We start from the raw sequence: 50,105 nt of genomic DNA on the forward strand, positions 1-50,105 counted from the left end.
GTAAAATTGGCCTGTTTTTTTATTGCCCCCACAAAAAATATGCTGGATTATTCTTTATTGAAACTCAAGTCATCCAGGTAAAACTGTGCATTGTTGGCCGTAGCTTGAAACTGGAATGCTTCGATGCGTTTTGAACCAGTTGCTGAATTTACTTCCCAGTTTGCGTCCCAGCTAGCTTTTTTAATCCCATTAATTGATAGCTCATATTTGTTGCTGGTAAAATCAATTGCGATTCCTACCGTCATCCACTGACTCTGTGGATAAGTAAACGAAATCACTTTGGAGTTTACGGTGATGATTCCGTTGCCATTGCCCGTGAAGTAAATTTGTGCGCCAACTTCGTTGGATGTATTCCCAGTGCTGAATCGTTTGATGATCCCAATTCGGGCGTTGCGGCCTTGGTATATCCAAAGTTTGGTCTGCAATTGATATCTGCCAGAAGTACGCGTTCCTGTCCGCAAGATTACATTGGGTTGGTCGTTTGTTTCTATCCCCTCTTTGTGGGCAAAATATGCGTACTGATTCAAAGCGTTTAAACTTTTAAAGACCTTAGCATCCAATTTTGCAGCAGTGCGGTATTTCACCCAGTGATTGGCTTGAGAGCTCAGATCATTGCCAGCGTTGTAATCGTCGAATTTATCCTTGATCAAAGTGCTGCCATTTCCGGTGGGTTGATCAGGGTTGCCATTGAGGTAGTCGCAATTCATTTTTAAAGTATAATGACTTTCCTGACCGCTAGGCCCATCTATTGCCAAAACATAGGAGCCTGCTGGCAAAAATACCGGACCGATCAGATCGCCATAGTCGGAAGTTGAGTTGGTAAAACTTTCTACAGATTTCAACTGCACAATGGAACTGGCCACACCATTGTCGTTGACTGGCTCACGTACGACGGTTCCCTCGAACAAAACCATGGCTAAATTTTCAGTGGTATTCCTCAAGCTAAGGGTAACTACGGCTGGCTGGGGCAGGGTTAGCGTATAGATATCATCGCGACCGTTGAGGCTTCCTACTAGATTGAATCTTAAATAAGTAGCATTGCTAAACTTGCTGGTGCCATCAGACAAAGTACCATTTATTGTATTGCCGCAAGCCATAGATTTGACAGCCTTCGTTGGAACGCTGAAAGAATAATTACTACGCAGTTCAGCTTGTTTTCTGCTGTCATCCATGCGAATTAATTGATCCGCATCATTTGCTGGATTATCGGTGGCTTTGTAGACTTCGATCTCGGCAAGGCCCGGGCGCCGAATGAGTCCATTTTCAGGATCAACTGGAGCATTCGCGTCTAATTGTTCGGCAATGGTTATGGTATCATTGGCATCTTTTTCACAGGAAAATGCTATGGCAAAAACGGTGAGAACGAGCGAAAAGAGTTTGACTTTCATGTTGGTTGATTTTTAAGTCTTTAAGATTGAGCTTAGATTTATTCAGCGATGCTGGATTAGCATCGCTGAATTATTTTTTAGAGCAGTAATGTCCAGCTAGTCACTCCCGCCGCAAATGCAAAAGACCAATTGGTGTAAATTTGGCCATTGCAACCTTTAACCTTGGCACTGTGACTCAGAACTATTTGCTCTGCTGCTGGGTATTCCACACAGTTCACAATGGTGCCAATGGTACGCATATTAATTTTTACTGGATAATTAGCAGAATAGGCACCCACATAAATGCGATCTTCATAGTTTTTCAGATCAGTGCTCCGGAAGCTCATTCTATCCGTCTCTGCAGCAGCAAGCGTGCTACTACGAATGAGGCGGAATACAGCGGTTTCATTGTCGTAACCATAGATGTACAAGTTGGGGTTGGCAGCAAGTACACCCAGAGTTTTAGATAGGTCAACTTCATGTTTTCTGGAGCGAGGGTCGGGCAGGTTGGCACGGTTTACAAAATAACCATGCCAGGTGTTGGCGGCTAAATTGACATCTACATCTCGGAGGTACTCCACCATGGGGCTTTTTTCCAGGGGATTGGCGGCAAGAATTTCCGCATCTAACGTTTGTGCAAACGTAGGGGTCGGTACAACCGTTTCTGTCAATTCATTAACAGTGAGTTGATCTTCACTTTTTTCACAAGAAAAGCTTAAGACGATTTGGAAGGCGATCAGTAGAGCAATTAATTGTTTCATTTTCAGTTGTTTTTCTGTGTTGATTAAGTATGGATGACGATACAAAGATGGGGGTGAAATAAGCCCTAAACACCATCTTTAATGACGATTCGAAAAAACTCCCCCTTTTTGAGGAGGTAATTTGTAGCGATTGGATTGGACTTTTTTATAGGAAAAACATAAGCACAAGCAGCTCTATTTCTAAGTTGTATGACTTGTATTTGGCTTGATAATGCCTTTTTTGATGAAACTTTTACTTTTCCACATTCTCGTTTTTCCGGCATAAAAATCTTAAGTTTGTCGTTTGTCCGTAAGCAGCGAATATTACCATTATGGCGGAACCCAAAGATCCATCGATCAAAAAAAATGTGAATTTGACTGGTCGGAAAACCCGTTCAAAGAACGAGGACCTATCGACTTTTGTCTACGGCAAAGTGCCACCACAGGCCATTCCGCTGGAAGAAGCCGTATTGGGTGCGTTGATGATCGATAAGGATGCCTTGACCGCCGTATTGGACATCCTCCAACCCGAAAGTTTTTACCTGGATGCACACCAATTGATTTACCGCGCCATGTTGCGTTTGTTCGAACGCTCGCAACCCATTGACTTGCTGACCGTTACCGAAGAGCTCAAAAAAACCGCCCACCTGGAAGCCATTGGTGGACCCTACTACCTGGTGGAATTGACCAATAAGGTAGCTTCTTCGGCCAACATCGAATACCACGGGCGCCTCATCGCCCAAAAATTCATCCAACGTGAATTGATCCGGGTTTCCAACGACATCATCCGCAATGCTTACGAAGACACCACCGATGTATTCGACCTCCTGGACGATGCCGAGCAGGGGCTGTTTTCGATTGCGGAAAAAAACATGAGTCGCAGCTACGATACCATGAGTTCCCTGGCCGCCAAAGCGCTCAAACAAATGGAGGAATTGAAAGGTAAGGAAGACGGCCTTACCGGGGTTCCCACGGGTTTTGTGGATTTGGACCGGATTACGTCCGGCTGGCAACCTTCCGACTTGATCATCATGGCGGCACGCCCAGGTATGGGTAAAACCTCGCTGGTACTTTCCCTGGCCAAAAATGCGGCCCTGGACTACAACAAAGGGGTAGCGGTTTTTTCTTTGGAAATGGCCTCCATTCAGTTGGCGCAACGTCTGATCTCCATGGAATCGGAAGTGCCCCTCCAAAAAATGCGCAACGGACAACTCGAAGAAGATGAATGGAAGCGCCTCAAGGAAGCCATCGAACGTATCAGCGACGCGCCAGTATACATCGACGATACACCAGGCATCAACATCTTCGAACTCCGCGCCAAGTGCCGCCGGATGAAGATGCAATACAACATCCAAATGATCATCATCGATTATTTGCAGTTGATGAGTGGCGGTGGCGAAGCCGGGAAAGGTGGCAACCGCGAACAGGAAGTATCCGCTATTTCGCGTGCGCTCAAGGGCCTGGCCAAGGAACTGAGTGTACCGGTAATCGCCTTGTCGCAGTTGAGCCGGGCGGTGGAGACGCGGGGTGGGAGTAAAAGGCCGCAGTTGTCGGACTTGCGTGAATCGGGCTGTTTGACAGGCGATGCAAGGCTACAAGATGCCCATACAGGCCAGTTTTACACCATCAAGGACTTGGCAGAACGACCTGAACAAGAGCCAGTATGGGTGGTTTCGATGGATCAAGACTATCAATTAAAGCCATTTAAGTTGCTTAAAGCCTTTTCATCGGGACAAAAACAAGTTTTTGAACTGGTGACCCGGACGGGCCGCAAAATCAAGGCTAGTTCTAACCATCCCTTTCTGAAATTTGAAGGATGGGCTCCTTTGGAGGCTTTAAAAGTTGGGGATAGAATTGCGGTACCAGACTTAATTAATGAAATAGCAAATAATTCAGCGTTGGAAAACCCGATTCCAAGCAACACAATTTGGGATGAGATCATTGCCATCAATCCTTTAGCCATTGAAGAAGTTTATGATGCAACCATCGAAGAATCGCACAACTTCGTTGCCAACGACATCATTGTCCACAACTCGATCGAGCAGGATGCTGATATGGTGACATTTATCTATCGCCCAGAATACTACCAAATTCTCGAAGACGAACAGGGCCAATCCCTCAAAGGCATCGCCGAAATCATCATTGCCAAAAACCGCCACGGGGCACAGGATACCGTGAGACTCAAATTTACGGGCGAGTTTGCACGCTTCAGTAACCTGGACGATCCTGATTTTGGCAGTTTCCCCAGCGATGTGTTCAGCAACCCACTGCCGAGCAACATCATTACCATGCCTTCACGTTTCAACGATGAGGAGGACATTCCATTCTGATTTCACAGGATAAAAAGCCCATTTTGCAGACAAAGCCTCTCGATTTGCCAATCGTTTGGGTGGAGGATTTTTAGGGACAGTATTTTTGGTTCATCACAACCAAACTTATGTACTGCATCGAAACCACCCACTTAAGTCACCAATTTGCCCCTGGCAAAAACATCCTGGACGACATCAATCTCCAGGTGCCTACCGGGAGCATTTACGGTTTTTTAGGCCCCAACGGCGCCGGAAAAACCACCACTTTGCGCCTAATTTTAGGGCTGCTCAAAAAACAAAAAGGCGAGATCCACATTTTTGGCCAAAGCCTGGCCCAAAACCGGGTTGCTATCCTGCGCAAGCTGGGCTCACTGATCGAAACACCTTCCTTGTATGGGCACCTGACCGCCGCCGAAAACCTGCTTTTGCTGCAAAAAATTTATCAGTGCCCCAAAGCCCGCATCCCGGAGGTATTGGAATTGGTGGGTTTACCCGATACCGCCAATAAAAAGGTCAGTCAGTTTTCGCTGGGCATGAAACAACGCCTGAGCATTGCCGTTGCCTTGCTCAATCAACCCGACCTGCTGATCCTGGACGAACCCACCAATGGCCTCGACCCCAATGGCATCATTGAAATGCGCGAGTTGCTCAAACGACTCAATCAGGAGCAGCAGATCACCATTCTGATTTCTAGCCACCTCTTGGGCGAAATTGAAAAACTGGTGAGCCACGTAGGCATCATCCACAAAGGGCAGCTGCTATTTGAAGGGACTTTACAGGACCTGATCCAAAAACAACAGGAAAGCTCCTGCTTGAAACTCAGCACCAATGACAATGCCCGTGCTTTGCAAATCCTGCAAAGCATTTACCCTGCAGCTCAACAGCAAAATGGCAAGTTGGCTTTACCTCCCCTTGCGAATGCCCAAATCGCGGAAGTAAACCGCCAGCTTCTACAAAATGACCTGGAGGTGTATCATCTGGCCATTGAGCAAAACGACCTGGAAAGTATTTTTATGGAATTGGTTAAAAATTAAAAAGATGAACGCAACGCTCTTTTATAGCATTCAGAGCGAATGGATGAAGACCAAACGCAGCGCAGCTTTTTGGCTGGTGCTCCTTGGGGGCTTTTTTACCCCAGGTATTTTGTGTTTAATTTATATGGTGTACATTGAAAAAGTGGCACCAGCCTATTCTGAACCAAAATTTTGGATCAAGTGGTACCTCAATGGTTGGGAGTCGATGGCCTATCTGTTGCTGCCCATGGGTATTGTATTGGCCACCAGCCTCATTGCCCAGTTGGAATACAAAAACAACGCCTGGAAGCAAGTACTCACCACTCCACAAAGCCTCAGTACCGTTTTTATTGCCAAGTACACGGTGGTCTTACTCATGATGTTTCAGCTATTTGTTTTGTTTACCATCGGCATGTATTTTGCGGGAGCACTCCCCGCCTGGTATTATGGTCATGTGCCTTACCCCAAGGGGCCATTCCCCTGGCGGACCATTTTGCAGATGAGCACCTCTTTTTACATTACTTCTTTGCCTATTTTGGCTTTGCAGTATTTTTTGAGCATTTATTTCAAAAATTTTATGGTTTCCCTTGGTGTGGGGATTCTGATGGTAACCGCAGCTATTACAGCATTATCCTGGCGCTATGTTTACCTCGTGCCCTATTCCTACGGCGGGATTCACTTTATGCAGTTACAAGGTCGGATGCGCTTCAAAAGCAACATCCTCGACATCCATTACCTGGCCTTGATTTATTTCTTTGGATTTACCCTGCTTAGTTATGTTCTTTATCTTACCAAAAAAGAAAAAGGATAAGATGCGCAGATCAATCATTGCTTTGTTGCATGTGGGGTATTGGTTTTTGTACAGCTTGCTTTGGGCGCTGATTATCCTGTTGGTGGCTTCTGCAACCCGCCCGGACAACAACACGCCTCTACAAACCTGGCGCTTCATTTATTTCATTGGCGCCTTTGGCATCATTCCGGCAATCCTGGGGTTTTACACTTTTTATACCTGGTTGTTTCCGCAGTTTTTACAAAAAGGGGAAATTTTAGCGTTATTCTTGGTCGGGATTTTAGCCGCCATTGGCTGCGGAGTGTTGAGTGCGGCGATCATGTTGGTAATGTTTCCCGATTTTTCCTTTTTTAATGATGGGCTCAATTCTGGAGGAGTAATTGTGATGATATTGACCATTATTGCCATACTAAATGGTGGAGTCGGGCTGGTCGTTAAGGGCTTCATCAGTTGGTACAACGAAACCAAACTCAAAGAAACCTTGGCACAAAAAAACTTTGAAATGGAGCTGGCCCTGGTGAAATCTCAAATCAACCCCCATTTTTTGTTCAACACCCTCAACAACATTGATGTCTTGATTGGCAAAGACGCGGCCCGGGCTTCGACTTACCTGAACAAGTTGTCGGACATCATGCGCTTCATGTTGTATGAGACCAAAACTGAAAAAATTCCCCTTTCTAAAGAATTGGCCTATATTGAAAAATACGTCGACTTGCAACGCATCCGCACCGCTACGCCCAATTATGTGGAGTATGTCGTGGAGGGCGAGGTACATGATCGGCTGATTGAGCCGATGTTGTTCATCCCTTTGGTAGAAAATGCTTTCAAACATTCAGCGCTGCGCGAAAAAGAAAACGCCATTCAAATTCGGATTTCGATTGCCGATAATCAACTGGTTTTTGACTGTACCAACAAATACAAAGAAGGTGCCCAACACCCCCAGGATTACGGCGGTTTGGGCATTACGTTGATCCAAAAAAGATTGTTGTCGCTTTATCCGAAAAAACACCAGTTGGAAATCTCAAAAAATGGCGATACTTACCAGGTCAAATTAACGCTGCACCAATCATGGAAATCCGCTGCATTATAGTTGAAGACGAACCGCTGGCGTTGGAACGCACCAAGGGGTATTTGCAGAAACTGCCTTTTTTGACCCTGCTCGCTGCCTTCGACAATGCTACCGATGCGCTGGTTTTTTTACAAACTGAAACAGTCGACCTGATTTTTTTGGACATCAACCTGGGGGAAGTATCGGGGATTCGGCTTTTGGAAACCTCCAAAATCAATAGCCAGGTGGTGATCACCACCGCGTACCCGGATTATGCCATCAAGGGTTTTGACTTAAATGTGTGTGATTACCTGCTAAAACCCTTCGGCTTTGAACGTTTTGTGCAGGCGGTGGATAAGGTGCGCAATAACCTAGAAAAAACCGAAGCCCTACCGGATAAAAAATTCATTTTTGTCAAAACCGAGTGCCGCCTGGAAAAGGTCATGCTGGATGAAATTTTGTACATCGAAGGGATGCGGGACTATCGGGGCATTCATACCCTGAACAAACGGATCATGACCTTACAAACCTTTGGTGAACTGGAACAAGAAATTCCAAGTCATTTGATTTGTCGGGTACACAAATCTTACATGGTGGCGATTGATAAAATTGAGTCGATTGAAAAGGAGGTGATCAAGATTCGGGAGAAGTATGTGCCTATTTCGGAGACGTATAAGAAGGGATTTTGGAAAGTGATTCAAGGGAAGGAATAAACTCAAAGCCTTTCTTTTTTTCTAAATTCAACTAAAAGTTTGGATCTAACTTTAAATCTTCCTAATTTTGTAGCATAAATTCTAAACGGCTCTGGCATCATTGCCCTTGTTTTTTAGCTTGGCCTTTTTATTTCCTTATCCATCCACGGTTTTTTATCTTCACGCTTATGAGTTACGCAATCGATTTGTACAGTGGTATTGGCGGTTGGACACTTGGAATGAAGTTGTCAGGTATTACCAATTTAGCTTCATTTGAGTGGTGGAACGAAGCCAACCAAACGCATAACTTGAATTTTGGTACGAACCACCGCGAAATAAACATCCGCGAAATAAATATTGAGAAAGATTTGACCTTCGACCATAAGATTGATTTTGTGGTAGGTAGCCCCCCCTGTACTCAGTTTTCCTTTGCCAACAAGGGGGGTAATGGTGACATTCAGGACGGGTTGGTAGACATTTACAAATTTCTAGAAATTGTAGAGGCGTTAAAGCCGAAATACTGGGCCATGGAAAACGTTCCTCGGGTTGCCGGAATCTTGGAAAAAGAAATCAACGAGGGCTCGCTACAACGTTTCAAACCCTTGGTGAAAACCATCATGACCGTAGATGCTGCGGACTACGGCGTTCCTCAGAACCGCAAGCGCATGATTGCAGGAGACTTTCCCATTGAACTCTTTGTCGCCTACAAAACCAGAGCCAAACGAACCACCCTTGGTGATGTTTTGCATGCACTCAGCCAGGATGTAGTAATCGACCCTAACTATGGCTATCAGGTGCCCAAGGCGGAAGTAACGGAGCTGGAAAACGAAGTGAACCTGACCGAAGAAGAAACCCGCATCAACAGAGACTCAAAAACTTACCATCCGGTTTACAACAAAATGTCCTTCCCTGATAAACTTGATCGGCCCAGTCGAACCGTGACGGCCACCTGCACCAGGGTATCGCGGGAAAGTATCGTTGTAGAATCTGAAAGTGGCTTCAGAAGGCTAAATGTACGGGAGCGTGGGGTTTTACAAGGTTTCCCGATCACTTATCAATTCTATGGAAGGACGCTGAACGCCAAGTTCAAAATGATTGGCAATGCGGTGCCGCCCATTTTGACTTATTACATTTTTCAGAGCATGTTGGAGGTACAGCCCCAAGATTTAAAATTGCCCTCGGCCTCTTCCTATTATCACGAAAAACCGCCCTTCAAGTCCTTTAAATCGAACCTTGGATTACCTGCTAAAAAATATCCGGCAAGTAGAAAATTTCAGTTTTCAGTCCCAAATCTAAGATACGGGAGTGGAGTTAGGTTTGAACTTTCCAACAACCCCAAGTCCAAAAAACAGGATTGGTCCTTCAAGTTTTACCACGGCAATTCCAAAAACATCAAGGAAATACCACTCAATGCCGAGGTTAAAAACGCACTGGCACCCATTGTGAATACTTCCCGAAATACCGTCTTTAATGACCACATTGATCAACTCAGCGAAAGATATAAAGACTACCATTCCAGCAAATTGCAGGAACTATGGATTTCTACCTATTCCGACAATGAAGTTTTTAATTTTTTGGACCATATTGGGAATTGCGTTCGCGATATTTTAAATCAGGCCGAGTTGAGCGACATTGAGTCTAGTGTCGTAGAGGCTATTGTCAATGAAAAAAACAGAAAACTCGAAGAAAATAAAGACAGCCTGCTAGTGGGTTTTTACTTTCTGTCTAGCTTGAACAATAAAATTTTCGATCAATGAAAATTGGTGCAATGTACTCCCATCTCAGTGGTTTTGAATGGATTCAATACCACCAAAAAGCCATGTGGGAAGAAATAGAAGAAATTATTCAAGGAATTAATGCTGAAGATTTTAGAACCAAAATCAGTCTTGAAAAAACGATGAGGGGCAAATCCCTGTTTAGCCCCGCCGATTTAAACATTAGGATGAAAACGGAGTTTGAAAGCCGAGGCTGGTACGAGAGCCGCACAAATTACTGGGTGACTGATGACTACAAACTCATTGGCAAAATCATGCACCTGCAAGAAGAGGAACAAAAAACCATGATTGTAGAGGCGGGCAAAAAACCAATTAAATCCTACAATCAAACTGATTTTGTGAAAAACCGAATCGCCGTTGAAGTCCAATTTGGAAAATACAGTTTCATCGCCTATGACCTTTTTGTCAAACACATGGCTTTTTTCGTTGGTGATGCCATCGATGTTGGCATCGAAATACTGCCCATGAAAGTCATGCAGGCTGAAATGTCTTCAGGGCCCGGGTATTATGAAGGAGCACTGTATGATTTGGCGAGGCAAGGGCGAGGGGTGCCTGCGGTGCCTCTGGTGTTGATTGGGATTGAGCCGTGAAAGTGCGTCGGCGACGTTGAACCAGTGCTGCCCTTTGAAAGCTACGAGGCAAGACTTTACCTAATGAGTATCAATAATGACTTTCAATGGCTAACCCTATTGATTGGTAAGAATCCTTTCGTAATCTTCTCTGGTGATGTTTTTCTCTGCTATCACCCGATCCAGTTCTTTTTGCAAGGCATTGTTGTAATAGTCAAGCAAGATATTTTGAATGGCATCTAAGTCTTGAGTAGAAACTGGTCGACTAAACAGGCGCAAAAGCATAAGTTGAACCTCATTGAGTGGCTGAGTTGCAGCTGCATGTTCAAGCATGATTTTTTCTTTTTTGATTGCAAGTTAAATAAACCCAAAGAAACAATCAACCCGTTTCAGGTTTTCAGTTTTGTCGCCATTCGCTCTCTTGCACTTCACCCCAGCACCTCCTGCAAAATCTGATGCGAATGAATCTCCGGCAAATGCTCCAGATGCAGCCGATAATAATCCAATAACTTGCTCAACAACTGCCGCCGTTGCCCGGCGGGTAAGCGTAAAAGATGGCATTCCGTGAAGTTGCTGTTCAGTAAGGCATAAAAAGCCTTGCTCAGTTCCAAATCCAGGCAGTAGGCAGCAGCGGGGGAATTGTCGGAAAAAACACCTTCCTGAAGATCGAACACTGGGGTATCCAAAGTCAAATCACCTCCTGGCATAAAACCCAAATATGCGCTCAGCTCAACCAGAAAATGTAAGTGCAAGTTGGCAATGGGCTGCTGGGTTTGATCCAGAAACTGAAAAGTTTGGTACAAAAAATTGAATAATTCCGGATTCGCTTCTGCTTCACGAATGGTTTTGCGGGCGATTTCGGCCATGAACAAACCTACCGCACTCTTGCGCACATCAAAAGGGATGGCGCGGTACACACAAGCTGATTTGATCTCCTTGATGCGGCTGAGCCCTTTGTCTTCACGTACGCCTGCTACCATGTCCACCAAAGTCATCACCTGGTAGATGCTGGCGTTGTGTTTCGATCGTTGGCTTCGTACCCCATTGACGATATAACTCTGTAGACCTCTGGCCTCAGTGTAAATGTCGACAATCAGGCTACTTTCAGAATATTTCAGGGCACGAAAAACAATTCCACGGGTTTCGATAAGCATGCGCAGCGGATTTAGAGCAGTTGGCGGGCACGATTAAAACATCAGTTTAACCCCAAATGTTAAATTTAATCTAAAGTTTCAGGAAAGTTATCGATTTCTACTTGACACAGCCATCCTTTTGGTAATAATTTTGTCCTTGGTAGAAATAAAATTTTAAATTTTTCTACCCGACTTTAAAAACCTATTGTCATGAAAATCCTGTTCTCTGCTCTGCTGCTGACTTGTTTGTTGAACACTACTTGGGCTGGTCCCTTAACTACCGAACAATTGCGCAGCAATTTAATCACCAACACCTGGCGGGAAACCGACGCGAACGAATGGACCGGTTTTGGACTACTGATGGAATTTAACGATAACGGCGTAGCGACTGTCATCAACAATACCCATGCCGAATGGCCTGCCATGGCCCGTTATACCTGGACTGTCGATTTGCAACGCGAGACGCCAGTCCTCTCCTTCCGGGATTACACGGGTAGTACCTTCCGTTATACCGCAGTACAAACCTTACGGGGGCTGGACTTGTTGCCCTTCGATTCTGAAACGCGTACCGTTGTTCACCTAAGCTCCGGCAATCGAGTGAATCCCCTCCTATGGACCAAAACGCAACAAACCCTGCTCGGCTCCTGGGAAAACACCATTGCTGCCACCGCAGCCAATAGCCAGGTGCCTCAATTGCGCTTCAATGTGGACGGAACTTACTCCTTGTCTTGGGGCCACATCAATACCTCTGCTCAAGTACGCGAAGCTGGTCGCTGGATGCTTTCCAAGTGTAGTGATTTTATCATTCTGATGCCAGAGAGTAGCGACACGCTGGAATACGCGAAGGTGCGTTTGATCAGTGCCGACGAAATGGTAGTAGAACAACTGGTGGTCACCAAAGGAAGTTTGGTGGTCAATAAGGAAGTGAAGAATATGTTTTTTAATAAGTTGTAGGCAAGTTGAGAAGGTTGAGAAATTGAGAAGGTTTAGGCTACCGCGAGCGATTTTGACAATGTCCTTGTCTAAGTCGCTCGCGGTAGCCTAAACCTTCTCAACCTCCTTCAACTTTTCAACTATTTACGCATCCACATTAGCGTACTTCGCATTTTCCTCAATAAATTGGCGGCGTGGGGGTACTTCATCACCCATCAGCATCGAGAATACGCGGTCGGCTTCCATGGCGTCGTCGATGTTGACGAGGCGCAACATGCGGCGCTCAGGATCCATGGTGGTTTCCCACAATTGCTCGGCATTCATCTCACCCAAACCCTTATAGCGCTGTACTTTTACGGCGCTTTCATTGTTGCCGCCAAATTCTTCGGTGGCAGCCCGACGCTCCTCTTCATTCCAGCAGTACCGCTCATTTTTGCCTTTTTTGATCAAATACAATGGTGGTGCAGCAATGTAAATGTTGCCGTTTTCAATCAAGGGTTTCATGTAGCGGAAGAAGAAGGTCAGAATCAAGGTGGTGATGTGGCTTCCGTCTACGTCGGCATCCGTCATGATGACCACCTTGTGGTAGCGCAGCTTATTGATGTTGAGGATCCGGTCTCCATTGTCATCTTCTTCGATGCTTACGCCCAAAGCAGTGAAAATGTTTTTGATCTCCTCGTTTTCATAAATTTTGTGCTCCATGGCTTTTTCCACGTTCAGGATTTTACCCCGTAGTGGCAGAATAGCCTGGATGTGGCGGTTGCGGCCTTGTTTGGCGGTACCCCCTGCCGAGTCACCCTCGACGAGGAAAACTTCACTCTCGTGTGGGTCTTTGGAAGAACAGTCAGCCAATTTACCGGGTAAGCCACCACCCGCAAGCACGTTCTTGCGCTGAACCATCTCACGGGCCTTGCGCGCAGCGTGCCGTGCAGTAGCCGCCAGAATGACCTTGTCCACGATGCGCCGGGCTTCGCGGGGGTTTTCCTCACAGAAGTTTTTCAGCACGTCCCCTACACATTGGGAAACGATGGAGGTCACCTCGGAGTTACCCAATTCACCTTTGGTTTGGCCCTTGAACTGTGGTTCGGGTACTTTCACCGATACTACGGCGGTCAAACCTTCGCGGAAGTCTTCTCCGGAAATTTCTTCTTTCAGCTTTTTAAAAGCTCCCGAGTCTTCGCCGTATTGTTTGAACACCCGTGCCAGAGCCGAGCGGAAGCCACGTACGTGCGTTCCCCCTTCCCGGGTGTGGATGTTGTTGACGTAGGAGTAGATGTTCTCCTGATAGGACTCGTTGTAGATCATGGCTACTTCCACTTCTACATCGTCCCGGCGCGTCATCACATAGATTGGATCTGCAATCAATGGCTTTTTCGCCCCGTCTAGGTAACGGACAAACTCCTGCAAACCACCTTCGGAGAAGAACGATTCGGCCTTACCCGTTCTTTCATCCAGCATGCTGATGTGCAAGCCCTTGTTCAGGTAAGATAACTCTTTAACCCTGCGCACCAATAGTTCGTACTCGTAAATGAGGGTTTCAAAGATGGTTGCATCGGGCCGAAAGGTGATAATGGTCCCAGTTGTAGAAGATTCTCCGATCACGCGGACGTCACCCAGTGGTTTACCTTTGGCAAATTCCTGCACAAAAATTTTGCCTTCACGGTGTATCTCGGCTCTCAGGTAATCAGAAAGTGCGTTAACGCAGGAGATACCCACGCCGTGCAGACCACCCGATACCTTGTACGTATTTTTGTCGAACTTTCCACCAGCGTGCAATACAGTCATGACCACCTCCAACGCTGATTTTTGTAGCTTGTGGTGCATGCCCGTGGGGATGCCCCGGCCATTGTCCTTTACCGTAATCGAATTGTCTGCGTGTACAATCACTTCGATGTGGCTACAATACCCCGCGAGGTGTTCGTCGATAGAGTTGTCGACAGCCTCCCAAACCAAGTGGTGCAAACCTTTTGTGTCGGTGCTGCCAATGTACATCCCAGGCCTTTTGCGGACGGCCTCTAAACCTTCGAGTGCCTGGATGTTATCCGCGCCGTAGTCATCGGCGCTATTTGAATCCTGTAGATTCTCTTGCGTCTCTTTTACCATATCCATCCTGCAAAGATACGAAAAAACAACGGGATTTAGAAGAAAAAAATGAACAAAAATTCCGATTGTAGTAATTTTAATTGCCTGAAAATCAAATTTTTATAGTTTAATTTTCTACATCAAATATTGAATGCTCTTTTTCACTGCTTTCTAAGCGGTGAAATCAGGTGTTTAATAATTGTTTATTTTTGCCCAAGAGTAAAAAATGAATGGATGGAGTGGCAGATTGAAAATTTGGCAGCCCTTCCCCACTACAGTCAAAAACTCCTGGAAAATTTTCCTGATCGGCGGGTTTTTGCGTTTACGGGCGAAGTTGGAGCAGGTAAAACGACCTTTATTCAAAACATCTGTAAGCACTTGGGGGTTACTCATGTAGTAAGCAGCCCCACTTTTGCGCTGGTTAATGAATATTCCTATACTGAGGCATCAAGTGGCCTACTCCACTCGGCTTATCATTTGGATTTGTACCGTTTGCGGAGCATCGAAGAGGCTTTGGATATCGGGGTAGAGGACTATTTGTACAGCGGAAATTATTGTTTTGTGGAATGGCCGGAAGTCATTGAACCCTTGTTGCCGGAAGGTACCTTGCGGATTCATTTTGAAATGCTGAGCGATTCCCAACGAAAAATGCTAATTTTGTAAAAACAAAAGCGAGGCAAAGTCAGGCTATTTTCAGCAGGGCCTCTACTCGTTTTACTTCCTGAACTATGAGTGGTGGAAAAGAAGGAAATGGCGGAACGGCCATCGCTATACCCAAGTCTTTAACAGACTTCCAATACCAGACCCAACCGGAAACGCTGGACGTCCAGCAAAAATCGGAGAAGTTGTTCATTGGGGTCTCTAAAGAAAGTACGCTCCAGGAAAATCGGGTAGCGCTGGTTCCATCTTCGGTGGCAATTTTAGTGGGCTATGGTCACCGCGTAGTGGTTGAAACTGGCGCGGGAGAAAAAGCACATTTCACCGATCATCAGTTTTCAGAAGCTGGAGCAGAAATTGGCCACAGCAAGGAAGAGGTTTTTCGCGCCAAAATTTTGTTGAAAGTAGCACCGCCTACACTGGCCGAAATTGAGCTGATGCACCCCAACCAAATCCTCATTTCGCCGCTCCACCTGCCCATTATTTCCGGGGAATACATCAATAAACTCCGCCAAAAAAGGGTCATCGCCCTGGCCATGGAATACATCAAGGACGACCTGGACAATTTCCCTGTGGTGCGTACCATGAGCGAAATGGCGGGCATTCGGGCCATGCTTACGGCAGCTGAATTGTTGACCAGTACTGGCGGGGGTAAGGGAATCTTGCTGGGTGGTATTTCCGGGGTACCCAGTGCCAAAGTCGTCATTTTAGGCGCTGGAATTGTGGCCGAAAACGCCACTCGGGTAGCCCTGGGCCTCGGTGCTGAAGTGCGGATTTTTGACAACAACATCTACAAACTCAAACGCCTGCAAAATCAGGTGGGCCGCCAGTTGTACACCTCCTCTATCGACCCGTTTTACCTGCGGGAAGAATTGTTGACTGCGGATGTAGCCATTGGTGCCATCCATTCCAAAAGTGGTCGTGCGCCGGTGATTGTGAGTGAAGAAATGGTATCGCGGATGCGCCCGGGTGCCGTGATTGTGGATGTGAGCATCGATCAGGGTGGTTGTTTTGAAACCTCACGCGTGACTTCGCTGGATAAACCAACCTTCATCGAGCATGGCATTATCCATTATTGTGTGCCGAATATTGCCTCACAGGTGCCGCGTACGGCGTCGATGGCGATTAGCAATATCCTGACTTCTATCTTATTGCGTTCAGGTTCTACGAGCAGCATCGAGCATTTGTTGTTCAGCAATCCGGGTCTGCGGCATGGAGTGTACACCTACAAGGGCTGTTTGTGCAACGAATATTTGAGTGAACGTTTTCAGATCAAGTATACGAATCTGGATTTGTTGATTACGTCGCATTTTTAGGTGGGCTGCGCTTACCGCCAATGGCTTTATTTTAGTGTCATCTCAAAACACCACCAAAGCAATATATTTTTTAAATACAAAGGAAAAAAAGAGGACTCAAAGGACTCAAAGCAAAGCGTTGTCAACGTCTAACTTTGTGTCCTTTGAGTCCTCTTTTTTATTCTTTGTGCTAATTTTCTTTGTGTTGGTTGTTAGATTTAGAATTTTGAATAAAGGCCTCTACATCAATGCTCCACACTATTCAAATCATACTTCTTCAATAGCTCCTGGGTTTGCGCCAGAAGGACTTTCAAGTCTTCCGCGTTGTGCTCCTGCTCATCCGCTACCGGAACCACAGTTTCATCTGCATCCACAACAGGCTCAGATCCTCCTTCATTACGCTGAAAAAAGGCCGTTTCGGCCTCCTCCTCCACTGGAGCTTCCTGGCGGGAAGAAGTAATTTCAATGATATCTGGAATTTCGGCAATGGTTTCTGGATGGCTGGGCTCTACTGCTTCAATTTCTGCTACTACTTCAGGCTCCGCTGCAACGGCTTCAATGCTGCTGTCTTCAGGCTCGCCAGTTAATTCAAGGGCTTCAAGTACAGTTTCTTCGCTAGCATTTTCCACTTCTTCCTGATACCCGGTATCCAATCCGTTATCAGGGCTAAGTTCTGCTTCTGGTTCAGTAGCTTCTTCCAATTCCGGCTCGCCGAGCACTTCATCCAATGCAGCCTGGGCTTCGGCCTCTTCGTAGGCGTTTAGTTCCTCCAAGTCCATACCGTCACCACAGTCGTCATACATCTCCTCGGCAAGTTCCTGAACTTCCAGATCGACCTCAAAGCCATCCACCACAAAGCTGTAGGACTGGCGACTGAGTAAAGGATTGTCTACAACGGGTACACTCAGCACCGGCTCGCGGCTGCCGGGGATTTGTACAACTACTTCATAGGGCAAGACGGAGAAGGATACTCCAGTTGCGCCTTCTGCGGTGTTGCCACCACGTACGGTTACATTTACAATTTTCATGACTAAAAAATTATCTATTGTGTAATGGGAAAAATGACAAGGCGCGAAGAGATGAGTACCCGATCACAGTTAATGATGATTAATTGGGATCAGGTACGTATGACCTTGGTAGTGGAGATAACTTGAATTCGGCTCTTGGTGGAAATGATGGCTAAAGATAATCAAATAAGAAATAGTTCTAATTTTTCATCCAAGTAATTTGGGACAAAAAAGAATCAGCGTCGGATACTAGACAAGAGCTAAAATACTCGTCGAAGAAGTGGTGGGAGGTGAAACCTTTCCTGCTAAAAATCGTAGAGAGTTGTTTGTTTGCTGCGCACACACTTCTATTGGTCTTTAAAAATATGCGCGCAGCCTTAGTCTGACGCAAAAAATTACTTCCCGATTTTTTTAGGGGCTTTTGAATAGGAAGCTCACTTGAAATGAACCGTTCGACTTCCTATTCAAAACCCAAATCGGGAAGTTAATTTTTCTGCGTTACTTAAGTATCAAAATCCCGCCTTCAAATAACTCCAGCCCAGGCGCTGCTTATTGGCAATTTCCAGGGCTCCTGAGCGCACAAAATTGGCCTCTGGCACCACGGCGTCTTTGGACACATTCCGCTCTTTGAGTGAGAACTCACAAGCCACAAAACTGATGCCTTTGGCTGCTTGTTCCACGAGCTGTTTCTGAATCACGGTGCGCTCGCTGACCAGCATGTATAACCCAGGGCCATGACAAACCACTTCGATGGGCGTATTGGGTGCCACGGAGCGGATATTGTTCAACTGTTTCATCAAAGCCTTGTGGGCTAAGGTATCTTGAGTCACTACCTGAAACACAATTTTATTGTCTTGGTAGCCCTCATCGCTGAGGGTTTGGTGGTTTTGTGCCTGCACGAATTGAAAGGCGGGCAGCAAGAGTAAGAGAAAACATATTTTTTTCATCAATGAAGTGTTATTTAGGTGAATTGATAATCTACGCCGCTGACCTGAGTCAACAGGGTTTGGGGCGCATCCAATATTTTGGCATTCAGTGGCGGCGTGGGTGTTACCGGCGAATGTTTGGCCACGTACTCCCGCATGACCGAATGCAAGGTGTAAGGAGTATTTTGGGCATCCACTACATTCCTGATGCGGCAGAGCATGTCCATGGGGTCACCTTCCCGCTCGCAGGCGCAGATGCTGTACATTTTGTTCAAATCCAGCGGTTTGTCGCCAATTTCCACCACCTGAACCCGTTTGCCTTTGTCTGCAAAAGCATTGAAGGAGATTTCCATCCCCTTGAATTTGATCAACCAACCGCCGAAGCGTTGGGACGCATCCTTGGCAAAAACATTGTTCAGTTCACTCTCCAGCCAATTGATGATTTGTTGCCCAGTCACCTTTGCGGTGCGCACCGTACTGTCCACGGGAAGCATATCGAAGATGTAGCCGTTGGTGATCGGGATATTGCCCGTTTGGTCAGGAGTAGCCCGGGGCGGGCAAAAGCGGAATCCATTGGACAACACCACATCTACCTCTGGCAATTTCCACTTCAATGAATCGAGTACCATGGTATCGATCGGGTTTTCCACCACAAAATAACGGTAGAGCGGGATCGTGCTGTAACCCACCACCTTATAAATGTCTTCAGAAAAAGGCTGCTCATTGGCTTGCACCAAGGCGTTCATTTCTTTATCCGCTTTGAATTTGCTGGCGTCGATCTCATCCAGGGTGTATTGATCTGCAATCACCTTTCCATTTTGGATGGTGAGTTCCAACCTACCGACAAACGAGCCAAAAGCGCCTGGTTCAACCACTTTTGAATACTTGCACTGGATCGGTTTCCGCACCCGTTCGTGGGTATCCCCACCCAGGATGTAGTCTACACCCTCACATTCTGGCTTGTTGGCCAGGGCAATTTGCTGCGAGAGGCCCAGGTGGGCAATGATGAGCACATAAGCGCATTGCTCCTGATTGCGCAGCACATCCACGTAGTGGGCGAGGTTTTCTTCTGGCTGGGTATAAATGATGCCTTTGCTGTAAATCGGCGATTGGCGCAAAGGCACCAGAGGGTCGGTATACCCCAAAAAGCCGATCTTCACCCCCGCTACATTCCAGATGTGATAGGGCTGAAAAATCAATTCTCCTTTTTTCTTGTCGCCGAGGTCATGGTACATATTGGCACAAACCTTGGGTGCATTGAGCGAGCCCAGCAGCGTTTGCATCATTTTTTTATGGTAAATCACCTCCCAGTTTCCGGGAAGATAAAGGTCGTACTCCAATTGATTTAAAATGGGAACCATCGCTTTCCCGGTCGTTTTGATGGACAATTCACTGCCCTGAAACATGTCTCCAGTATCCAGCACAAAAGTATATGGATTCTTCTTGCGCTCTTTTTTTAGGTAACTTGCCAATTGGGCATAACCGCCAGTTTTGCGAAAGGTGATCTGGTTGTTTTCCCAAAACAACTCATCGTGGGGATGCACCTGACAGTGCACATCAGTGGTTTGCAGGATGCTGATGGTAAAAGGTTTATCGGCTTCAGGCAAGTCATTTTTAGCCGACTCGGCTGCTTGAGCAGCAATGGGAGTGGCCCCAATTAAGCCGGCACCCGCACTCAAGGCACCTACTTGCCGTAAAAACTTTCTTCTGCTTTGCTCCAACATAACTCGGTTGATTGTAGAACCTGTCTCAACGCCCCACCGGGACTTTAAGTTAGGTTTGTGTTGAAAAAATAATCATTTGGTTTTGGCAGGCTTGGGTTGAGTTGCCGATTTGCATGACGCAAAAAATTACTTCCCGATTTTTTTAGAGGCTTTTGAATAAGAAGCTCACTTGAAATGAACCGTTCGACTTCCTATTCAAAACCCAAATCGGGAAGTTAATTTTTCTGCGTTACTATGGGCTGGTAAGGCCCGAACTTGTGTTGCTGTTCTGAAAATCCATCAGCGTAAGGGCCAAAAGGATGATCGACGGGCTTTTTGGAAACATCCGGCCAGTCCAGCGGCACATCCTTGTGTGGCCGACTTTGGGCGTTGACAAAGGCGGCTACGTCCCAAGCTTCTTCGTCGCTCAGTTGGGGCAAGGAATGACTCACCCCGAGCGGCATGTTGTACTTGGCGTATTTGGCAAAATTGCTGACGCGGTACAAACCTGCACCATCGTTGTAGCTATTTTTTCCCCACAAGGGTGGGTACACGTATTCGTTGCGGGCAGTATTTTTCAAGCCACTGCCGTTGGCTTGATGGCAACTTTGACACTTGTCGACATAGACCAACTTGCCTTTGGCGGGGTCGGCGGCCCGATCCAGATAGGCTAGTTCTTTCAAGCCTGATCCCTCCGCTTTTTCACCCTTGGGTACATCCGCTCCCAAAAATTCGATGTATGCTTTGATTGCCTGCATCTCTTTGCTACGCGGATCGAGGCCTTGCCCATTCAGGCTGCGCTCAAAACAGTCGTTGACCCTTTTGTAGATGTCTTCTTCCATGCCACTTCTTGCCCGGAATTTTGGATAGGTGGAAGCTACGGAGCCATAATTGTTGCCAAAAACTTTGGTGCCTGCTTCCAGGTGACAGTTTTGGCAGTTCATACCATTGCTGATGGCTTTTACTGAGCCTTTTGGGCCCAGGTATTTGGCGGTATGGGCAATCAGTTGCCGGCCATAATTCACCTGTTCACGCTTTTTAGGGTCACTGATTTCACTCAGTTTGGGTGCGATCCAAAAGGCACTACTCGCCGCGCTGGCCAATACAAGTTCCTCATCGGGCACTTCCACCTTTGGGTTTCGAGTAGTCACACGATCAAAAAAAGTCATCAAATCCTCGTTAAACACAAATACCAGGGTCAGTAAAATCATACCTACAAATAGAATGGATACAGCATTGGTTAAAAGCTGGATGGTCTGCAACATCCCGCGGTCGAATGAATCTTTACCTTCGTTTTTCATAAATCCATTTTATGCGATCAAAAATTCAGTAGGTGCTGTATGGCGTGTACAGCGTTTTTCTTAAAGCAATATAGGTCGGTTTGGGCCAAAAGAGGTGAATGAAATTTTCAATAAAAGTATCTGGTCTGAGTTGAAAGGAATGTGACGCTCGTCACAAAAGGCTGAAATTTTATTTTAAATTACCCTTAAACTACAAAATAGCACTGGTGATTTTTTTTCGCAAAGTGATCTATTTCACTGAACGACTTGTCAAAGCCTCCGAGTTTTGTCCCATCAATTGAACACCATCAAAAATTGGACACAATGAGTTTTTTTCAATCTCTTTTTGGTACTACTGCAAGCAGCAAATACCAAAACATCAAAGCTACTGAGTTTTTAAAAATTGCTGAAGATACCCCGGATGCCTTCGTTATCGATGTACGTACACCCGCTGAGTTTAATGGAGGCAAGCTGCCTGGTGCCAAAAACATCGACTTTTTTTCCAAAGATTTCACCAATCAGATCGATAAGCTGGACAAAGACAAAACCTACCTCTTGTACTGCCGCAGCGGCAACCGGAGTGGGCAGGCGTGCAACATCATGGCTGGACGAGGTTTTACCAAGTTGTACAACCTTTCTGGTGGAGTAGTAAGCATGTAAACCCAAGAGCTACAATGATTTCTTGGTTAATCTTTCTTTCGATAAAATATCTCCCTTGCTTGTATTGGAATCAAATCTTGACAGGCAAGGTTTGATTCCTTGTCGGTCAAGCCAAAAAAATTAGCTAAGCTTGAAGGTGCGCTTCAATGCCAAAATTGGTTACTTTGTGGACAAGGTTCTATGGGCATTACAACTCACGGGCGCAACTTTACACCGAATAATGGCAAAGTCATACTGGAACACGATCAATCCTTACCCAAGCTGGTTCAAACAGGTCAACCGCCGGACCCTGAGAGCCGATTTTTTGGCGGGTTTAACGGGTTCCATTATTGTACTACCGCAGGGTTTGGCTTTTGCGATGATCGCTGGTTTGCCCCCGGTTTATGGTTTATACACGGCCATTATTCCGCCGATTATTGCCGGGCTTTTTGGTTCTTCCCTACACATGGTATCGGGGCCGACGACGGCCAATTCGCTGGTTGTTTTTGCGGCCTTGAGTCAACTGGCAGTACCAGGATCCAATGAGTACGTGACCCTTAGTTTTTCGATCACCCTCTTTGTGGGTTTGATTCAGTTGGGCTTTGGCCTGGCCCGTTTGGGCATTTTTGTCAATTTTGTCTCCAGCACAGTCATCACTGCTTTTTCAACGGGGGCGGCACTATTGATCATGATTAGCCAGTTGAAAAATATTTCAGGGGTAACGATTGCCAGCGGCTTAAATGCCTTTCAGGTTGTTTACGTTTTTTTTGAAAAAATCCATGAGTTCAATTTTCAGGTTTTTTCGGTGGCCGTAATTGGTTTTTGCAGCGCTGTGGCGCTCAAATTGTGGAAGCCTAAATCACCCAATTTAATTGGCGGTTTGGTCATGGGCAGCTTGTGTGCAGTGGCATTTGGGGGAGAGGAAATAGGGATTCATTTTGTTGCCCACATCGATCATGCCTTACCTCCTTTGAGCTGGCCCAGCTTTTCGGTATCAGAATTTTCAACCCTTTTCCCGAGTGCCTTTGCGGTGGCCATGATTGGCCTCATTTCGGCCATTGCGATCGGAAAAAACATCGGGAGCCAATCCGGGCAACGGATTGACAGCAACCGAGAGTTTGTGGGGCAGGGTTTGTCGAATATTGTGGGCAGTTTTTTTTCAGCTTATGCCAGTTCCGGGTCTTTTACCCGCTCGGGGGTCAACTACCAGGTAGGAGCCCGCACCCCACTTTCCGGTGTATTTGCTTCTTTGATTTTACTGGTCATCTTGCTCTTTATTGCTCCATTGGCGAGTTATTTGCCCATTGCTGGCATGGGAGGTATCATCGTGTTGGTATCGATCAATTTGATTGACCTCAAGGAAATCAAGCGCATTTTTCGCGCCAGCAGTCTGGAGGCGAGTGTTTTTGTAATCACCTTTACAGCTACACTTTTGTTCTCGCTGGAATATGCTATTTTTTTGGGGATCATTGTTTCGCTGGCTTTTTATTTGTATCAAGTATCCAAACCACATATTGCCACTATGGCCCCAGATCCAAGCAAGCCCGACAACAGCCTTACTTATATCAAACGCAAGCCGGAACTTCGTGAATGTTCCCAAATTAAAATCGTTCGTTTGGATGGTTCCATTTTTTACGGCGCAGTAGATCATATTTCCGACTTTTTTGATCAGGTGCGCGAAGGCAAACATAAGTATTGCCTGATCTTGTGCGAAGGTGTCAATTTTATTGGGTTATCTGGTGCACTTTGGTTGTACGAAGAAGCAGAACGTTGGAAGGCTAGAGAGGGTGGTTTGTATTTGTCCAACCTCAAAGTGGTGGCGCAGGATGTGTTGATCCACAGTGGATTTAAGGCTTTAATTGGCGAAAATCATTTTTTTATCGCCAAAAAAGATGCCATTGAATACATCTATACCTTGATCCCCGATGAGGCTTGCCGGAACTGTGAACGGCGTGTATTTCGGGAATGTAGGCTCAAGGCTGAGGCAGCGGAACAACAAACGGAATTGGTCAAAATAGAAACGACGAAATGAATACCAAATAATTTCCATGTCAAATCATCCAATAACAAGATTTTGCAAAAGCAGATAAAGTTTTTTTAACTTAAAAAATGGAAATATTAGTCAATTTGACGTAAATTAAATTCAAAAAAAGTCAACACCTTAACTTTGTTGACAATTTTAGACACAATCCTCTTAATCCACAAAGTATTTCAGCTATGGCAACCCTGACCGCAACCCGCAGTGAATTCCTCATTGCCAAGGAAGAACAATATGGCGCACACAATTATCACCCACTGGAGGCCGTCATCGAACGGGGCCGGGGTGTACACGTGTGGGATATCGAAGGCAAGCAGTATTACGACTTCCTCTCGGCATATTCGGCGGTCAATCAGGGCCATTGTCATCCAAGAATTATTGAGGCATTGACCAACCAAGCCCAAAAACTTACCCTGATTTCGCGTGCTTTTTACAATTCGGAGCTGGGGCCTTACGAAGAATACATTACCCAATTGTTTGGCTACGATAAAGTCCTACCCATGAACACGGGTGTAGAGGCCGTCGAAACTGCACTCAAACTCTGTCGCAAATGGGCGTACGAAGTAAAAGGGGTGCCAGCCAATCAGGCCAAAATCCTCTTCGCTACCGGCAATTTCCACGGGCGGACTCTTTCGGTGATTTCCGGCTCGACCGATCCTTCCAGCCGTGGAGGTTTTGGCCCCTACATGCCCGGCTGGGAAATGGTGGAGTACAACAACCTGGCGGCTTTGGAAGCTGCTTTGGAAGATCCCCATGTAGCGGGTTTGTTGATAGAACCAATTCAGGGAGAAGCTGGTGTGGTCGTTCCTGAGCCAGGCTACTTATCTGCGGCATTTCGCATGTGTAAGGAAAAACAGGTCTTGTTCATCGGCGACGAGATCCAGACTGGAATCGCGCGCACCGGGAAAATGTTGGCACTGGATCACTATGGCATCAAGCCAGATATTTTGATTCTGGGCAAAGCGCTTTCGGGTGGAGTATTGCCAGTGTCGGCGGTATTGGCCAACGATGAAATTATGTTGTGTATCCGCCCAGGTGAGCATGGCTCCACCTATGGCGGCAACCCGCTGGCTTGTGCGGTTGCCCGCGAAGCACTACAAGTGGTATTGGATGAAAAACTGGCGGAAAATGCTCAGAGAATGGGGGAAATGTTTCGGGGCGCGCTGAATGAGTTACGAAAAGAAACCGACTTGCTCACCCTGGTACGCGGTCAGGGTTTGCTGAATGCGATAGTGATCAATACGGATGAAGATTCGGATTTGGCCTGGAAGATTTGTTTGCAATTCCGGGACAAGGGTTTGCTGGCTAAGCCTACACATGGCAACAAAATTCGATTGGCACCGCCGTTGGTGATCACTGAGGAGCAGTTGTGGGATTGTGTGGGGATTATCCGGGAAACGCTGTTAAGCTTCTAAGGTGTGTCTTCAGTGCCTGGGGTTTCTTAGGTGGTGAAATGAATACCTTGCTTCGCAAGGCTTTTTATTTTTCACCACCTAAGAAACTTAAGACACCGAAGAGGCACCTGAGTATTAATGAATATGCCCCGCCTTCTTCGAAATATCCAGCATCCGATCGATGCACACCCGTCCTTGTTCGATCACCCAATCTGGCAATAGAATTTCTGGGGTTTCATGTTTCATGCACAGATACAATTTCTCCAAAGTATTCAGGCGCATGTACGGGCATTCGTTGCAGGCGCAATTGTTTTCGGGCGGTGCCGGGATGAATACTTTATCGGGCGACGCTTTTTGCATTTGGTGCAGGATACCCGCTTCGGTAGCCACGATGAATTCTTTGGCTGTGCTTTTCTGGGTGTATTTCAGTAGGCCCGTGGTAGAGCCGATGTAGTGTGCTTTAGCGAGGATGTGCTCTTCACACTCCGGGTGCGCAATGAATTCCGCATGGGGGTGGCGGAGCATCAGTTTGGTGATTTTTTCGTTCGAAAAAATTTCGTGTACCATACAGGCACCGTTCCAGAGCACCATATCGCGGCCCGTCTTTTTGATGAGGTAAGCGCCCAGGTTTTTGTCAGGCGCAAAAACGATTTTTTGATCCTTCGGGATGCTGTTGATGATATCGACTGCATTGGTGGATGTACAGCAAATGTCAGTCAGCGTTTTGAGTTCAGCCGAACAGTTCACGTAGCTCACCACCACGTGGTCGGGGTATTTTTCCAAAAATTTCTTAAACAAGGGCGCTGGAGCCGAGTCAGCCAAAGAGCATCCCGCTTTGAGGTCGGGCAACAACACCTTTTTTTGGGGCGAAAGCATTTTGGCTGTTTCTGCCATGAAGTGTACACCAGCAAATACAATGATGTCGGCATCCGTATTGGCGGCCTCCCGTGAAAGCCCCAGGCTGTCACCAATGTAATCGGCAATGTCCTGAATGTCGGACTCCTGGTAGTAGTGGGCCAGGATGATGGCATTTTTCTCCTTCTTGAGGCGGTTGATTTCCTCAAAAAGATCAAGGGTAGGGTCTACCTCCAGGTCGAGGTAGCCTTTTTTGGTCAGATTTTGTTGGGCAACTGCAATGGCGTCCATAATCGCGAATTGAAAAGGATTTTGTAGTGTTTAGATGTTATTCTAACGCAAAGGTAACGAAAAAAGTTTTAGACTTATTTTAGAAATGAAACTAAGTAGACAAAAATTGCTTTTTTCGGGATTAGTTTATATCTTGACTACATAAAATAAAAGCATGACTGCCACAAGTTTGCAATATCATTCTACTCATTCCGATTTGTTGATTGGAACTTATAGTGTTGCTGAATATCTAGAGATAGAGCGCAGCAGTGGGGAGCGTCATGAATTTTACAATGGTCAAATTGTTCGTATGGCGGGAGGAAGTGTCAATCACAACCGTATTTCAAAAAACATTGTACAGTACTTAGGCAATGAGTTAGATAAAAAAGAAGGCTTGGAATTGTTTGGCAGCGATCAAAAGGTTTATCTTCCGAAACTAAATGTATACCTGTACCCTGATGCCATTGTGGTTACTCAAACACCAGTTATGGCTGAAAATGTATCTCAGGCCATCATGAATCCCGTGTTAGTCATTGAAGTACTCTCTCCTTCCACCGAAGATTATGACCGCAAAGATAAATTTATGAAATACCGTACCCTGGAATCCTTCAAGGAGTACGTCATTATTCAACAAAACAGCGCAGAAATTTTAACCCTGTTTCGTAGCGAGCCACATATTTGGGAAGAACAGGAGTTTACAGGTGTAAGTAATTCCGTTTATTTCAAATCTATTGATGTACATTTACCTTTAGCCTTGATTTACAAGAATGTAGAACTATAAATAACTAAAGCGGAAGCAATGTAATCCACCACTTATCAATTCTTCTTCCGCGAAGTGGTATCTATTTTCACCTTTTTCCGCAGTGTATCCACCTTCACTTTCTTCCGCTTGCCCTCAAACAAGGGCTTCAACTGAATGGTATCTGGCCCTTTGATTTCCGGGGCTTTTTCATCTGGCTTGATGGGTTTCGGAGGGCGGGTCAAAGTATCCCGCTCAAAATACGCTTCAGCGATGACCAGCGAATCAACAATTTTGGTAGCCTGTCGGAAGGCTTCTTCCTGACAGGCTTCAATTTTGGCGCTGCGGTAAGCGTTGATTTTGCGCTGCAATTCTTGATCCATCAAGACCTGCATTTCTTCTTCGCTGTAATCTTTATTGGAAAGGCAGGCGGGGAGAAAGAGCGTTAAACACAGTAAAAGGAAGAGTTTACTGGTGTAGCGTTTTGTAAGTAAGTCTATAGCTGAGCTCCTTTTCATCTTGAATACCTTTTTCTCAAATCCTCCTCTTCCTTCCGACGCACTTGCAGCATCGAATCCACCAGATGCTGGATTTTTGCGGCCTGTGTACCGGAACATAGACTATCCATTTCAGCCGATAAACCACCCTGGTTGATGGCGCGTAGGTACAAGGTATCCACCTGATCCCGTTGGGTGGTCGTCAATCTCAGGGGCGGTTTTTCCCCACAGGAAAAAGCCCAAATGCTCAACAGCAAAAAAACAAAAACTGGCACTAAGCCTTTTTTATTCATGATTTCAAAATATCCGTAAATAAACCGATATAACCTATAAACACCTCATCTGGACAAATCGATCACCTTCCGCCGCAATTCAAAGTTCTGCCCAAGATAGACCTTGCGCACCATTTCATCGGCGGCCAACTCCTCGGCGGTACCGTCCTTGAGGATGTTGCCCTCAAACATCAGGTAGGCCCGATCGGTAATCGAGAGGGTTTCCTGTACATTGTGATCGGTGATCAGGATGCCGATGTTTTTGGTTTTGAGTTTGGCCACAATGTATTGGATGTCTTCCACCGCAATGGGGTCAATCCCCGCAAAAGGCTCGTCGAGGAGAATAAAAGTAGGGTCGGTAGCCAAGGCCCGGGCTATTTCAGTCCGGCGGCGCTCACCACCCGAAAGGGTATCCCCCCGGCTTTTGCGGACCTTGTGCAGGTTGAACTCGTCGATCAATATCTCCAGCTTGTCTTTTTGCTCAGCTTTGGAAAGCTTTGTCATTTCCAATACGGCTTTGACATTGTCTTCGACCGTAAGTTTGCGGAAAACCGATGGTTCCTGGGGCAAATAACCAATCCCTTTTTGGGCCCGTTTGTACATGGGCAAGTTGGTGATCTCCTCGTCGTTGAGGTACACCTTGCCTTCATTGGGCTGGATAAACCCAACCACCATGTAGAAAGTTGTGGTTTTGCCAGCGCCATTTGGCCCCAGCAGACCTACAATTTCACCCTGATTGACATTGATCGAAACACCTTTGACTACATGGCGTCGACCGTATACTTTAATGAGGTTATCGCTGCGAAGAATCATAATGCTTTTGGTTCATAGACCCCTCAAGAGGGTGATTTGTGTTTAGTCAACATAGATTACCTTGCGCAAAAAGCGAAAACCAAAGGAAAGCTCAAAAGCCAGGTTGGTACTTCTGCGTTGGGGTAAGCTGATGTTGCCCCGGGGCGCCCAGGGGTTGGGGTTGATGATGTTCTCCAGTGGTGGCTGATCGTACTGATAGGAGAAGTCAGGATTGACCGTAAATTCAATCAACACGCCGACCAAATCGTCAAAAGGAATATGAAGCCCGCCACCGACGGTGATGCCGTAATTGATTTTGCGCACAAACTCAGGAATCGGGTAATAGATCGCATAAATATCGTACTCATTGGGGATTCGTGGCCCGAGTAGGGTATTGATGGTGTATTCACCCCGCAGCCCAAAGAGATAGTACAACTTTTTATCACCCAAATCCAGATCCAGGTGTTGTTTGGCCCCCACTGTCAATGAAGCATTACGGTATTCAAAGGATATTTGTTGCGCAGGAACCGTAAAAATAGTGCCACCAGAACCCGTTACTGCACTGCGAGGGGTGCGAATGGCGCTCCCTTTGATGTGGTAACCCGCTTGGGCAAACAAGGAAAACCGGGTATCTTCAGCCAGCGACTCGATAAAAACAATGCCGTGGTAGCGCAGCAGCATGTCACGATCAAAATTATTGTCCCAACGTTGTCGGCTGGCAGTGACGCCACCTTTGATGCCAAATGCCGAGCCTTGGGCCATCATAATGCTAACTGAGCCACAAAAAAACATAGTAATGAATAAGGAGCGCATAGCTGTTACTTTAAGAAGGTGATGCAGTCCAAAGGTGCAAAGCTTGAAAGAATTCGAACTTTAAACCCTAAGCTTATCGCTCAACAAAGGTGAGGAATTGGCTTGGATTGTGCAAGAGTTCGGTTGAATTCAACAAAATCAAGCTTTTGAACTCAGGCATTAGCCGCAATGCGTAGGGCAGGTATTTAAAAAATTACCTGAAAAACTTTGTTTATCAATATAGTTCTACGTTACTTTGCGGGTGCATTTTTAAATCAATAAAGCTTTCTAACATGTCAAGCATTGCAGAAAAAGTAACCAAAATCATCGTTGAGAAGCTGGGAATTACGGATTCAGAAGTTACCCCTGAAGCGAGCTTCACAACCGATTTGGGTGCGGACTCTCTGGACACCGTTGAGCTGATCATGGAATTCGAGAAACAATTCGATATCTCCATCCCGGACGCAGAAGCGGAAAACATTAAAACGGTGGGTGATGCAATTACCTACCTAGAGGCCAACGCGAAGTAACATTCGGGTTCGGGAAAAAATCCACAGGTTAATTTTATCCTGTGGATTTTTTCATAAGCATACTCTTGTTTCTGCTAATCAATACTGTATATGAGAAGAGTTGTTGTAACCGGTTTGGGCGCAGCTACCCCTATTGGCAATACCTTGCTGGCTTACCGGGAAGGTTTACAGAACGGAGTGAGTGGTGCCGATCGGATCACCTTGTTTGATCCAACGGAGTTCAAAACTCATTTCGCTTGTGAAGTCAAAAACTTCAATCCCGAAGTTGCGATTGACAAAAAAGAGGTGCGCCGCCTCGACCGCTTTACCCAGTTCGCCCTCGTTACCGCCGAAGAAGCCATGCAGGATTCTGGTTTGGCTGCCCAATTGGAGCAGTTGGATCGCGACCGCGTGGGGGTCATTTGGGGTTCGGGCATTGGTGGCTTGCGTTCTTTGGAGGAGGAAATTGAGACTTTTAATTCCGGCAACGGTACTCCACGCTACAATCCTTTCATGATTCCTAAAATGATTGCGGACATTGCGGCGGGGCATATTTCTATCAAATACGGTTTTCGGGGCATCAATTACGCTACCGTATCGGCTTGTGCATCAGCCACTCATGCCATCATGAACGCTTTTGACTACATTCGTCTGGGCCGTAATGACTTGATTGTAACGGGTGGATCAGAAGCGGCGGTAACCAAAGCAGGAATTGGTGGTTTCAACGCCATGAAAGCATTGTCGACCCGCAACGACGACTACAAAACGGCTTCTCGCCCCTTCGACAAAGACCGCGATGGCTTTGTACTCGGAGAAGGTGGAGGTGCATTGATCCTTGAAGAATACGAGCACGCTAAAAAACGTGGCGCAAAAATATACGCGGAGATTGTAGGCGCAGGCGCAACTGCCGATGCCTATCACATTACTGCACCCCATCCCGATGGTTTGGGCGCACAAAACGTGATGCGCATGGCGCTGGCCGACGCAAAAATGAATGCCGATGAAATTGATTATGTCAACGTACACGGTACTTCTACCCCATTGGGCGACCTTGCTGAAACCAAGGCCATCCAGGGCGTGTTTGGCGAACACGCGTATCGGCTCAACATCAGTTCGACCAAATCCATGACCGGCCACTTGTTGGGTGCTGCCGGGGCCATTGAGGCCATCGCTGGAATTATGGCCCTGCGTGGTCAATTTATTCCACCAACAATCAACCATTTTACCGACGATCCTGAAATCGACAGCCGCCTGAATCTGACCTTTAACCAGGCTCAGGAACGCAAAGTGCGGGCGGTACTTAGCAATACTTTTGGCTTTGGTGGCCATAATTCATCTTTGATATTCAAGCAGTTCACAGAATAGGACTGTAATATTTTGTTGGGTGAAAAGAATAAAAACTACTCATGCCCCAGCGATATGCGCTCAAACTCAGCCATTTTGTACTTGATAAAATAGCTGAGTTTCGATTCCGTTTTTCACTTTTTGTAGTTTCTTTCTTTTTCATTCAATACTTACAGGCCGTTTCTGTACTTATTCATAGTCATCACCCTGCAAAAAGTGGCGTTCAGCCCCGTTTTTTGCAGGGCGGCATTGTTTACACTCATAACTAAACGGCCTTGCGTCTTTTATTCAAATTTTATAACTATTACCTGTCTTCGGATAAAGAATTCGCCCGTAAACTCAAGCCACTGTTGGGTTACACGCCAGCGAATTTGGGTATTTTTAAGTTGGCCTTTTCGCATAAATCGACCAGCAATTCGGGCGACAAAACGTTCCCGATGCAAAACAACGAGCGCTTGGAATACCTCGGCGACGCGGTTTTGGGTACGATCGTGGCCGAATACCTCTTCAAAAAATATCCAGACAGCAACGAAGGTTTTCTCACCAAAATGCGCTCCAAACTGGTGAAGCGCAAATCGCTCAACCGCATTGGTGACAAAATGGAACTGGAGCTTTTGCTCGCGGAATACAACACCACTCGTTTGAGTCGCTCAATGCTTGGCAATGCCGTGGAGGCACTGGTAGGTGCAGTCTACCTCGACCGGGGATACGGCCCAACCAAAACCTTTGTGATCAACCACATGCTGCGCAGGTACGTGAACATCCACGAACTGGAGCGCCTCGACGACAACTACAAGAGCCAACTCCTGGAATGGTGCCAAAAAAGTGGCAAAAGTGTAACCTACAAACTCCTCGCCCGTTATAAATTTGAAAAACGCGATCGCTTCAAAGTGGCCGTCATGATCAACAACAAACGGGTCGCCGTTGCCGACGATTTCAACAAAAAAAGTGCCGAACAAATGGCTTCGGAAAAAGCCATGCTCGCGTTGGGCATCCTGATTGAGGAAGAGGATGAAGATTGAATGGTGCATGGGGTTGAGAAGGTTTAGGCTGCCGCAGCGACTTAGACAATGTCTTTTGTCAAAAACGCTGCAGTAGCCTAAACCTTCTCAACTTCCCTCAACTCTTACCCATGAAATCACCCCTGGATAAACGCATCGAAGCCATGTCCCTCGGAGCCAAAGAGCTCCAACTTTGGGTATTGGATGCGGTACGCCAGGGATTTGGGCACCTCCAAAGTCAACCCCAATCCACCTGGGACAGCATCGCTGCCCGCATGACCGATGCCAAACTCGGTGCCATTTCCCGCCGCATCCGCCTACTGCGCGAGCGCCGCAACGCGCCACAATGGCCAGATTTGTTTTTCCACGAACTCGCCGATTTTTACCTCTTCGCTCAAGCTTTTGAAAAGTTGGAAACCTTGCCTCCAACCATGCAGGAGGAACTCTTGCTGTACGGTGGGCGAACCATTCGGAAGGTAGATTTGCTCCAACAAACGCCAGTACACGATCGGTGGTTGGTTTTGGGGCAAAATTTTGGCATAGAGGAAGATCTGCGTTGGCGGCGGACCTGGTTTTGGGCCGAAAAGCTACAAAAACCTGCCCTGGTACTGGATTTTGCCTTTCGAGATGCTCCCTTCGAACAAGAATGGATCATCGGCGCGGCTTTTGAAGCGGACTTGTATTTTTTCCCAGGCATCAATCCCCTGCGGGCGGTGGTGGGCGAGTTTGGGTTCTCAACCGAACCTTTCGCGGAGCTAAGCGGCTTTAGTAGCGTGGCCGATTTGGCCCAAAACTATGCGGAAGCCTTGAGTCAAAATCCTTTTTTATCCCTCAGTCCATTTATCCTGAGTGATTTTGGCGTTATCTTGCAGGAGCAGCGCTTTTACGCCATCGATCAGCAGCACCACTTTCTTCCGCTGAGCAATCAGGAGGAAAAAAACTGGAAACTGCTGGCCTTGAGCGGCGGACAACCGATTGCTTTTTTTGCGGAATGGGATGGGCAGGTACTAAACCCACTATCATTGATCCAGTCATCTGCGGTGACCAAGCTTTAAACCATACATTATGCCGTTCAGTCGAATCCTTGCCTTGCCTTTTGTTATCGGAATGGCCTTGGCTTTTTACCTCGCCTTGGCCAAAGACCCTGCCTATGCGATGTATGTCGTGCCTTGCGTTGTGGTTTTGGCAATCATTTATATTTTTTCACCCCAAATCGACTGGTTTTGGTACCAACGCAATCCTCCAACGCTGCCGGATAAACTACGGGCTTTTTTTGAGCAGCACAGTTTTTTTTATCAGCAGCTTCAAAGTGAAGAAGACCGTCAGTTGTTCCACCGGCGGGTTGCTTTATTCAAAATTGCCACGGATTTTAAAAGCCCGGAAGAAGATACTGCCGTAAGTGAAGATTTAAAAGTGGCCGTTGCAGCCAGCGCGGTGCCACTTAGCTTTCATTTGCCAGACTATTTGTTGCCCAAGTTTGAAACGGTGGTGGTGTTTGCCCAGGCTTTTCATTCTCCTCAATATCCCCATTATATTCACGCCTCGGAGTTGTTTGAGGAGGATGGGGTTTTGCTTTTTTCAGCCCCCCACCTGATGAAGGGCTTTATGAATCCCCGTGAGTATTACGATGTGGCCCTACACGAGTGGGTACGGGCCTTTGTGCTCAGTTTTCCGCAACTGAATTGGCCTGTTGATGATGCCCAGCGCTGGTTGGCATTTCCACAAATCAGTGGTTTTCCAGCCCAGGCCATCCAACAATGGATCAATCGGCCCGATGTGGAATTGTTGCCAGTTACAGTTGTACATTATTTCCATTTTCCGCAGCAGTTTAAGGCGGTATTGCCGGAGGTGTATGGGCAGTTGGAGGGAATTTTTCAGTTGGAGGCGAAGCGGGTTTAGCTTAAGGTATCTCTTCAGTGTCTATCAAAAAGAAACGCAACCATCTCCAAAAAGGAAACAGTTGCCTTCCTAAGCTTTTAGTCTACGCTCGACTATTGAACTACTGTCTACAAAGTTGGGATATTGCCCAAAGATGTTGCCTACTCCACAGTTGAGGGTGTCGCCAGAGGCGTTGCAGGCGGGAGCGCTGAAGAGGCAGTGGTTGAAGCGGAAACCAGCCAGATTGGGCCGCATGGGGCTTTGCAAGATGGAGGAGAGCGCTGTGGCCTCCTCGTAAAAAATATTGTTTTGCAGGTATACCTCCGCTTGCCGCGAAGGGCGGGTGTCGCGCTTGGTGATGCTGCCCAATGTATTGCCTACAAAAGTGGAGTTCAGAATAGAAATCCTGGTCGGCCCCAGGTTATCGTGATGAATGGTGAGGGGGCGGTCGTTTTTTACAAATACGCAGTTGCTAATAGTGCCAGTTACACCTCCAGCAATATCGGCGTTGTTAAAGATATTGATCATGCCTAAGTCGGGGTTGCGTGGCCGACCATTGGTGCCATTGCCTTCAAAAATGCATTGATCTATTTGAAAAAAAGTTTACTTCTGCCTCCATTGACCATGTTAATCAACGAACAATCAGGCTACTAGAGTCTACGTTGATGAGCTCCATTACATGATAGGCAATGTCGGTATCGCTGGTTTTATTCCCAATGTTTCCGGATAAAACGGAAGGATTAGCCTGCCAATCTCTCTGCTCCAGGCGGTTTTCCAGCCCTTTAAAACCTCCCATCAAAATTATGCCGTTGGGAACTTTAAAGGATACATTTTGATCCAGGCCAGCGGTAGGGTAATAAGTGCCTTTAGCCACCCAGATGCTGTCGCCAGCTTTGGCAACTTGTAGGGCTTGTTGAAGATCGGGGAAAGCGCGTTGCCAGGTGCTGCCGTCTGGATTGCTACTGGAAATGGCCGTGGAATCGACGTGCCAACGTTTTGCCTGGGCAAAAAAACAGGTGCTAGCCAATAGGAAAAAGCTAAGGCTCAGGCCAGCTTTGAAGAGGTTATTCATGGGATGATGATTTGTGGGAATAATTGTTATAAATAAAATTCAAGGATATTAATATTTGTAAGCTATTCCAAATTTACAATGTTAAATAAATAAAAATTAACATTTCTTTTCCGGGAATAGTAAAAAAAATAGGAAGTGAAACATTCCGCTTCACTTCCCATTTTATGGCTATATTCTATTTACAGTCCTTACGCTGCCTTCAACTGCCCCAATTTCGATCGATTCAATTTCTCCATCGCGTATTCCGCATCAATCAGCAAAGTCCGCACATCTGGTGTAGAAGGCAATTCAAACATCGCGTCGGTCATGATGGCTTCACAAATGGAGCGTAGGCCCCGCGCCCCAAGGTTGAACTCCAGGGCTTTGGTGGCGATGAACTCGATGGCGTCTTCTTCAAAAGTCACTTCGATGCCTTCCAGCGAAAACAACTTTTGGTACTGCCGCAACAAGGAGTTTCGAGGCTCGGACAGGATGCGTTTAAGTGTAGGCAAATCGAGTGGATCCAGGTAAGTGAGCACTGGCAAACGGCCAATCAATTCCGGGATCAAACCAAAACCTTTCAAGTCCTGGTGTGTGATGTATTGCAGGAGGTTATCCCGATCGATGCGCTCTTTTTCGCTGGCTTTAAAACCAATCACCTGGGTATTCACCCGGCGGGCGATGATTTTTTCGATGCCATCAAAAGCACCACCACACACGAAGAGGATGTTTTCGGTATTGACCTTGACCAGTTTTTGCTCAGGGTGTTTGCGGCCACCTTGGGGGGGCACGTTCACATCGGTACCTTCCAGCATTTTGAGCAGCGCCTGTTGGACACCCTCGCCCGACACATCACGGGTGATGGAAGGATTGTCGCCTTTGCGGGCAATTTTATCAATTTCGTCAATGTACACAATGCCGCGTTCGGCGGCAGAAACATCGTAGTCACACACTTGGAGCAAGCGGCTGAGGATACTTTCCACGTCTTCACCCACGTAGCCAGCTTCAGTGAATACTGTGGCGTCGACGATGGCAAAAGGTACATTGAGGTATTTGGCGATGGTTTTGGCCAGTAGGGTTTTTCCAGTACCCGTACGACCGACCAGCACAATATTCGATTTTTCGATTTCCACATCATCGCTCGATGGCTGCATCAGGCGTTTGTAGTGGTTGTACACCGCAACGGATAGGAATTTCTTGGCGTCGTCCTGACCAATCACGTATTGATCCAGGTGTACCTTGATGTCGCGCGGGGTAATGGAAGGATTGAACTGGAATGGGCTGCTGCTCTTCTCTTTGGGAGCTGGAGCTTCAGCGTTGGGGTTTTTGCGATCGTAGAGTTCTTCCTGGATGATGTCATAGGCCTGCTCTACACATACCTCGCAGATATGCGCATTAATGCCGGCAATGAGCATTTGGGTCTCGGATTTGTCCCGACCACAGAAAGAACAACTGTACGTTTGTCTACCTTTGTTGCGCATTTTGAATCCTGATTAGTTCGGAATCGTGAGCCCTTTCACGACCAAAACCATGAACGGGTTGATCACTTTGAAATAAAGTAGTGGGGCAAAAATAAGTGTTCATTTTTCTTGAGCCAAAGAATTAGAAAAGACACTTGAAATGAACCGTTTACTTTTCTAATTCTTTGGCAAAATGAACACTTATTTTTTTTTCGCCCTCAAAGCAATCAACCCGCTCTAAAATTAAGAATTTTTCTGAGGAATACTACGAACCAATACCTCATCAATCAAACCATAAGCTTTCGCTTCCTCGGAAGTCATCCAGTTGTCGCGGTCACAATCTTTCTCGATTTTCTCGTAAGGTTGTTTGGTATGCTGCGCCATGATCTCGTACAATTCGCGTTGATTTTCTTTGATCAACTTGTAGTAGATTTCCATTTCGGTCACTTGCCCTTGCATGCCACCGAGTGGTTGGTGGATCATTACGCGGCTGTGTTTGAGGGCCGAACGTTTGCCTTCGGTACCTGCGCACAACAATACTGCGCCCATTGAGGCAGCAATACCCGTACAGATCGTTGCTACATCGGGTTGTACATACTGCATGGTATCGTACATGCCCAAACCTGCAAATACCGAACCTCCTGGGCTGTTGATGAACATTTGTACATCACGCTTGGGGTCAGTAGATTCAAGGAAAAGCAACTGGGCCTGGATGACGTTGGCTACATAATCCGTAACCTGAACCCCGAGGAAAATGATGCGGTCCATCATCAAACGGGAGAAAACATCCATTCCCACTATATTCATCTGACGCTCTTCGATCACCTGGGGCGTGAAAGCCTGGATGTTGGGGTAAGCGTAGGCGGTAGACAGTTCCGCGTACTTTTCAAGGTGCATGCTACTCATACCAAGGTGCTTGGTAGCATACTTCATGAATTCATCCTTGTGAAACATAAGTTGTAATTTTTTGAGGATATAACATCGCCCAACAAATAAGAGTTGAGACGGATGTTAATTTCCCGTTGCGTACAGACAAAAAAAGCGCTTGTTTAATTTTTTGGGCGGAAGCGAAAACGCGACCATTTTTGCCTGGATGAGGCACGAAAAGCGGAGTTTAGCAGCGCTAAATGAGCATTTTCGGAACGAAATTCAGGTGAAAATGGGCCGTTTGTAGCCCGAACAAAAAATTCAAACAAGCGCTATAGGCGCTAAGGTGACAAAACTGCCTGCCTTAGCGCCTTTATTTCAGTTGATTTATTCTTCTTCTAGTAGGTCAGCTTCAGCTTGTTCGGTTTGAGCCTGAGCTTGAGCCTGGCGCATTACTTCCAAAAACTCGGCTTCCGCGATGGGTTTTGGATTGATGGTCACTACAGCACTGATGGCAGCCTGTAGTTTGTCCAACAATACTTCGTCACCAGCTTGGTCTGCTTGCTTTTCGTCTTGCATCAAACGCTCGACCATACCATTGATCAAGTTCATGTCGTTCAACTGTCCGCCGAAGTAAGACAATACCCGATTGGCAAAATAAGCTTTCAAATCGTCCTCAGTCACCTGAATGCCAAACAAACGGGCGGCTTTGTTGCGGATCAAGGACCACTGCAAACTTTTGGTGAAGGATTCAAATCCTTTGTCCACCGTTTCGGGAGTAGCATTTTCGTTGGAAGTCAAAATCCAGCGCTTCAGGAAAGCTTCCGGTAAGGGCAATTGGTTCAATTCCAACAAACGCTCCTGCAAATCGCGGAACAACAAGGCATTGGCCTGTTGATCGAAATATTGGCCATAATCCAAACGGATGGCTTCACGCGCTTCTTCTTCACTGGTTACACGGCCTTCACCGAAGTAGGTATTGTAAAACTCTTCGCCCATTTCGGCGGGTTCTACCCGGCTGGCTTCTTCGATGGTGATTTGGAAAACCCGATCGCTGATTTCGCGATCATCTTCTTTTTCCAATCCCAGAAAGTAGCGGCGTGCAAAATCCTCGTCGCGGTCTTTTTCCAGTTCGAACACATCCATTTTCAGGGTATCACCTACTTTGTGGCTCAACAAAATGGCTTTGGCGCCATCTTGTGCATTGGCCAGCAAAAGGCTGAAATTGTGCTCGATGCCTCCTTCTTTTACACTGTCAGCCTCCAACTCAGCGAGCTGAAGTTTGACCATGTCTTCTTCCTGGATCTCGGAGTCAGATACAATGCGTTTGCCAAAACGTTTGCGCGCTTTGAGCATTTCTTCGTCCACGCGATCGTCGCCGATTTCTACCTTGTATTTTTCGTAAACATCGCTGGCGTCAATGCCCTTGATCTCAAACTCCGGGGCAATACCCAGGTCGAACTTGAAGATATAATCACTAACCTGGATGGGATCGAGGTGAACCTCGGGGTGGTTTTCCGAAGGAATGGGCTGACCCAATACTTCCAACTTGTTCTCGATGATGTGATCGTACAGCTGGCGTTGTAGCGCGTCGTTGACGATATCGGCCAACAAACCTTTGCCATACAACTTGCGCAGCATGGTATCAGGGGTTTTTCCTTTGCGGAAACCCTTCATGGCCGCCTTTTCACGGTATTTATTGAGTTCTGTTTTCAGTTTTTGTTCTACCTCTGCCTTTTCCAATGTGATGGTCAGGACAGAATTTAGATTGTCGATCTCCTCTCTGACAACATTCGGCATAATCGCAATAGATTTAAAGAAAGTCAAATAATGTGCAGCGAATAGAAAAGCAGGCGCATAAAATACTTGCGCCGAGCAACCAGCAATTTTGCTCTTTTAAACGTTCTATTATTAAGTGTGCGGGTAGAGGGACTCGAACCCCCATGCCTTGCGGCACCAGATCCTAAGTCTGGCACGTCTACCAATTTCGCCATACCCGCTAATATTGGATTAAAACCCTTGATTTCTAACGGTTTTGCCCTCCTTTGGGTTCCCGTTTTTAAAAAAGCGTTGCAAAGATAGAATGTTTTTTGTAATTTCAGAGATTCTCTCTCGAATATTTGTTTTTTGCTAGCTAGATCAAAGCGTACGTTTTTTTGTAACTTTGTAAATCCAGCTTTTGTCAATTTTTGTTTTTTTTATCAACATTTTTTCGGAGAACACCACGCAGGTTTATTAACAATCCCATGATTTGAAAACCAGGTAAAAGGAAGCCACTATGGCAGAGGTACTGACAATACAGGATGAAGAGAAAAAGCTGATTCAGGATGCTTACCGACAATTGTTGCGCTCGATAAAGTCCGACATGGACGAGGACGACCGCAAAATGATCCGCAAAGCTTATGAAATGGCCGTGCAAGCCCACGCTGAACAACGGCGCAAATCGGGCGAGCCTTACATATTGCACCCCATTGCCGTGGCACGCATTTGCTCGGAGGAAATTGGGCTGGGCCCCACCGCCGTCGCTTGTGCGCTCTTGCACGATGTGGTGGAAGATACCGACATCACGCTCGACGAAATTGAGCATGAATTTGGCATCCGGGTGCGCAAGATCGTGGATGGCTTGACCAAATTGGACAACGCTTACAACTCGGAAAGTCCCCAAGCGGAAAACTTCAAAAAAGTACTCTCCACCCTTGTAGAAGATGTACGCGTGGTGCTCATCAAAATGGCCGACCGCCTGCACAACATGCGTACGCTGGGCTCAATGCCCCGGCACAAACAACTCAAAATAGCGGCGGAAACCAGTTACATGTACGCCCCGCTGGCCCATCGCCTGGGTTTGTACAACATCAAAACGGAGTTTCAGGATCTGTGCATGAAAATCATCGATCCCGACAACTATCGCCTGGTAGCCGATAAACTCAAAGTAACCAAAAAAGACCGGGAGCAATACATTCAGGAATTCATCGCCCCCTTGAATCAAAAACTGGAAGAGGCCAAAATCAAAGCACAGATTTTCGGACGGCCCAAGTCGATTTACTCCATCTGGAATAAATTGAACACCAAAAAGGTGCCTTTTGAGGAAATTTATGACCTCTTTGCCATCCGCATTGTCATCGACGCGCCACCGGAAAAAGAAAAACTGAAGTGCTGGCAGGCCTATTCCATCGTCACAGACGTACATACGCCCCTGCCCGAACGCCTTAAGGATTGGATCACCATGCCCAAGTCCAACGGGTATGAGTCCTTGCACACCACGGTCATTGGCCCCGGCGGGCGATATGTGGAAGTGCAGATTCGGACTGAACGAATGGACGAAATTTCGGAACGCGGCTATGCAGCCCACTGGAAGTACAAAGGGGTGAACAACCAACCCGACGTGTACGAGCGCTGGCTAGACAGTGTTCGCGAAGTACTGGATGACCCCAATAGTGACGCCATCGAGTTTATGACCGACTTCAAGAACAATAGTTTGTTCCAGGAGGAAGTCTACGTATACACCCCCAAAGGCGACATGAAAATGCTGCCGAAAGGCGCTACAGCCCTGGATTTTGCCTTCAACATCCACACCGACATTGGCTATCACTGCATCTCCATCAAGGTGAACAACAAGTTGGTACCCATGGGTTACAAGCTGGTGAACGGGGATCAGGTGCAGATTTTTACCAGCAAAAATCAAAAACCCAGCGAAGATTGGCTGAAAATGGTCGCCACGGGCAAGGCCAAAGCCAAAATCCGTTCGGTGATGAAGGAGGAACGCCGCCGCAAGGGTGAAATTGGTAAAGAAGCCCTAGAGCGCAAATTGCGGAACCTGAAGGTGGATTTTGAAGAAGGGGTAGAAGTTTTGCTCAAGTACTTCCAACTGAATTCCAAGATTGACCTCTTCTACATGATTGCGGTCGAAGACAAAAGTATTGCCGACATTTTCCGCAAATTCAAGGTGGAGATAGGTAAACTGGTGGAAATTGCACCGGAAGTGGCCAAACACGTCACCGATCACGTGACCGGTCATGTTACAGAGGTGCACCAGGAGCAATTCCGCAAACCGGGGGTCAAAGCTCGCTTGATGATCAATGCCGAACCCGCCGAACGTTTTGAATATACTTTTGCCACCTGTTGCAACCCGGTGCAGGGCGACGATATTTTTGCTTACCTCACGGCTAGTGCAGGTTTAAAAATTCACCGCTCAAAATGTCCAAATGCCTTACATTTGATGGCCCAATACGGCTATCGGATCATGAAGGCCGAATGGGTGATGACCGAAGATGCTAGTTTTGTGGCTGAACTCAAAATAACGGGTGTGGATGAAGGCGTAGGTGTGATCGAAAGATTGACCCACCAATTGTCCAGCCAAATGGGGCTCAACATCCGCAAGTTTACCATCGAAGGTGACGAAGGTTATTTTGAAGGCACAATCAAATTGATGGTAAAAAATACCGCCCAATTGGAGCGCGCCATTCAAGAACTGGGCAACCTAGAGAACATTTCAACTGTTACAAGAGTGAGTTAAAACAAAAAAAATGTCTGACAACAAACTCGACGATATCCTCCGCGAGGTAAAAAGTATTTTTTCAGCGCACCTGGAGAAACACGCTCTGCGCAAAACCCCGGAACGTTACGTCATCCTGGAAGAAATTTACAAACGCAGCGACCACTTCGACGCGGATACCCTATACATCCACATGACCAACCAAAACTACCGGGTGAGCCGCGCCACGGTGTACAATACCCTGGAATTGTTGGTGAGTTGTGATTTGGTGAAAAAACACCAGTTTGGCAAAAATCTGGCGCAATACGAAAAGTCCTACGGCTTCAAGCAACACGATCACCTGATTTGTGTGGATTGCGGCAAGGTACTGGAGTTTTGTGACCCCCGGATTCAGAACATCAAAAACATGATGGGGGATTTGTTGAAGTTTAATGTGTTGCACCATTCCTTGAATTTGTACGGGCAGTGTGCCGGGGCTTGTGAAAGGACAAGGGTGAAGGTGGAGGAGAAAGTGGAGGAGGCGGGGTGAGCCAGTTTTCTTCTCTTGGCCGCAGTAAAAGTCTAAATGTTTTTGTTCACAAAAATGCCTTGTTCATGTTTCGTGAACAAGGCATTTTTGTGAACCGGAAGTCTCCTACAAAGAATTGATGGTTTCTACCAAAATACCTCCTTCTGTAACCAAAATCACTGTCCCCAAACTTTCTTTCCCCGATTTTTACAGAAAGTAAACTCAATCCACCTTCAAAAAACGACCATGAAAGAAAGAATTTTAAACGGATGGACCCTCACCCGAGTATTGTACCTGGTAATGGGAAGTTACATTGTTGTGCAATCCGTACTGGATCATCAGTGGATAGGCATCCTGCTGGGCGGGTACTTTGCCGCAATGGGCTTATTTGCTTTTGGCTGTGCAGCAGGCAATTGCGGGGTGAACTATTCGGCGGGGCGAAAAAGTCAAGGTGCTGGCGATTTTGAAGAGGTGGTATTTGAAGAGGTGAAAGCAAAGTAAAGGGAGAGTGATTTAAGGAAAGAATGCCCGTAACTTTCTTTTCTCTCATTTTAAATGATAAGAACATCTTTTTATTTTTACTCAGGATGTTGAGTAAATTTACTCAATGTACTGAGTAAAAGTAAAAATAGAATACAAAGTACTCATTTTAAGATTCTTAAATAAGAAGAAACAACTCTTTGAATTGGACTGTCATTTTTCAGGTCAAATTCTTTCCTTCAATTATCTGGACAGGTTTTTCTATTTAGTTATATGTTCCCGCGTCCGAAACTGTACAAAAACTGTCCATCTCCGAACAGTTTTCCCTTCTTTTATTTTCCACAACCAACTCAATTTCAACCCCATACCCTCTTGGCACGCCATTTGATCAGCAAAAGTAGAAATAATACCTTTGCATGAAAAGAACCTACCTGGGCGAATTTGAAGAACTGGTACTCCTGACCGTTGCTGTACTTGAAGGCGAAGCCTACGGCGTGGTGCTCCTACACGAGCTCATTGCCCAAACCGGACGCTCCCTCCGACTCAATCAGGTGCATTCAGCCCTGCAACGCCTGGAAGACAAGGGCATGCTCAGCTCCGAAATGGGTGAACCCACCGCCGAACGTGGGGGCCGCCGCAAGCGCCTCTTCAAAGTCACTGCTTATGGCGTCCGCACCCTGGAGGAAATCCAGGCTGTTCGCAGCAGTTTGTGGAACCGTTTTACCAACCCCAAAACCGACCCAAGCCTATGAGCCGCCTCGAACAACCCACGCCACAGCCTCCCCGTTGGGCCGATCGCCTCTTGGAGTGGTTTTGTGCCCCGCACCTGTTGGAAAATGTGCAGGGCGATTTGCACGAAGAGTTTTTTTATCAGGTAGAAAAGGTTGGGGCACAAAAAGCAAAATTTCAATACATCATCGAAGTGTTGGGCTTCCTCAAACCCTTTGCCATCCAACGCAAGCCCAGTCCATATCCATCATCCACCACCACATTTCATCCGACCATGATCCGCAATTATTTCAACATCGCCATCCGCAATTTGGCCAAAAACCGCCTCTATGCCGCGCTCAATATTTTTGGGCTCACCATCGGCACGCTGTGCTGTTTGTACATCCTGCTGTATGTGCAAGACGAGCGCAGTTACGACAAACACCACGCTGCAGCGGATCGCCTTTACCGGGTGACCACCGAACTGAGCTTTCCCGATACCAAAGACCCCCACAAAATGTCGACCTGCTCGCCCCCGATTGTTCCAGCCATGCAAGCTGAGTTTCCTGAGGTGGAAATTTCCACCCGCATGGTTGATCCCGCTCCATTTGGGGTGGAGCGCTACCTGTTTAAAGTGGGGGATAAGGTTTTTTACGAAAATACCGGCTACGTAGTGGACAGTACTTTTTTTCAAACCTTTGACTACCATTTTTTAGCTGGAAATCCGAAAAAGGCCCTGAATGCACCGCAGTCCATGGTCATCTCAGAAGCCCTGGCCATTAAACTCTTCAACACCACCGATGCCTTAAATAAGACCTTAAAAGTTACCGGTCAGGTGGAGGAGGAAACCTATAAAGTCACCGGAGTATTCAACAATTCCCTGGGCAAAAGCCACCTGATGCCCGACTTTTTTACCCCCATGAACTCGCCGGGCATGGGCGAATACGTGCGCAGCGACAACACCTGGGCAGGCAACAATTTCTTGTACGGCTACCTGAAATTTAAACCCGGTACCGACGTCCAGGCTTTTGAAGCCAAACTGGCCGCCTTTATTGAACGCAACGGGGGCGATCAACTGCGGCAAATGAAGATGCAGAAAAAGCTCTTTCTGCAACCCGTCCGCGCCATCCACACCAGCGCAGAAGACTTAGCGGTAGCCAAGGGCACCAGCGAGCGCTTCCTGAACATGTTGCTCTTGATTGCTGGATTCATTCAACTCGTAGCCTGCATCAACTTCATGAACCTGAGCACCGCCCGCAGTACCCGCCGAGCCAAAGAAGTGGGCGTACGCAAGGCGGTTGGCGCCGGACGCTCCTCGCTCATGGGGCAGTTTTTGAGCGAAAGTATGTTGATGACCCTGATCGCGGTAGGGCTGGCCGTGCCACTGATGTGGCTGTTGTTGCCTTTGCTCAACCAGCTCACGGGAGCATCCTTGAGTTTGCAATTGACGCAAGATTGGTCGACCTGGGGCATTATTGTGGGTCTGGTATTGCTTACCGGAGTGGTTGCAGGCAGTTATCCGGCCTTTTATCTTTCTTCCTTTAATCCCCTGAGCATCTTTAGAGGTATGCGGGATACCAAATCATCCCAAGGGGCCATCAATTTCCGCAAGGTATTGGTAGTGAGCCAATTTGTTATTTCTTCAGTACTGATCATTGGGGCAGTCGTCATCCAGCGTCAGTTGAATTACCTGCTGAAAGAGGACATGGGGTTTGAAAAAAATCAGAAAATTGTCTTCCCAGTGCGGTCGAATGAAAGCCGCCCCCAATTGGGTGCCTTCCGCAATAGATTGGCCGCGCTGCCCGAAGTGGCGGGTGTAACTGGGATGTCGGCTTATCCTGGGCAGTTTGTGCCCAATGACATCTCGATGTACAAAGAGGGGGAAGACATGAACAGCAGCACGGTCATTCGTTATGCTTTTACCGACGAAAAATTCCTGAGCACCCTGAAAGTTAAACTGCTAGCAGGGCGTAATTTTACGGCAAGAGACACTTCCAGCGAGGAATTTAAAGCCAAAGTCATCGTGAATGAAACGGTACTCAAAACAATGAATATTCCCCTGGAACAAGCACCTGGCATGGTTCTACGCAGCGACCGGGGCAATGGGGACCAGATTCAGTTGACCATCATCGGCGTCATGCAGGACATCAACTTTGAGCGAATGTCCAAAAAGGTAGCTCCGTATATGATGCGGGTGTCTCCGCACGAATTTCTGCCACAGGTCATTACCGATGTAACCACGCAGGATTACCCTGTTTTTGTACAAAAAGCCCAGCAAATTTGGAGCGAACTGTTTCCTGGAACACCCTTTGAATATACCTTTTTGGATCAGGAAGTAGCTCAACTTTATCAGGCGGAACAAACCTTCTCGAACATCATCGGGACCTTCACCCTAGTGGCCATTTTTATTTCCTGTTTGGGCTTATTCGGCTTGTCGGTTTTTGCAGCCGAGCAACGTATGAAGGAGATTGGCATCCGCAAGGTATTGGGAGCGAGCGTAGGCAGTTTGACGAGCTTGCTGGCCAAGGATTTTGTCATCCTGGTGGTCTTGTCCATTTGTATTGCCTCCCCCATCGCCTGGTATTTGATGAACCTGTGGCTGAAGGATTTTGCCTATCGAATTGAAATTCAGTGGTGGATCTTTGTATTGGCGGGCTTGATAGCAGTGGCTGTTGCGTTTTTGACGGTGAGTGTGCAGAGTGTGCGCTCGGCATTGGCGAACCCGGTGAAGTCCCTGCGGAGTGAGTAGCGCAAAGACATTTTTGCTATAAAACCGGCACAAAAAAATTAGCACAGAGGAAAAAAGAGGGCACCAAGGACACAAAGTGAAGCGCCGTCAACGTCTAACTTTGTGTCCTTGGTGCCCTCTTTTTTTTCCTCTGTGCTAATAAAATGTCGCTTTGGTCTTATTTTAAGAACTCCGAGATGATCTATGTTTGCTTTTGCAAGCAGCGTTAAAAAAATGTGCAGATATAAAAAAAAACGTATATTGCTCACTCAGAGCACCTTTATTGTCCTCCCTTCTCTGATTCTGTAAATTACTTAAAACAAACACAAGACGGTCTAATTCAGGATTCAATGCTCCACTGGAAGCGAATGGAAAATTATATCTATTTCAAAAACCATACGTCATGAAAAAAATCCTTTTTATCCTGCTCGCTTGCTCGCTGGCACCTTATATTCGGGGGCAAAGCCTGGATCGATCAGTATTGGGAGCGGCAGGTAAAACCGATGCCAACAAGGCCTTCCGCCTGGAATGGACCCTGGGAGAAGTAGCCGTTAGCCGTTTTGAACACGCTGGTGGTGAAATCAACGAAGGGTTTCATCAGCCTTACCTTAGCGTCGAATCAGATCTGCCCCTAGCCACCTCTGACCAGCATTTTCAAATTTATCCCAATCCAGTAAGCGCTGAGTTATTTGTCAAGGCCAAACTTCGGGCCAATGAGCAAGTCCATTTGCGCTTCATCGATCCCGCTGGCCGACTGCTTTTGCCCGATCGCCTTACCGGAGGATTGGTCGATGAGCAATTGGATTTACAGCGCTTTCCGGCTGGGCATTATTACCTCCTGGTGTTGAACGCCAAGGGTAAAGTGTTGCAGTCAGCTAAAATTCTTAAGCAGTAAACGCTCTTTTTTACACCCAAAACTTCATTACGATGCAAAAGTTTTTCACCCTATACGCCCTTCTACTCTGCTGGGCCTGCTTTGCCCAAGCTCAGCAACTAAGCTCCTTCCCAGGCATGAATTACCAGGCCGTTGCTCGCGATGCTGCCGGTAAATTGCTCTCTAAAAAGACCGTTTTCCTGCGGGTCAACTTATTGTCCGATGGCCCGACGGGCAATGCCGTTTATTCAGAAGTACACCAGGTAACCACCAATGAAAACGGGCTCTTTAACCTCGTCATCGGGAAAGGCGAAAACAAAGGAAGCACCTTCCAAACGATCCCCTGGGCTGAAAAAAACATTTGGCTGGAACTGGCGCTGTCAGAAAGTAAAAAAGAAGCGTTTAGTGTGATTGGTGCCAGCCAGTTGTTGGCCGTGCCCTATGCCTACCACGCTGGATCGGCGGAAAGCCTGCATCTGCACGAAACCAATGAAAAAAGCGCCTGCAGCCGGGTAGCTGCCGGGATGCCCTTCTGGACCGTCAATGGCAACGACAAAGTATCGGACGAGTGCCATTTCATTGGCACGACTGTGGATGAAGACCTGGTTTTTAAAACCAACAATGTTGAAAGAATGCGCATTTTGGCGGATGGTACGATAGACATGCCGGGCAATCTGTTTATCCACGGCAACCTCACGGTAGACGGCGATGGCACCTTTTTTAACCTCAACGCCAAAAATGACCTGACTGTAGCTAAAAACGGAGCCCTGGGACAAGACTTGAGTGTAGGCAACAATGGCACCATTGCCCAAGACCTGAGCATCGGTAACCAAACCACTACCAAAATTTTACAAGTCAATGAAGCAGCCACCGTGAATGGCCCATTGACTGCGAATGGCCGTTTGGTGGTGGATGGTGGAGCCGACGGCAGCCAAAGCAAACAGGAGAGTTATCCCTTGTTGGTTAAGGGCAGCACTCAAGGGATTGCCATTGAAGTGAACCCGAGCACCAATAGCAACCTGGAATCAGGTCGAGGCAACAATTACATGTCCTTTTGGAAAAATGGCGAAATGACTGGCCGAATCGAAGGTATGAACACGGGCGACCTCGATCCCACGGGTTTGGTTGGTCTGATCACCAAAATGGTCACTGACCCACCTCCGGGTATCAGTTACAAACTTGGGGAATTGGTCATCGATCTCTTGCCAAAAGTGGATGTCGTTGTTGATGCAAGTTTAGATCCCTTTGGCGTGGATGTAGACGTAGCGGTCACTTTGCCCAACCTCAATCTAGACAACCCTTTCTCCCGCCTACCCGGAAACTTTCTGGAATACATCGAAAATCCAACGGGCGGGCCAGCCAGTTTCATTTATAAAAACATCTTTGAACCCATCGCCTGCGACCCTCAAACCGGGCTTTTCGCCCAAGGCGTAGGTCCCGAAGCGGCCAACAATTTCAAAGCTCAGGTTTTTTCCAATTACACCCTGGATATCCTCACCAATTCCATTACGGTTTTTGGTTCCATTGTACAAACGGTGACCAGCGTCGCCAGTGTACTTGACCCCGAAGACATCTTTAGTGATGCTTTCGATTTGGTGATCGACGTTACCAACCTAACCCTGGTGGCTACTTACGCCGATTTGAGCCTGGGTGTAGCCTTCGAATCGGGCTCCGGCGACTATGCCGAATGGCTGCCTCGTGTAGATCCTGCCGAAGCCATGAGCATTGGCGATGTTGTGGGGGTAAATGGTGGCAAAGTGTCCAAAAAATTCAGTCAAGCAGAGCGCTTTATGGTGGTATCGGCCTCGCCGATTGTACTGGGGAATATGCCCAGCAGCAAAGAGGGAGAAAAGAACTCCGAAAAGATTGCCTTTATGGGCCAGGTACCCGTAAAAGCGCGTGGGGTGGTACACATTGGTGATTACCTGCTGCCTTCAGGCGAGGGTGATGGCTTGGCCATCGCCGTAGCACCCGACAAGATGAAAGCCCGCGATTTCAAACGCATCATCGGCGTCGCCTGGGAAGCCGCTGATGGCAGCGAGTTTTTCAAACTGATCAATACTGCAGTGGGGTTGAACCAAAATGACACGGGTAAACTCATCGAAGAAATGCAAATGGTGATCAATCAAATGCAAAAGGCGATACAGGAACTGAAGCCTGATTATCAGGCACATTTGTTTGAAGTAGGTGAAACAACTTTGGCGAATCGCCCAGTTACGCTCGACTTTACGGTGTCTAATACCCACCCTTCCCAGATGGGCAATTATTTTCAGGGTAAAAATTATTCCAATCGCCAGGAAATGTTGCAGGATGTGAAAAACGCATTGGTTGAACGGGCGAACATCAACCTGGATAAGTATCCATTGGTTGCGTACCTATTTGATCACCCTGAGCAGGCGGGGGATATGGCGAAGTATTACAATCAAGTGAAGGAAACGGTTAGTGAATTGGTGGGAAAACGATAATGAATATTCAGCACCTTTAGATATGATTCCAGAGGTGTTTCTTCAGAGTCTTAAGTTTCTTAGGTGGTGAAGAAAAACAGTTATTAACCACCTAAGAAACTTAAGACACTGAAGAAACACCCTAGGAATAAAG

The 50,105-nt window shown here is 46.9% G+C and carries 46 protein-coding genes and 1 tRNA gene; 26 read left to right on the forward strand and 21 right to left on the reverse strand.

The genetic code is table 11. From position 1 onward, the window contains the following. Positions 1-47 precede the first annotated feature (47 nt). From ACEW9O_RS27870 to ACEW9O_RS27880, 3 genes are all read right to left on the reverse strand, one after another. On the reverse strand, positions 48-1,388 hold the full coding sequence (locus ACEW9O_RS27870; RefSeq protein ID WP_373553515.1) for a hypothetical protein: 1,341 nt from the start codon (positions 1,386-1,388) through the stop codon (positions 48-50). Positions 1,389-1,465: 77 nt separating this feature from the next. Beyond that, complete coding sequence (locus ACEW9O_RS27875) at positions 1,466-2,128, reverse strand: hypothetical protein (RefSeq protein WP_373553516.1); 663 nt, start codon at positions 2,126-2,128, stop codon at positions 1,466-1,468. 65 nt (positions 2,129-2,193) lie between these two features. Then, entirely contained in the window at positions 2,194-2,391 is a 198-nt protein-coding gene (locus ACEW9O_RS27880; RefSeq protein WP_373553517.1) for a hypothetical protein, read from the reverse strand. Positions 2,392-2,439: 48 nt separating this feature from the next. Between ACEW9O_RS27880 and dnaB the strand changes: the two genes are divergently transcribed. From dnaB to ACEW9O_RS27915, 7 genes are all read left to right on the forward strand, one after another. Further along, positions 2,440-4,437, forward strand: a complete 1,998-nt coding sequence (dnaB, locus tag ACEW9O_RS27885) for a replicative DNA helicase (protein WP_373553518.1) — start codon at positions 2,440-2,442, stop codon at positions 4,435-4,437. 107 nt (positions 4,438-4,544) lie between these two features. After that, a complete protein-coding gene (locus ACEW9O_RS27890) occupies positions 4,545-5,450 on the forward strand; it encodes an ABC transporter ATP-binding protein (protein ID WP_373553519.1) in 906 nt (301 codons plus the stop codon). A 4-nt stretch (positions 5,451-5,454) separates the two neighbouring features. Then, positions 5,455-6,240: an ABC transporter permease gene (locus ACEW9O_RS27895; RefSeq protein WP_373553520.1), complete on the forward strand. Its 786-nt coding sequence runs from the start codon at positions 5,455-5,457 to the stop codon at positions 6,238-6,240. Between the two features lies 1 nt (position 6,241). Next, positions 6,242-7,309, forward strand: coding sequence for a sensor histidine kinase (locus tag ACEW9O_RS27900; RefSeq protein WP_373553521.1), 1,068 nt, complete (start codon positions 6,242-6,244; stop codon positions 7,307-7,309). Then, a complete protein-coding gene (locus tag ACEW9O_RS27905) occupies positions 7,288-7,980 on the forward strand; it encodes a LytR/AlgR family response regulator transcription factor (RefSeq protein WP_373553522.1) in 693 nt (230 codons plus the stop codon). Before ACEW9O_RS27900 ends, ACEW9O_RS27905 begins: the two co-directional genes overlap by 22 nt. A 167-nt stretch (positions 7,981-8,147) precedes the next feature. Then, positions 8,148-9,716, forward strand: coding sequence for a DNA cytosine methyltransferase (locus ACEW9O_RS27910; protein WP_373553523.1), 1,569 nt, complete (start codon positions 8,148-8,150; stop codon positions 9,714-9,716). Then, positions 9,713-10,324, forward strand: a complete 612-nt coding sequence (locus ACEW9O_RS27915) for a BglII/BstYI family type II restriction endonuclease (protein ID WP_373553524.1) — start codon at positions 9,713-9,715, stop codon at positions 10,322-10,324. The genes ACEW9O_RS27910 and ACEW9O_RS27915 overlap by 4 nt, the downstream gene beginning before the upstream one ends. A 96-nt stretch (positions 10,325-10,420) precedes the next feature. On the opposite strand, the gene ACEW9O_RS27920 is transcribed toward ACEW9O_RS27915, so the two are convergent. Both ACEW9O_RS27920 and recO read right to left on the reverse strand, forming a co-directional pair. After that, entirely contained in the window at positions 10,421-10,636 is a 216-nt protein-coding gene (locus tag ACEW9O_RS27920) for a hypothetical protein (protein ID WP_373553525.1), read from the reverse strand. Positions 10,637-10,731: 95 nt separating this feature from the next. Further along, positions 10,732-11,457 carry a DNA repair protein RecO gene (gene recO, locus ACEW9O_RS27925; protein WP_373553526.1) on the reverse strand — a complete coding sequence of 242 codons (726 nt, stop codon included), beginning with the start codon at positions 11,455-11,457 and terminating at the stop codon, positions 10,732-10,734. Positions 11,458-11,646: 189 nt separating this feature from the next. Here recO and ACEW9O_RS27930 point away from each other — a divergent pair, with 189 nt between their 5' ends. After that, on the forward strand, positions 11,647-12,390 hold the full coding sequence (locus tag ACEW9O_RS27930; RefSeq protein ID WP_373553527.1) for a hypothetical protein: 744 nt from the start codon (positions 11,647-11,649) through the stop codon (positions 12,388-12,390). A gap of 123 nt (positions 12,391-12,513) precedes the next feature. Here the strand turns inward: ACEW9O_RS27930 and gyrB are convergent, their stop codons facing one another. After that, positions 12,514-14,478: a DNA topoisomerase (ATP-hydrolyzing) subunit B gene (gene gyrB / locus ACEW9O_RS27935; RefSeq protein ID WP_373553528.1), complete on the reverse strand. Its 1,965-nt coding sequence runs from the start codon at positions 14,476-14,478 to the stop codon at positions 12,514-12,516. A gap of 207 nt (positions 14,479-14,685) precedes the next feature. Between gyrB and tsaE the strand changes: the two genes are divergently transcribed. Continuing rightward, positions 14,686-15,114 (forward strand): tRNA (adenosine(37)-N6)-threonylcarbamoyltransferase complex ATPase subunit type 1 TsaE, encoded by a 429-nt coding sequence (gene tsaE, locus ACEW9O_RS27940; protein WP_373553529.1) that lies wholly within the window; start codon positions 14,686-14,688, stop codon positions 15,112-15,114. Between the two features lie 65 nt (positions 15,115-15,179). Further along, entirely contained in the window at positions 15,180-16,424 is a 1,245-nt protein-coding gene (locus tag ACEW9O_RS27945) for an alanine dehydrogenase (RefSeq protein WP_373553530.1), read from the forward strand. A gap of 224 nt (positions 16,425-16,648) precedes the next feature. Here the strand turns inward: ACEW9O_RS27945 and ACEW9O_RS27950 are convergent, their stop codons facing one another. From ACEW9O_RS27950 to ACEW9O_RS27965, 4 genes are all read right to left on the reverse strand, one after another. Further along, positions 16,649-17,431, reverse strand: coding sequence for a hypothetical protein (locus tag ACEW9O_RS27950; RefSeq protein ID WP_373553531.1), 783 nt, complete (start codon positions 17,429-17,431; stop codon positions 16,649-16,651). 488 nt (positions 17,432-17,919) lie between these two features. Beyond that, entirely contained in the window at positions 17,920-18,357 is a 438-nt protein-coding gene (locus ACEW9O_RS27955; RefSeq protein WP_373553532.1) for a DsrE family protein, read from the reverse strand. Between the two features lie 14 nt (positions 18,358-18,371). Beyond that, positions 18,372-20,060 (reverse strand): bifunctional UDP-sugar hydrolase/5'-nucleotidase, encoded by a 1,689-nt coding sequence (locus ACEW9O_RS27960; protein ID WP_373553533.1) that lies wholly within the window; start codon positions 20,058-20,060, stop codon positions 18,372-18,374. A gap of 215 nt (positions 20,061-20,275) precedes the next feature. Then, positions 20,276-21,340, reverse strand: coding sequence for a c-type cytochrome (locus ACEW9O_RS27965; RefSeq protein WP_373553534.1), 1,065 nt, complete (start codon positions 21,338-21,340; stop codon positions 20,276-20,278). A 303-nt stretch (positions 21,341-21,643) separates the two neighbouring features. On the opposite strand from ACEW9O_RS27965, the gene ACEW9O_RS27970 reads away from it, so the two are divergent. From ACEW9O_RS27970 to rocD, 3 genes are all read left to right on the forward strand, one after another. Further along, entirely contained in the window at positions 21,644-21,979 is a 336-nt protein-coding gene (locus tag ACEW9O_RS27970; RefSeq protein WP_373553535.1) for a rhodanese-like domain-containing protein, read from the forward strand. A gap of 220 nt (positions 21,980-22,199) precedes the next feature. Continuing rightward, on the forward strand, positions 22,200-23,990 hold the full coding sequence (locus ACEW9O_RS27975; RefSeq protein ID WP_373553536.1) for a SulP family inorganic anion transporter: 1,791 nt from the start codon (positions 22,200-22,202) through the stop codon (positions 23,988-23,990). A gap of 185 nt (positions 23,991-24,175) precedes the next feature. Then, entirely contained in the window at positions 24,176-25,411 is a 1,236-nt protein-coding gene (gene rocD, locus ACEW9O_RS27980) for an ornithine--oxo-acid transaminase (protein WP_373553537.1), read from the forward strand. A gap of 114 nt (positions 25,412-25,525) precedes the next feature. Here rocD and nadA read toward each other — a convergent pair whose 3' ends face one another. After that, positions 25,526-26,536 (reverse strand): quinolinate synthase NadA, encoded by a 1,011-nt coding sequence (gene nadA / locus ACEW9O_RS27985; RefSeq protein ID WP_373553538.1) that lies wholly within the window; start codon positions 26,534-26,536, stop codon positions 25,526-25,528. 154 nt (positions 26,537-26,690) lie between these two features. Here nadA and ACEW9O_RS27990 point away from each other — a divergent pair, with 154 nt between their 5' ends. Continuing rightward, positions 26,691-27,296 (forward strand): Uma2 family endonuclease, encoded by a 606-nt coding sequence (locus ACEW9O_RS27990; protein WP_373553539.1) that lies wholly within the window; start codon positions 26,691-26,693, stop codon positions 27,294-27,296. Positions 27,297-27,331: 35 nt separating this feature from the next. Here ACEW9O_RS27990 and ACEW9O_RS27995 read toward each other — a convergent pair whose 3' ends face one another. From ACEW9O_RS27995 to ACEW9O_RS28010, 4 genes are read right to left on the reverse strand one after another with little or no spacing between them, the layout of a single operon-like run. Continuing rightward, positions 27,332-27,772 (reverse strand): hypothetical protein, encoded by a 441-nt coding sequence (locus ACEW9O_RS27995; RefSeq protein ID WP_373553540.1) that lies wholly within the window; start codon positions 27,770-27,772, stop codon positions 27,332-27,334. Continuing rightward, positions 27,769-28,044, reverse strand: coding sequence for a hypothetical protein (locus ACEW9O_RS28000; RefSeq protein ID WP_373553541.1), 276 nt, complete (start codon positions 28,042-28,044; stop codon positions 27,769-27,771). Before ACEW9O_RS28000 ends, ACEW9O_RS27995 begins: the two co-directional genes overlap by 4 nt. A gap of 45 nt (positions 28,045-28,089) precedes the next feature. After that, complete coding sequence (gene lptB, locus ACEW9O_RS28005; RefSeq protein ID WP_373553542.1) at positions 28,090-28,836, reverse strand: LPS export ABC transporter ATP-binding protein; 747 nt, start codon at positions 28,834-28,836, stop codon at positions 28,090-28,092. 42 nt (positions 28,837-28,878) lie between these two features. Further along, entirely contained in the window at positions 28,879-29,628 is a 750-nt protein-coding gene (locus tag ACEW9O_RS28010; RefSeq protein WP_373553543.1) for a hypothetical protein, read from the reverse strand. Positions 29,629-29,900: 272 nt separating this feature from the next. On the opposite strand from ACEW9O_RS28010, the gene ACEW9O_RS28015 reads away from it, so the two are divergent. From ACEW9O_RS28015 to ACEW9O_RS28035, 5 genes are all read left to right on the forward strand, one after another. Then, positions 29,901-30,137, forward strand: a complete 237-nt coding sequence (locus ACEW9O_RS28015; protein ID WP_320030642.1) for an acyl carrier protein — start codon at positions 29,901-29,903, stop codon at positions 30,135-30,137. 84 nt (positions 30,138-30,221) lie between these two features. Beyond that, complete coding sequence (gene fabF, locus ACEW9O_RS28020; RefSeq protein WP_373553559.1) at positions 30,222-31,481, forward strand: beta-ketoacyl-ACP synthase II; 1,260 nt, start codon at positions 30,222-30,224, stop codon at positions 31,479-31,481. Between the two features lie 254 nt (positions 31,482-31,735). Next, on the forward strand, positions 31,736-32,482 hold the full coding sequence (gene rnc / locus ACEW9O_RS28025) for a ribonuclease III (protein WP_373553544.1): 747 nt from the start codon (positions 31,736-31,738) through the stop codon (positions 32,480-32,482). A gap of 110 nt (positions 32,483-32,592) precedes the next feature. After that, the gene (locus tag ACEW9O_RS28030) at positions 32,593-33,516 is read left to right on the forward strand and encodes a hypothetical protein (RefSeq protein ID WP_373553545.1); all 924 of its coding nucleotides are present in this window, start codon (positions 32,593-32,595) and stop codon (positions 33,514-33,516) included. Between the two features lie 10 nt (positions 33,517-33,526). Further along, positions 33,527-34,360, forward strand: coding sequence for a zinc-dependent peptidase (locus ACEW9O_RS28035; RefSeq protein ID WP_373553546.1), 834 nt, complete (start codon positions 33,527-33,529; stop codon positions 34,358-34,360). Positions 34,361-34,429: 69 nt separating this feature from the next. On the opposite strand, the gene ACEW9O_RS28040 is transcribed toward ACEW9O_RS28035, so the two are convergent. From ACEW9O_RS28040 to ACEW9O_RS28065, 6 genes are all read right to left on the reverse strand, one after another. Then, entirely contained in the window at positions 34,430-34,867 is a 438-nt protein-coding gene (locus ACEW9O_RS28040; protein WP_373553547.1) for a hypothetical protein, read from the reverse strand. 103 nt (positions 34,868-34,970) lie between these two features. After that, positions 34,971-35,411 (reverse strand): hypothetical protein, encoded by a 441-nt coding sequence (locus ACEW9O_RS28045; protein ID WP_373553548.1) that lies wholly within the window; start codon positions 35,409-35,411, stop codon positions 34,971-34,973. Positions 35,412-35,599: 188 nt separating this feature from the next. Then, positions 35,600-36,871: an ATP-dependent Clp protease ATP-binding subunit ClpX gene (gene clpX, locus ACEW9O_RS28050; protein ID WP_373553549.1), complete on the reverse strand. Its 1,272-nt coding sequence runs from the start codon at positions 36,869-36,871 to the stop codon at positions 35,600-35,602. Positions 36,872-37,093: 222 nt separating this feature from the next. Further along, positions 37,094-37,804, reverse strand: a complete 711-nt coding sequence (locus tag ACEW9O_RS28055) for a ClpP family protease (protein ID WP_373553550.1) — start codon at positions 37,802-37,804, stop codon at positions 37,094-37,096. A gap of 300 nt (positions 37,805-38,104) precedes the next feature. Continuing rightward, positions 38,105-39,517 carry a trigger factor gene (tig, locus tag ACEW9O_RS28060; protein WP_373553551.1) on the reverse strand — a complete coding sequence of 471 codons (1,413 nt, stop codon included), beginning with the start codon at positions 39,515-39,517 and terminating at the stop codon, positions 38,105-38,107. Between the two features lie 118 nt (positions 39,518-39,635). Further along, positions 39,636-39,717: transfer RNA gene (locus ACEW9O_RS28065), tRNA-Leu, on the reverse strand. A gap of 278 nt (positions 39,718-39,995) precedes the next feature. Between ACEW9O_RS28065 and ACEW9O_RS28070 the strand changes: the two genes are divergently transcribed. The 7 genes from ACEW9O_RS28070 (at position 39,996) to ACEW9O_RS28100 (ending at position 49,972) form a co-directional block, all read left to right on the forward strand. Next, the gene (locus ACEW9O_RS28070; RefSeq protein ID WP_373553552.1) at positions 39,996-42,230 is read left to right on the forward strand and encodes a bifunctional (p)ppGpp synthetase/guanosine-3',5'-bis(diphosphate) 3'-pyrophosphohydrolase; all 2,235 of its coding nucleotides are present in this window, start codon (positions 39,996-39,998) and stop codon (positions 42,228-42,230) included. 10 nt (positions 42,231-42,240) lie between these two features. After that, positions 42,241-42,738 carry a Fur family transcriptional regulator gene (locus ACEW9O_RS28075; protein WP_373553553.1) on the forward strand — a complete coding sequence of 166 codons (498 nt, stop codon included), beginning with the start codon at positions 42,241-42,243 and terminating at the stop codon, positions 42,736-42,738. Positions 42,739-42,963: 225 nt separating this feature from the next. Then, positions 42,964-43,218, forward strand: a complete 255-nt coding sequence (locus tag ACEW9O_RS28080) for a hypothetical protein (protein ID WP_373553554.1) — start codon at positions 42,964-42,966, stop codon at positions 43,216-43,218. Positions 43,219-43,613: 395 nt separating this feature from the next. Continuing rightward, complete coding sequence (locus ACEW9O_RS28085) at positions 43,614-43,949, forward strand: PadR family transcriptional regulator (protein ID WP_373553555.1); 336 nt, start codon at positions 43,614-43,616, stop codon at positions 43,947-43,949. After that, a complete protein-coding gene (locus ACEW9O_RS28090; RefSeq protein WP_373553556.1) occupies positions 43,946-46,654 on the forward strand; it encodes an ABC transporter permease in 2,709 nt (902 codons plus the stop codon). The genes ACEW9O_RS28085 and ACEW9O_RS28090 overlap by 4 nt, the downstream gene beginning before the upstream one ends. Positions 46,655-47,036: 382 nt before the next feature. Continuing rightward, a complete protein-coding gene (locus tag ACEW9O_RS28095) occupies positions 47,037-47,528 on the forward strand; it encodes a T9SS type A sorting domain-containing protein (protein ID WP_373553557.1) in 492 nt (163 codons plus the stop codon). A gap of 32 nt (positions 47,529-47,560) precedes the next feature. Then, complete coding sequence (locus tag ACEW9O_RS28100; protein ID WP_373553558.1) at positions 47,561-49,972, forward strand: hypothetical protein; 2,412 nt, start codon at positions 47,561-47,563, stop codon at positions 49,970-49,972. Positions 49,973-50,105: the final 133 nt, after the last annotated feature.

The organism is Haliscomenobacter sp. (genome assembly GCF_041740695.1).
Classification (GTDB): domain Bacteria; phylum Bacteroidota; class Bacteroidia; order Chitinophagales; family Saprospiraceae; genus Haliscomenobacter.

What these genes read in the sequence shown, in the direction of transcription:
- ACEW9O_RS28080 (WP_373553554.1), top strand. Translation starts at nt 42,964, where the DNA reads ATGAAAGAAAGAATTTTAAACGGATGGACCCTCACCCGAGTATTGTAC.
- ACEW9O_RS28015 (WP_320030642.1), top strand. Translation starts at nt 29,901, where the DNA reads ATGTCAAGCATTGCAGAAAAAGTAACCAAAATCATCGTTGAGAAGCTG.
- ACEW9O_RS28070 (WP_373553552.1), top strand. Translation starts at nt 39,996, where the DNA reads ATGGCAGAGGTACTGACAATACAGGATGAAGAGAAAAAGCTGATTCAG.
- ACEW9O_RS28010 (WP_373553543.1), bottom strand. Translation starts at nt 29,628, where the DNA reads ATGCGCTCCTTATTCATTACTATGTTTTTTTGTGGCTCAGTTAGCATT.
- ACEW9O_RS27955 (WP_373553532.1), bottom strand. Translation starts at nt 18,357, where the DNA reads ATGAAAAAAATATGTTTTCTCTTACTCTTGCTGCCCGCCTTTCAATTC.
- ACEW9O_RS27920 (WP_373553525.1), bottom strand. Translation starts at nt 10,636, where the DNA reads ATGCTTGAACATGCAGCTGCAACTCAGCCACTCAATGAGGTTCAACTT.
- dnaB (WP_373553518.1), top strand. Translation starts at nt 2,440, where the DNA reads ATGGCGGAACCCAAAGATCCATCGATCAAAAAAAATGTGAATTTGACT.
- ACEW9O_RS28085 (WP_373553555.1), top strand. Translation starts at nt 43,614, where the DNA reads ATGAAAAGAACCTACCTGGGCGAATTTGAAGAACTGGTACTCCTGACC.
- ACEW9O_RS27875 (WP_373553516.1), bottom strand. Translation starts at nt 2,128, where the DNA reads ATGAAACAATTAATTGCTCTACTGATCGCCTTCCAAATCGTCTTAAGC.
- ACEW9O_RS27960 (WP_373553533.1), bottom strand. Translation starts at nt 20,060, where the DNA reads ATGTTGGAGCAAAGCAGAAGAAAGTTTTTACGGCAAGTAGGTGCCTTG.
- recO (WP_373553526.1), bottom strand. Translation starts at nt 11,457, where the DNA reads ATGCTTATCGAAACCCGTGGAATTGTTTTTCGTGCCCTGAAATATTCT.
- ACEW9O_RS27990 (WP_373553539.1), top strand. Translation starts at nt 26,691, where the DNA reads ATGACTGCCACAAGTTTGCAATATCATTCTACTCATTCCGATTTGTTG.
- ACEW9O_RS27900 (WP_373553521.1), top strand. Translation starts at nt 6,242, where the DNA reads ATGCGCAGATCAATCATTGCTTTGTTGCATGTGGGGTATTGGTTTTTG.
- ACEW9O_RS28100 (WP_373553558.1), top strand. Translation starts at nt 47,561, where the DNA reads ATGCAAAAGTTTTTCACCCTATACGCCCTTCTACTCTGCTGGGCCTGC.
- ACEW9O_RS28000 (WP_373553541.1), bottom strand. Translation starts at nt 28,044, where the DNA reads ATGAATAAAAAAGGCTTAGTGCCAGTTTTTGTTTTTTTGCTGTTGAGC.
- ACEW9O_RS27880 (WP_373553517.1), bottom strand. Translation starts at nt 2,391, where the DNA reads ATGCCGGAAAAACGAGAATGTGGAAAAGTAAAAGTTTCATCAAAAAAG.
- tig (WP_373553551.1), bottom strand. Translation starts at nt 39,517, where the DNA reads ATGCCGAATGTTGTCAGAGAGGAGATCGACAATCTAAATTCTGTCCTG.
- ACEW9O_RS27890 (WP_373553519.1), top strand. Translation starts at nt 4,545, where the DNA reads ATGTACTGCATCGAAACCACCCACTTAAGTCACCAATTTGCCCCTGGC.
- ACEW9O_RS27905 (WP_373553522.1), top strand. Translation starts at nt 7,288, where the DNA reads ATGGAAATCCGCTGCATTATAGTTGAAGACGAACCGCTGGCGTTGGAA.
- ACEW9O_RS27945 (WP_373553530.1), top strand. Translation starts at nt 15,180, where the DNA reads ATGAGTGGTGGAAAAGAAGGAAATGGCGGAACGGCCATCGCTATACCC.
- ACEW9O_RS28055 (WP_373553550.1), bottom strand. Translation starts at nt 37,804, where the DNA reads ATGTTTCACAAGGATGAATTCATGAAGTATGCTACCAAGCACCTTGGT.
- ACEW9O_RS27965 (WP_373553534.1), bottom strand. Translation starts at nt 21,340, where the DNA reads ATGAAAAACGAAGGTAAAGATTCATTCGACCGCGGGATGTTGCAGACC.
- ACEW9O_RS27870 (WP_373553515.1), bottom strand. Translation starts at nt 1,388, where the DNA reads ATGAAAGTCAAACTCTTTTCGCTCGTTCTCACCGTTTTTGCCATAGCA.
- ACEW9O_RS28035 (WP_373553546.1), top strand. Translation starts at nt 33,527, where the DNA reads ATGCCGTTCAGTCGAATCCTTGCCTTGCCTTTTGTTATCGGAATGGCC.
- lptB (WP_373553542.1), bottom strand. Translation starts at nt 28,836, where the DNA reads ATGATTCTTCGCAGCGATAACCTCATTAAAGTATACGGTCGACGCCAT.
- ACEW9O_RS28095 (WP_373553557.1), top strand. Translation starts at nt 47,037, where the DNA reads ATGAAAAAAATCCTTTTTATCCTGCTCGCTTGCTCGCTGGCACCTTAT.
- ACEW9O_RS28040 (WP_373553547.1), bottom strand. Translation starts at nt 34,867, where the DNA reads ATGATCAATATCTTTAACAACGCCGATATTGCTGGAGGTGTAACTGGC.
- ACEW9O_RS27895 (WP_373553520.1), top strand. Translation starts at nt 5,455, where the DNA reads ATGAACGCAACGCTCTTTTATAGCATTCAGAGCGAATGGATGAAGACC.
- nadA (WP_373553538.1), bottom strand. Translation starts at nt 26,536, where the DNA reads ATGGACGCCATTGCAGTTGCCCAACAAAATCTGACCAAAAAAGGCTAC.
- gyrB (WP_373553528.1), bottom strand. Translation starts at nt 14,478, where the DNA reads ATGGATATGGTAAAAGAGACGCAAGAGAATCTACAGGATTCAAATAGC.
- ACEW9O_RS28090 (WP_373553556.1), top strand. Translation starts at nt 43,946, where the DNA reads ATGAGCCGCCTCGAACAACCCACGCCACAGCCTCCCCGTTGGGCCGAT.
- ACEW9O_RS27950 (WP_373553531.1), bottom strand. Translation starts at nt 17,431, where the DNA reads ATGAAAATTGTAAATGTAACCGTACGTGGTGGCAACACCGCAGAAGGC.
- ACEW9O_RS28030 (WP_373553545.1), top strand. Translation starts at nt 32,593, where the DNA reads ATGAAATCACCCCTGGATAAACGCATCGAAGCCATGTCCCTCGGAGCC.
- ACEW9O_RS27995 (WP_373553540.1), bottom strand. Translation starts at nt 27,772, where the DNA reads ATGAAAAGGAGCTCAGCTATAGACTTACTTACAAAACGCTACACCAGT.
- ACEW9O_RS27970 (WP_373553535.1), top strand. Translation starts at nt 21,644, where the DNA reads ATGAGTTTTTTTCAATCTCTTTTTGGTACTACTGCAAGCAGCAAATAC.
- ACEW9O_RS27975 (WP_373553536.1), top strand. Translation starts at nt 22,200, where the DNA reads ATGGCAAAGTCATACTGGAACACGATCAATCCTTACCCAAGCTGGTTC.
- ACEW9O_RS28075 (WP_373553553.1), top strand. Translation starts at nt 42,241, where the DNA reads ATGTCTGACAACAAACTCGACGATATCCTCCGCGAGGTAAAAAGTATT.
- ACEW9O_RS27930 (WP_373553527.1), top strand. Translation starts at nt 11,647, where the DNA reads ATGAAAATCCTGTTCTCTGCTCTGCTGCTGACTTGTTTGTTGAACACT.
- ACEW9O_RS28045 (WP_373553548.1), bottom strand. Translation starts at nt 35,411, where the DNA reads ATGAATAACCTCTTCAAAGCTGGCCTGAGCCTTAGCTTTTTCCTATTG.
- clpX (WP_373553549.1), bottom strand. Translation starts at nt 36,871, where the DNA reads ATGCGCAACAAAGGTAGACAAACGTACAGTTGTTCTTTCTGTGGTCGG.
- ACEW9O_RS27915 (WP_373553524.1), top strand. Translation starts at nt 9,713, where the DNA reads ATGAAAATTGGTGCAATGTACTCCCATCTCAGTGGTTTTGAATGGATT.
- rocD (WP_373553537.1), top strand. Translation starts at nt 24,176, where the DNA reads ATGGCAACCCTGACCGCAACCCGCAGTGAATTCCTCATTGCCAAGGAA.
- tsaE (WP_373553529.1), top strand. Translation starts at nt 14,686, where the DNA reads ATGGAGTGGCAGATTGAAAATTTGGCAGCCCTTCCCCACTACAGTCAA.
- ACEW9O_RS27910 (WP_373553523.1), top strand. Translation starts at nt 8,148, where the DNA reads ATGAGTTACGCAATCGATTTGTACAGTGGTATTGGCGGTTGGACACTT.